53 protein-coding genes, 1 pseudogene and 1 riboswitch are annotated in these 54,410 nt (G+C 66.7%); of the genes and pseudogenes, 40 read left to right on the top strand and 14 right to left on the bottom strand.

Annotated elements, in window-relative coordinates:
• Positions 1–304: pseudogene (locus AC5RTT_RS07650) on the top strand (hypothetical protein); the annotation flags it as partial.
• Positions 305–326: 22 nt separating this feature from the next.
• On the opposite strand, the gene AC5RTT_RS07645 reads toward AC5RTT_RS07650, so the two are convergent.
• Complete coding sequence (locus AC5RTT_RS07645) at positions 327–884, bottom strand: DUF1697 domain-containing protein (protein WP_494144676.1); 558 nt, start codon at positions 882–884, stop codon at positions 327–329.
• A gap of 42 nt (positions 885–926) precedes the next feature.
• The gene (locus AC5RTT_RS07640) at positions 927–1,646 is read right to left on the bottom strand and encodes an IclR family transcriptional regulator (protein ID WP_494008572.1); all 720 of its coding nucleotides are present in this window, start codon (positions 1,644–1,646) and stop codon (positions 927–929) included.
• A gap of 114 nt (positions 1,647–1,760) precedes the next feature.
• On the opposite strand from AC5RTT_RS07640, the gene leuC reads away from it, so the two are divergent.
• The 6 genes from leuC to AC5RTT_RS07610 all read left to right on the top strand — a co-directional run bounded on the left by leuC (position 1,761) and on the right by AC5RTT_RS07610 (position 8,293).
• Positions 1,761–3,233, top strand: coding sequence for a 3-isopropylmalate dehydratase large subunit (gene leuC / locus AC5RTT_RS07635; protein ID WP_494144675.1), 1,473 nt, complete (start codon positions 1,761–1,763; stop codon positions 3,231–3,233).
• A 9-nt stretch (positions 3,234–3,242) separates the two neighbouring features.
• A complete protein-coding gene (gene leuD, locus AC5RTT_RS07630; protein WP_494050697.1) occupies positions 3,243–3,845 on the top strand; it encodes a 3-isopropylmalate dehydratase small subunit in 603 nt (200 codons plus the stop codon).
• Between the two features lie 148 nt (positions 3,846–3,993).
• Positions 3,994–5,319, top strand: coding sequence for a UDP-N-acetylglucosamine 1-carboxyvinyltransferase (gene murA / locus AC5RTT_RS07625; protein ID WP_494144674.1), 1,326 nt, complete (start codon positions 3,994–3,996; stop codon positions 5,317–5,319).
• 9 nt (positions 5,320–5,328) lie between these two features.
• Positions 5,329–6,102, top strand: coding sequence for a lysophospholipid acyltransferase family protein (locus tag AC5RTT_RS07620; RefSeq protein ID WP_494144673.1), 774 nt, complete (start codon positions 5,329–5,331; stop codon positions 6,100–6,102).
• Positions 6,099–7,151 (top strand): NAD(P)H-dependent glycerol-3-phosphate dehydrogenase, encoded by a 1,053-nt coding sequence (locus AC5RTT_RS07615; protein WP_494144672.1) that lies wholly within the window; start codon positions 6,099–6,101, stop codon positions 7,149–7,151. Before AC5RTT_RS07620 ends, AC5RTT_RS07615 begins: the two co-directional genes overlap by 4 nt.
• Before the next feature lie 2 nt (positions 7,152–7,153).
• Positions 7,154–8,293, top strand: a complete 1,140-nt coding sequence (locus AC5RTT_RS07610) for a D-alanine--D-alanine ligase family protein (protein ID WP_494050694.1) — start codon at positions 7,154–7,156, stop codon at positions 8,291–8,293.
• Positions 8,294–8,337: 44 nt separating this feature from the next.
• Here AC5RTT_RS07610 and AC5RTT_RS07605 read toward each other — a convergent pair whose 3' ends face one another.
• Positions 8,338–8,841 carry a DUF3515 domain-containing protein gene (locus AC5RTT_RS07605; protein ID WP_494144671.1) on the bottom strand — a complete coding sequence of 168 codons (504 nt, stop codon included), beginning with the start codon at positions 8,839–8,841 and terminating at the stop codon, positions 8,338–8,340.
• Between the two features lie 115 nt (positions 8,842–8,956).
• On the opposite strand from AC5RTT_RS07605, the gene AC5RTT_RS07600 reads away from it, so the two are divergent.
• The 5 genes from AC5RTT_RS07600 to rsmD all read left to right on the top strand — a co-directional run bounded on the left by AC5RTT_RS07600 (position 8,957) and on the right by rsmD (position 15,438).
• Positions 8,957–10,324 carry a hypothetical protein gene (locus AC5RTT_RS07600; RefSeq protein WP_494144670.1) on the top strand — a complete coding sequence of 456 codons (1,368 nt, stop codon included), beginning with the start codon at positions 8,957–8,959 and terminating at the stop codon, positions 10,322–10,324.
• 135 nt (positions 10,325–10,459) lie between these two features.
• On the top strand, positions 10,460–11,497 hold the full coding sequence (gene thiL / locus AC5RTT_RS07595) for a thiamine-phosphate kinase (RefSeq protein WP_494144679.1): 1,038 nt from the start codon (positions 10,460–10,462) through the stop codon (positions 11,495–11,497).
• 22 nt (positions 11,498–11,519) lie between these two features.
• The gene (locus AC5RTT_RS07590; RefSeq protein WP_494008564.1) at positions 11,520–12,506 is read left to right on the top strand and encodes a DAK2 domain-containing protein; all 987 of its coding nucleotides are present in this window, start codon (positions 11,520–11,522) and stop codon (positions 12,504–12,506) included.
• Complete coding sequence (locus AC5RTT_RS07585; protein ID WP_494144669.1) at positions 12,496–14,769, top strand: ATP-dependent DNA helicase RecG; 2,274 nt, start codon at positions 12,496–12,498, stop codon at positions 14,767–14,769. Before AC5RTT_RS07590 ends, AC5RTT_RS07585 begins: the two co-directional genes overlap by 11 nt.
• A 39-nt stretch (positions 14,770–14,808) precedes the next feature.
• Entirely contained in the window at positions 14,809–15,438 is a 630-nt protein-coding gene (rsmD, locus tag AC5RTT_RS07580) for a 16S rRNA (guanine(966)-N(2))-methyltransferase RsmD (protein WP_494144668.1), read from the top strand.
• Positions 15,439–15,441: 3 nt separating this feature from the next.
• Here rsmD and AC5RTT_RS07575 read toward each other — a convergent pair whose 3' ends face one another.
• Together AC5RTT_RS07575 and AC5RTT_RS07570 are read right to left on the bottom strand one after the other, a co-directional pair.
• A complete protein-coding gene (locus AC5RTT_RS07575) occupies positions 15,442–16,230 on the bottom strand; it encodes a spermidine synthase (RefSeq protein ID WP_494144667.1) in 789 nt (262 codons plus the stop codon).
• Entirely contained in the window at positions 16,230–17,453 is a 1,224-nt protein-coding gene (locus AC5RTT_RS07570; protein WP_494144666.1) for an aminotransferase class I/II-fold pyridoxal phosphate-dependent enzyme, read from the bottom strand. The genes AC5RTT_RS07575 and AC5RTT_RS07570 overlap by 1 nt, the downstream gene beginning before the upstream one ends.
• Before the next feature lie 43 nt (positions 17,454–17,496).
• Between AC5RTT_RS07570 and coaD the strand changes: the two genes are divergently transcribed.
• The 7 genes from coaD to ftsY all read left to right on the top strand — a co-directional run bounded on the left by coaD (position 17,497) and on the right by ftsY (position 25,615).
• Positions 17,497–17,997, top strand: coding sequence for a pantetheine-phosphate adenylyltransferase (gene coaD, locus AC5RTT_RS07565; protein ID WP_494008560.1), 501 nt, complete (start codon positions 17,497–17,499; stop codon positions 17,995–17,997).
• A gap of 123 nt (positions 17,998–18,120) precedes the next feature.
• Positions 18,121–18,645 carry a YceD family protein gene (locus AC5RTT_RS07560; protein ID WP_494144665.1) on the top strand — a complete coding sequence of 175 codons (525 nt, stop codon included), beginning with the start codon at positions 18,121–18,123 and terminating at the stop codon, positions 18,643–18,645.
• A 36-nt stretch (positions 18,646–18,681) separates the two neighbouring features.
• Positions 18,682–18,885 (top strand): 50S ribosomal protein L32, encoded by a 204-nt coding sequence (gene rpmF, locus AC5RTT_RS07555; RefSeq protein ID WP_009356569.1) that lies wholly within the window; start codon positions 18,682–18,684, stop codon positions 18,883–18,885.
• A 21-nt stretch (positions 18,886–18,906) separates the two neighbouring features.
• Positions 18,907–19,635: a ribonuclease III gene (gene rnc, locus AC5RTT_RS07550; protein WP_494008558.1), complete on the top strand. Its 729-nt coding sequence runs from the start codon at positions 18,907–18,909 to the stop codon at positions 19,633–19,635.
• A 3-nt stretch (positions 19,636–19,638) separates the two neighbouring features.
• Positions 19,639–20,610 (top strand): bifunctional DNA-formamidopyrimidine glycosylase/DNA-(apurinic or apyrimidinic site) lyase, encoded by a 972-nt coding sequence (gene mutM, locus AC5RTT_RS07545; RefSeq protein ID WP_494144664.1) that lies wholly within the window; start codon positions 19,639–19,641, stop codon positions 20,608–20,610.
• 128 nt (positions 20,611–20,738) lie between these two features.
• On the top strand, positions 20,739–24,323 hold the full coding sequence (gene smc, locus AC5RTT_RS07540; protein ID WP_494144678.1) for a chromosome segregation protein SMC: 3,585 nt from the start codon (positions 20,739–20,741) through the stop codon (positions 24,321–24,323).
• An 83-nt stretch (positions 24,324–24,406) separates the two neighbouring features.
• Positions 24,407–25,615: a signal recognition particle-docking protein FtsY gene (gene ftsY, locus AC5RTT_RS07535; protein ID WP_494144663.1), complete on the top strand. Its 1,209-nt coding sequence runs from the start codon at positions 24,407–24,409 to the stop codon at positions 25,613–25,615.
• 55 nt (positions 25,616–25,670) lie between these two features.
• Here the strand turns inward: ftsY and AC5RTT_RS07530 are convergent, their stop codons facing one another.
• Positions 25,671–26,912 carry an MFS transporter gene (locus AC5RTT_RS07530; RefSeq protein ID WP_494050684.1) on the bottom strand — a complete coding sequence of 414 codons (1,242 nt, stop codon included), beginning with the start codon at positions 26,910–26,912 and terminating at the stop codon, positions 25,671–25,673.
• 226 nt (positions 26,913–27,138) lie between these two features.
• On the opposite strand from AC5RTT_RS07530, the gene AC5RTT_RS07525 reads away from it, so the two are divergent.
• Positions 27,139–28,503 carry an ammonium transporter gene (locus AC5RTT_RS07525; RefSeq protein ID WP_494008554.1) on the top strand — a complete coding sequence of 455 codons (1,365 nt, stop codon included), beginning with the start codon at positions 27,139–27,141 and terminating at the stop codon, positions 28,501–28,503.
• Positions 28,500–28,838, top strand: a complete 339-nt coding sequence (locus tag AC5RTT_RS07520) for a P-II family nitrogen regulator (RefSeq protein ID WP_255768384.1) — start codon at positions 28,500–28,502, stop codon at positions 28,836–28,838. The genes AC5RTT_RS07525 and AC5RTT_RS07520 overlap by 4 nt, the downstream gene beginning before the upstream one ends.
• Before the next feature lie 134 nt (positions 28,839–28,972).
• On the opposite strand, the gene AC5RTT_RS07515 is transcribed toward AC5RTT_RS07520, so the two are convergent.
• The gene (locus tag AC5RTT_RS07515; protein ID WP_494144662.1) at positions 28,973–30,376 is read right to left on the bottom strand and encodes a glucose-6-phosphate dehydrogenase; all 1,404 of its coding nucleotides are present in this window, start codon (positions 30,374–30,376) and stop codon (positions 28,973–28,975) included.
• An 84-nt stretch (positions 30,377–30,460) separates the two neighbouring features.
• On the opposite strand from AC5RTT_RS07515, the gene ffh reads away from it, so the two are divergent.
• The gene (gene ffh / locus AC5RTT_RS07510; RefSeq protein ID WP_494008552.1) at positions 30,461–32,044 is read left to right on the top strand and encodes a signal recognition particle protein; all 1,584 of its coding nucleotides are present in this window, start codon (positions 30,461–30,463) and stop codon (positions 32,042–32,044) included.
• A gap of 115 nt (positions 32,045–32,159) precedes the next feature.
• Positions 32,160–32,894 carry an alpha/beta hydrolase gene (locus AC5RTT_RS07505; protein WP_494008551.1) on the top strand — a complete coding sequence of 245 codons (735 nt, stop codon included), beginning with the start codon at positions 32,160–32,162 and terminating at the stop codon, positions 32,892–32,894.
• 67 nt (positions 32,895–32,961) lie between these two features.
• Here AC5RTT_RS07505 and thiC read toward each other — a convergent pair whose 3' ends face one another.
• A complete protein-coding gene (gene thiC / locus AC5RTT_RS07500; protein WP_494144661.1) occupies positions 32,962–34,797 on the bottom strand; it encodes a phosphomethylpyrimidine synthase ThiC in 1,836 nt (611 codons plus the stop codon).
• Positions 34,792–34,899: riboswitch (TPP riboswitch) on the bottom strand. (Overlaps the previous gene by 6 nt.)
• 79 nt (positions 34,900–34,978) lie before the next feature.
• Here thiC and AC5RTT_RS07495 point away from each other — a divergent pair.
• The 17 genes from AC5RTT_RS07495 (at position 34,979) to AC5RTT_RS07415 (ending at position 48,327) form a co-directional block, all read left to right on the top strand.
• Entirely contained in the window at positions 34,979–36,070 is a 1,092-nt protein-coding gene (locus AC5RTT_RS07495) for an amidohydrolase family protein (protein WP_494144660.1), read from the top strand.
• 89 nt (positions 36,071–36,159) lie between these two features.
• Entirely contained in the window at positions 36,160–37,035 is an 876-nt protein-coding gene (locus AC5RTT_RS07490; protein ID WP_494144659.1) for a VOC family protein, read from the top strand.
• Positions 37,036–37,120: 85 nt separating this feature from the next.
• The gene (locus AC5RTT_RS07485; protein ID WP_494008547.1) at positions 37,121–37,561 is read left to right on the top strand and encodes a hypothetical protein; all 441 of its coding nucleotides are present in this window, start codon (positions 37,121–37,123) and stop codon (positions 37,559–37,561) included.
• A gap of 230 nt (positions 37,562–37,791) precedes the next feature.
• A complete protein-coding gene (gene rpsP / locus AC5RTT_RS07480; protein WP_009359301.1) occupies positions 37,792–38,214 on the top strand; it encodes a 30S ribosomal protein S16 in 423 nt (140 codons plus the stop codon).
• Between the two features lies 1 nt (position 38,215).
• The gene (locus AC5RTT_RS07475; protein WP_494050678.1) at positions 38,216–38,458 is read left to right on the top strand and encodes an RNA-binding protein; all 243 of its coding nucleotides are present in this window, start codon (positions 38,216–38,218) and stop codon (positions 38,456–38,458) included.
• 103 nt (positions 38,459–38,561) lie between these two features.
• Positions 38,562–39,110, top strand: a complete 549-nt coding sequence (rimM, locus tag AC5RTT_RS07470) for a ribosome maturation factor RimM (protein WP_494144658.1) — start codon at positions 38,562–38,564, stop codon at positions 39,108–39,110.
• On the top strand, positions 39,111–39,923 hold the full coding sequence (gene trmD, locus AC5RTT_RS07465) for a tRNA (guanosine(37)-N1)-methyltransferase TrmD (protein WP_494144657.1): 813 nt from the start codon (positions 39,111–39,113) through the stop codon (positions 39,921–39,923). It begins immediately after the preceding gene.
• Positions 39,924–40,177: 254 nt separating this feature from the next.
• On the top strand, positions 40,178–40,537 hold the full coding sequence (rplS, locus tag AC5RTT_RS07460; protein WP_133346430.1) for a 50S ribosomal protein L19: 360 nt from the start codon (positions 40,178–40,180) through the stop codon (positions 40,535–40,537).
• A gap of 86 nt (positions 40,538–40,623) precedes the next feature.
• Complete coding sequence (lepB, locus tag AC5RTT_RS07455; protein WP_494144656.1) at positions 40,624–41,301, top strand: signal peptidase I; 678 nt, start codon at positions 40,624–40,626, stop codon at positions 41,299–41,301.
• A complete protein-coding gene (gene lepB / locus AC5RTT_RS07450) occupies positions 41,302–42,129 on the top strand; it encodes a signal peptidase I (protein ID WP_494144655.1) in 828 nt (275 codons plus the stop codon).
• Positions 42,130–42,220: 91 nt separating this feature from the next.
• A complete protein-coding gene (rnhB, locus tag AC5RTT_RS07445) occupies positions 42,221–42,994 on the top strand; it encodes a ribonuclease HII (RefSeq protein ID WP_494144677.1) in 774 nt (257 codons plus the stop codon).
• 51 nt (positions 42,995–43,045) lie between these two features.
• On the top strand, positions 43,046–43,372 hold the full coding sequence (locus tag AC5RTT_RS07440) for a DUF2469 domain-containing protein (protein WP_009359307.1): 327 nt from the start codon (positions 43,046–43,048) through the stop codon (positions 43,370–43,372).
• Between the two features lie 112 nt (positions 43,373–43,484).
• A complete protein-coding gene (locus AC5RTT_RS07435) occupies positions 43,485–43,841 on the top strand; it encodes a YraN family protein (protein ID WP_494008540.1) in 357 nt (118 codons plus the stop codon).
• Entirely contained in the window at positions 43,841–45,385 is a 1,545-nt protein-coding gene (locus tag AC5RTT_RS07430) for a YifB family Mg chelatase-like AAA ATPase (RefSeq protein WP_494144654.1), read from the top strand. The genes AC5RTT_RS07435 and AC5RTT_RS07430 overlap by 1 nt, the downstream gene beginning before the upstream one ends.
• Positions 45,382–46,581, top strand: coding sequence for a DNA-processing protein DprA (dprA, locus tag AC5RTT_RS07425; RefSeq protein WP_494144653.1), 1,200 nt, complete (start codon positions 45,382–45,384; stop codon positions 46,579–46,581). The genes AC5RTT_RS07430 and dprA overlap by 4 nt, the downstream gene beginning before the upstream one ends.
• An 83-nt stretch (positions 46,582–46,664) precedes the next feature.
• Complete coding sequence (locus AC5RTT_RS07420) at positions 46,665–47,591, top strand: tyrosine recombinase XerC (protein WP_494144652.1); 927 nt, start codon at positions 46,665–46,667, stop codon at positions 47,589–47,591.
• 232 nt (positions 47,592–47,823) lie between these two features.
• The gene (locus tag AC5RTT_RS07415; protein WP_009359312.1) at positions 47,824–48,327 is read left to right on the top strand and encodes a DUF3145 domain-containing protein; all 504 of its coding nucleotides are present in this window, start codon (positions 47,824–47,826) and stop codon (positions 48,325–48,327) included.
• Positions 48,328–48,441: 114 nt separating this feature from the next.
• Here AC5RTT_RS07415 and fabF read toward each other — a convergent pair whose 3' ends face one another.
• From fabF to AC5RTT_RS07385, 6 genes are all read right to left on the bottom strand, one after another.
• Complete coding sequence (gene fabF, locus AC5RTT_RS07410; RefSeq protein ID WP_494050671.1) at positions 48,442–49,677, bottom strand: beta-ketoacyl-ACP synthase II; 1,236 nt, start codon at positions 49,675–49,677, stop codon at positions 48,442–48,444.
• A gap of 154 nt (positions 49,678–49,831) precedes the next feature.
• Entirely contained in the window at positions 49,832–50,077 is a 246-nt protein-coding gene (locus tag AC5RTT_RS07405) for an acyl carrier protein (protein ID WP_426996092.1), read from the bottom strand.
• 79 nt (positions 50,078–50,156) lie between these two features.
• A complete protein-coding gene (locus AC5RTT_RS07400; protein WP_494144651.1) occupies positions 50,157–51,218 on the bottom strand; it encodes a beta-ketoacyl-ACP synthase III in 1,062 nt (353 codons plus the stop codon).
• Complete coding sequence (locus AC5RTT_RS07395; RefSeq protein ID WP_494144650.1) at positions 51,215–52,144, bottom strand: ACP S-malonyltransferase; 930 nt, start codon at positions 52,142–52,144, stop codon at positions 51,215–51,217. The genes AC5RTT_RS07400 and AC5RTT_RS07395 overlap by 4 nt, the downstream gene beginning before the upstream one ends.
• Before the next feature lie 88 nt (positions 52,145–52,232).
• Positions 52,233–53,477: a PucR family transcriptional regulator gene (locus tag AC5RTT_RS07390; RefSeq protein WP_494050668.1), complete on the bottom strand. Its 1,245-nt coding sequence runs from the start codon at positions 53,475–53,477 to the stop codon at positions 52,233–52,235.
• 160 nt (positions 53,478–53,637) lie between these two features.
• Positions 53,638–54,410 (bottom strand): transketolase-like TK C-terminal-containing protein (locus tag AC5RTT_RS07385; RefSeq protein WP_494144649.1); only part of this gene is annotated, 773 nt, incomplete at its 5' end.

Genomic DNA, 54,410 nt, shown 5'->3' with positions numbered 1-54,410 from the left:
GCCGCGGCCGATGCCTCTCAGTGACGGCCGGCGTCGTGCCCGTGTCCGTGGCGGGCGGCCTCTGTCCAGATGGAGGGCGAAGATCCTACTGCGCACGTCCGGCGTGGTGCTTGGGGTCTTCCTTGCCGTCACCGGACGGATCGTTGCCGCCGGTGCCGCAAGCTCCCGGGCCAAAAGGGCGCGGAAGCGGCTGAACAAAGCCGTAGCAGCCGTGGCCCAAAAGCTGATCGTGGAGCCGGTGGAGGTGGAGGTGGCCAGGCTCGCCGCCTTCAACGCCGCCTTGAGGCGTGCCGGGGAAAGCTAGGAACGATCCCGCGGGCCGGCCGCTACCGCTGCCCGCCGGCACCCTCCAGCGCGGCCGCGGCGTCACGGACCTTGATGAGCGTCCGCAGGTTGCGCGTTGTGGTGGCTGACTTGAACTTTGCCTTTGCCGAGAGCTTGCTGAAGGGGCTGTCCAGCGTTCCGCCGGCCGGTGCCAGCCAGGCCAGGGCTTCCGGGCCGAGCCGCTGCTGTTGGTTGCCCTCAAGGGCGGCACCGGCGGCGTCAAGGTCGTCCAGCACCTTGGGGTCCGACGACAGCGTGATGTAGGTATGGGTGGACTTGTCGTCCGCCGGCCAGGGGCATGCTTCCACCAGCGCAGCCACCCGGGCTGCGTCCAGGACCACCACCCAGGCCTCGTAGCCGAAGGCGGTGCGGAGGCACTCTTCGCATTCGCGCTTGACGGCACCGGCATCACGGCTGCTGGCGAGCACCACGTTTCCGCTGGCCAGGAGGGTCTTTGCGTCGGCAAAGCCGCAGCCGTTCAGGGCCTCGCGCAGATCCGCCATCCTGATATTGATCCCGCCCACATTGATGCCGCGAAGGAACACCGCATAGCTGCCCATGGGCACAGCCTAGCGCCCGGGCATGGCGCCGGCCGGGATCTGTCAGTCGCTGTTCTTGCGCAGGGCCTCGGTGAGGATGCGCCCGGCGTTGCACACCACTTCCGCGTGCAGCCGGCCGGGCTGGCGGGTGAGCCGCTCGATGGGACCGGAGATGGACACGGCGGCGATCACGCGGCCCGACGGCCCGCGCACCGGTGCAGAGACGGAGGCGACCCCCGGCTCACGTTCGCCGAGGCTCTGGCCCCAGCCCCGGCGTCGTACGCCCGCCAGCACGGTGGGCGTGAAACGGGCGGACTGCAGGCCCTCCAGCAGTCGGTCGTGGTCCTCCCAAGCGAGGAGCACCTGCGCAGCTGATCCTGCCTTCATGGACAGCTGGGTGCCGACCGGAATGGTGTCGCGCAGGCCGATGGGGCGTTCCGCCGAGGCCACGCATACGCGCCAGTCGCCCTGGCGGCGGAAGATCTGCGCGCTCTCGCCGGTGGCGTCCCGGAGCTGCATCAGGACAGGTCCAGCGGAGGCGATCAGGCGGTCCTCGCCCGCCGCGGACGCCAGCTCAACGAGCCTGCTGCCCAGGACGAAGCGTCCCTGGATGTCCCGGCTGACCAGCCGGTGGTGGACCAGCGCAAGTGCCAGCCGGTGGACAGTGGGCCGGGCCAGGCCGGTGGCAGCCACCAGCTGTGCGAGGGTGGTGGGGCCGGCCTCGAGTGCATCAAGCACCTGGGCAGCTTTATCAATGACACCGACTCCACTAGAATTGTCCATGTAATGATATTGCCGTCTCAATATCTGAGATGCAAATCTTCCGGGTGGCGCATGGTGAAGCCGTCCTGATTCAGTTGGAACAATCAATCACAACAGCAGTGAAGGGAGCTGGCCATGGCAAAGACATTGGCCGAGAAAGTCTGGGACGCGCACGTGGTGCGCAAAGGTGACGGCGACGGAGCCAACGCCCAGCCCGACCTTCTCTTCATCGACCTTCACCTGGTCCACGAGGTCACGTCGCCGCAGGCCTTCGAAGGCCTGCGCCTGGCCGGACGCAAGCTGCGGCGTCCGGATCTGACCATTGCCACGGAGGACCACAACACTCCGACGCTGGACATCGACAAGCCTATCGCCGACCTCACCAGCCGCACCCAGATCCAGACCCTGCGCAACAACTGTGCCGAGTTCGGCGTCCGGCTGCACAGCCTGGGCGACGCCGAACAGGGCATCGTGCATGTGGTGGGCCCGCAGCTGGGGCTGACCCAGCCCGGCATGACCGTGGTCTGCGGCGACTCCCACACCTCCACCCATGGTGCCTTCGGTGCGCTGGCGATGGGCATCGGGACGTCCGAGGTGGAGCACGTGATGGCCACCCAGACACTCTCCCTGAAGCCGTTCAAGACCATGGCGATCAACGTTGAGGGCACCCTCCGTCCCGGCGTTACCGCCAAGGACATCATCCTTGCCGTGATCGCCAAGATCGGCACCGGCGGTGGCCAGGGCTACGTTCTGGAATACCGCGGATCAGCCATCCGCGCCCTGTCCATGGACGCCCGGATGACCATCTGCAACATGTCCATCGAGGCGGGCGCCCGCGCCGGCATGGTGGCACCGGATGAAACCACGTACGCCTACATGAAGGGCCGCCCGCACGCGCCGGAGGGCGCCGACTGGGACGCCGCCGTCGAATACTGGAACACGCTGAAGACCGACGACGACGCCGTCTTCGACGCGCAGGTGGACCTGGACGCCAACACCCTGGAGCCCTTCGTTACCTGGGGCACCAACCCGGGCCAGGGCGTTTCGCTGTCCGAATCCGTGCCGTCGCCGGAGGACTTCGGCGACGAGAACGCCAAGGCGGCAGCGGAGCGCGCCCTGCAGTACATGGGGCTTGAGGCCGGCACGCGCATGAAGGACATCCGCGTCGACACCGTCTTCCTGGGTTCCTGCACCAACTCCCGGATCGAGGACCTCCGTGCAGCGGCTGACATCATCCGGGGCCGGGAAAAGGACCCTCAGGTCCGCATGCTGGTGGTTCCCGGGTCCGCACGGGTCCGCCTGGAGGCCGAGGCCGAGGGCCTGGACCGCGTGTTCAAGGACTTCGGTGCCGAATGGCGCTTCGCCGGCTGTTCCATGTGCCTGGGCATGAACCCGGACCAGCTGGAGCCGGGGGAGCGCTGTGCCTCCACCTCCAACCGCAACTTCGAAGGACGCCAGGGCAAGGGCGGCCGCACCCACCTGGTGTCCCCGGTGGTGGCCGCGGCAACAGCCGTCCGCGGCACGCTCAGCTCGCCGTCGGACCTCGGCCCGGCCCCTGAACCGGCGGCCAAGCCTGCCGGAACCGCCATCCGCACCGACGCAGCCTAGGAGCCAGCCATGGAAAAGTTCACCAAGCACACCGGCGTCGGCGTCCCGCTGCGCCAAAGCAACGTCGATACCGACCAGATCATCCCCGCGGTCTACCTCAAGAGGATCACCCGCACCGGCTTCGAGGACGCCCTGTTCTCCGCCTGGCGCAAGGATCCTTCGTTCATCCTGAACCAGGAGCCGTTCAAGGCCGGTTCTGTCCTGGTGGCCGGCCCGGACTTCGGCACGGGCTCCTCGCGTGAGCATGCGGTGTGGGCCCTGAAGGACTACGGCTTCAAAGCGGTCCTTTCATCGCGGTTCGCGGACATCTTCCGCGGCAATTCCGGCAAGCAGGGACTGCTCGCCGCGCAGGTGGCCCAGGATGATATCGAGCTGATCTGGAAAGAGCTGGAGAATGCTCCGGGCACCGAAGTTACAGTGGACCTGGAGTCCAAGACAGTGGTGTGCGGCAACATCGTGGCGCCGTTCGAGATCGACGACTACACCCGCTGGCGCCTGCTGGAAGGCCTGGACGATATTGGGCTGACCCTGCAGCACGAGGCAGACATCACGGCGTACGAGGCCACCCGCCCCGCCTTCAAGCCGAAAACCCTGCCGGCCAGGCTTTCCTGACCGCTCCAGAGCTTCCGTCCGCAGTACCCGGGCCCCGCCACACCACGTCGGCGGGGCCCGCGTATTTCGGTTCGGTAACACGACCTCCTATGCTTGGGTGGAGCCTTTGCAAGGATTTGGGGGCGAGTAATCGTGAGGAAACCGGTATATGAGTAGTGTTCTGACAATCCGCGGCGGAGTCCCGCTTACAGGCCGCGTCAGCGTCCGGGGGGCAAAGAACCTGGTTCCCAAAGCCATGGTGGCCGCGCTGCTGGGCAATGAACCGTCGGTGCTGCGGAACGTCCCGGAAATCAAGGACGTGGAGGTAGTCACCTCCCTGCTGCAGCTGCACGGCGTCACGGTGGTCAAGGACCCCGTCAACGGAGATCTCACCCTTGATCCCAAGGATGCGAAGACGGCGCCGAGCACGGCGATCGACGCCCACGCCGGCGATTCCAGGATTCCCATCCTGCTCTGCGGACCCCTGATCCATGCGATCGGCGAAGCTTTCATCCCGGATCTGGGTGGCTGCAAAATCGGCGACCGCCCCATCGACTACCACCTGGATGTCCTGCGCCAGTTCGGTGCCGTGGTGGAGAAGCGTCCCGGCGGTATCCACATCTCCGCCCCCAAGGGACTTCACGGCGCCAAGATTTCCCTGCCGTACCCGTCGGTGGGTGCCACGGAGCAGGTGCTCCTGAGCGCCACCCGCGCCGAAGGCATCACCGAGTTGTCCGGTGCAGCAACCGAGCCCGAGATCATTGACCTCATTGCCGTGCTGCAAAAGATGGGCGCCATCATCAGCGTCCAGACCGACCGGACCATCCGCATCGAGGGTGTCCGCGACCTGGGCGGCTACAACCACCGTGCCCTGTCCGACCGCAACGAGTCCGCATCCTGGGCCTCCGCCGCCCTGGTCACCCGCGGCGACATCTTCGTTGAGGGTGCATCGCAGCGCGACATGATGACTTTCCTGAACACCTACCGCAAGGTGGGCGGCGGAATGGACATCGGCGAGGACGGGATCCGTTTCTACCACCCGGGTGGAAAGCTGAACCCGCTGGTCCTGGAAACCGACGTCCACCCCGGCTTCATGACCGACTGGCAGCAGCCGCTGGTGGTGGCCCTCACGCAGGCTGAGGGCGTGTCCATCGTCCACGAGACGGTCTACGAGAACCGGTTCGGCTTCACCGACGCCTTGATCAGAATGGGTGCCAGCATCCAAGTGCACCGCGAATGCCTGGGCAGCGTCCCCTGCCGGTTCGGGCAGCGGAACTTCCTGCACTCGGCAGTGATTTCCGGCCCCACCCAGCTCAAGGGAACAGACATTGACGTGCCGGACCTCCGCGGCGGCTTCAGCCACCTGATCGCCGCGCTGGCAGCTACCGGAACCTCACGTGTCACCGGCATCGACATCATCAACCGTGGCTACGAGCGCTTCACCGAAAAGCTCGCCGGACTCGGTGCCGATTTCGACATCACCACCAAGAACTAGCGGGGGACGGTGAAGGAATCGGCCAAGAGCCGCGCGACCTTCGTGGCGGTCGCGGCGATAGTACGTCCCCTGTTCAACCTCATGATGGACAAGAAGTGGGAGGGCACCGAAAAGCTGCCCGCGGGAGGCTTCATCGCCGCGCCAAACCACTGCACCGAGATCGACCCCCTGATCATCGGCCACCTCCTCTACAACCACAAGCGGGCGCCGCACTTCCTCGCGAAGTCCGGACTGTTCAAGGTTCCGGTCCTGGGCTGGGTTCTGCGGGCCACCAAGCAGATCCCGGTGGAACGCTCGACGGCGGGGGCGAACCGATCCCTGCAGGTCGCCCAGGAAGTGGTCGCCGAGGGCGGGGCCATCATCATCTACCCCGAGGGAACCCTCACCCGCGATCCCGACCTGTGGCCGATGAAGGGCCACACCGGCGCCGCACGTCTGGCCCTTGAGGGCGGCATCCCCGTAGTGCCGATTGCCCACTGGGGCGCGCACGAGGTCTTTCCGCGCTATGGCAAACGGTTCCATCTCTTCCCGCGGAAAAAGTCGCGGGTTGTTGTTGGCGAGCCGGTGGACCTCAGCGCGTTCTCCGGAAAGCCCCTGGACAAAGCCACCCTCACGGCGGCCACCGACATGATCATGGACGCCATCACCGGCCTCCTGGCTGACCTGCGGGGTGAGCAGCCGCCGGCCGAGCGCTGGGATCCGGCGCGGAAGCAGCAGGCAAAGCACGGGAGGTTCGTTGAACGCGGACATCAGCAGTCCGCCAACGGGACGGATGCACAGTGACGCTTAACGCGGACCTGACCGGTTCTGCGCAGTCCGTGGCCGTGCTCGGCGCCGGATCATGGGGGACCACATTTGCGAAGATCCTGGCCGATGCCGCCATTGCTGCGGACTCACCGCGGGCCATCAGGGTCTGGGGCCGGCGCGCCGAGGTGGTTGAACAGATCAACGGCAGCCATCGCAATGAGCAGTACCTGAAGGACATCGCCCTTCCCGCCAGCATCACAGCCTCCACCGACGTCCGTAAGGTGCTCCACGGGGCCGACCTCGTGGTCCTGGCGGTCCCGGCCCAGTCACTGCGGCCGCAACTGCGGGAATGGAAGGCCCTGATCTCGCCGGGGGCAATCGTTGTTTCCCTCATGAAAGGCCTTGAGCTCGGCACCGACGCACGCATGAGCCAGGTCATCCAGGAGGAGCTGGACCTGCCCGGCGACCGGATCGCCGTCGTCTCCGGCCCCAACCTGGCCATGGAGATTGCCCGCGAGGAACCCACCGCCTCCGTGGTGGCCTGCGCGGAACCGGCAGTCGCCGGGTGGCTGGCAAGAAGCTGCACCGCGCCGTACTTCCGGCCCTACACCACCTCGGACGTGGTGGGTGTCGAGATCGGCGGCATCGTCAAGAACGTCATCGCTCTGGCCGTGGGCATCTGCGAGGGCAAGCAGATGGGGGACAACACCAAGGCCTCGGTCATCACCCGCGGACTTGCGGAAACCTCACGGCTGGCCCTGGCCCTGGGCGGTGATGCGAAAACCATGGCCGGGCTCGCCGGCCTGGGCGACCTGGTGGCCACCTGTTCGTCGCCGCTGTCCCGGAACCATACCGCCGGGCGGCTTCTCGGCCAGGGCCTCACCCTCGAGGAAGTGGGCCAGAAGATGACCCAAACAGCCGAGGGCATCAAGTCGGGCCAGGCCGTGCACGAACTGGCGGGCAAGCTTGGCGTGGACATGCCCATCACGGCCGCCGTCGTGGCAGTGCTTGCCGGCAAGCTGTCCGTTAACCAACTGGGGACTGTCCTGCTGTCCCGGGAACTGAAACCTGAAGGCGATTACTGACCATGTCCCATGACAACCTGACCGCAGGCAAACCGGCCAAACCCCGGGTAGCGGTACTTTTCGGCGGCCGCTCCAGCGAGCATGCCGTCAGCTGCGTCACCGCTGCCGGAGTTCTCGGCGCCATTAACAAGGACAAGTACGAGGTGATTCCGATCGGAATCGCCAAGTCCGGGCAGTGGGTGCTGGCCTCCGCAGACACCGCCCAATGGTCCCTTTCCTCATCGGCGCTGCCGGAGGTTGCGCCGTCGGCGGAGACTGTCACGCTCGCCGAGATCGGCGGCGAGCACCAGCTGATCGTGGCGGCACCCAACGAAGTCCCGAAGGAGCTGGGGACCGTTGACGTGGTCTTCCCGCTGCTGCACGGCCCGTTCGGCGAGGACGGCACTATCCAGGGACTGCTGGAGCTTTCAGACACCCGCTACGTCGGCGCCGGGGTCCTGGCCTCCGCGGTGGGCATGGACAAGCACTTCATGAAGGTGGTCTTCGAGGCTGCCGGGCTGCAGGTGGGCCCATACATTGCTGTCACGGACCGGCAGTGGCGCAAGGACCCGGAAGCCGTCCGCAAGCAGGTGGATCGGCTCGGTTTCCCCGTTTTCGTCAAGCCGGCCCGGGCCGGTTCGTCCATGGGCATCTCCAAGGTGGACTCCCTGGAGCACCTGGACGCCGCCATCGAGGCGGCACGCCGGCATGATCTCAAGCTTGTCATTGAGGCAGGAATTACGGGCCGCGAGATCGAGTGCGCCGTGCTGGAAGGCAGGGGCACCGACGCCCCGCGGACCTCGATGCCCGGCGAGATTTCCGTGGCAGGGGGCGGCCACCAGTTCTATGACTTCGAGGCAAAGTACGTTGAGGACAATGCCGCGGCACTGAGCTGTCCCGCCGACATCCCCGAGGAAGCCATTGCCCGGGTCCGTGAGCTTGCCGCGGCAGCGTTTGACGCCGTCGGCGCCGAGGGGCTGAGCCGGGTGGACTTCTTCTACACGCCCGAAGGCGAACTGGTGATCAACGAGATCAACACCATGCCGGGCTTCACGCCGAAGAGCATGTACCCGCAGATGTGGGCCGCGTCGGGGCTCAGCTATCCCGACCTGATCGACGAGCTCATCCACCTGGCGCTGAACCGGAAGACGGGCCTGCGCTGACGTGCCCCGGAGGGCCCTTCCGGAGCATCCCGGAGGGGCCTTTCCTATTGGCTCTGCGGCAGGTCCTGCAGCTCTTCCTGGCCAACGCAGTTCCGGGTGGCAGGGATTTTTCCGGCCGAGGGGGCAAGGTCAGCGAGGACCGTGGCCGAACTGATCTTGTCAGGATCCATGAGGATCTCGGTGGCCGGTTCACGGCCGTAGGTTGTCAGTGTCCACACCGGGTCGCCCTCCTTGATGACCCAGTCAATGCCGTTCACGGTCACGCACCGGTCTGTCGTCGGCCCTGGCACATTGACACCGCAGCGCAGGATGACCAGGGACGGGTCGCCCCACGCCGCGGTTCCCTGGCTGTTCGTCTTCCGCAGCTGCGCTTCTCCAATCGCATCCGGCAGTGACACCATCATGGGGGCGCAGGCCGGATTGGCAGCATCCTTTGCGGCCGTGACGTCCACGGCAGGGGAACACCCGGCCAGGGAGAAAGCGGCAAGTGCTCCAACCAGTGCAATCCTGGCGGCACGGACGGGCAGGGAACGCGTGGGGCGGTGCATTTTTCCATCATCCCGGCTTGCGCGTGGCAAGACCAATCGCCCGGCTGTCCCTCTTGACAGCGCCCGGGTGCCGAAGTGCCCTGTTGCTTACGCGCCCTTATAAGCTGGCTTCATCATGAAAAATACCGCTGTTGCTGTGCCATCCCACCGGCTGGATCCAGAAGCAAAGACATCCCAGCCCATCCGCGCACGCAGCATCAGGGCAGCGGGTGTGCTTGCCGCCGTCGCGGGCTTGGGCTTCCTCGCATGGTTCCGGCTTCCGGAAGTGACCCGTGGCACGCTCTGGGCCGAGGACGCGGCAGTCTTCCTGGCCGACACGATGTCCATCGGCGCCTGGCAAAGCATCACCGACCCCTACGCGGGCTACCTGCACACCATCCCGCGGATTGTTTCGGGCATTGCCTATACGGCCGCTCCGATCGACGCCTATGCCACCCTTGTTTCCTTCCTGAGCTGCGTGGTGGTGAGCGCAGTTTCCGTGGCCACCTACTTCTTGTCCGCGCAGATGTTCCCCCACCGGAGCTACCGCCTCATGTTGGCCCTGATCCCGGTCCTGGTCCCCCTGGGTCCCCTGGAAGTCCTGGGGAACGTTGCCAACCTGCACTGGTACCTGCTCTGGCTCTGCCCATGGCTGCTGGTTTACGAGCCGCGTGGATGGGTGGGGCGTGCCGGGCTTTTTGTTGCCACCCTGGCCGCCGCCACAACCGAGATCATCGTGGGTATCTTCCTCCCCCTGGCCTTGTGGTCACTGGTGAAAAGGCGGAACTATGCGGCCCCGCTGGCCTTGGTTGCCGGCATCGGCCTCCAGTTGCTGGCCACGGTCGCGGATCCCCGCTACGCCGAAACGCCCCGCCTGGACTCCATGCAGCCATTGTCCGTCATCTACGGATTTATCCTGCAGGCAGTCGGCTCGATCTGGGAACCGGACGCCGGCAGGATGGCGCTGAACGTCGTGACTTTCGGCGGGTTTGCCGTTGTTGTCCCCGCCATCATCATTCTCGGGCTGCTCACCTACATCGCCGTCTACGGGCGCGCCCGCTGGAAAGTTGCAGCCCTGTATGCGGCGGGCGCTGCCGCGGCCTGCTGGGCGGCTGCCACGGTGCTCAACCCCTCACCGGAATTCGATTTCGCGAACTTCTCGGAGGACGACTGGCTGTCCGGCTTCACGTTCTTCCGCTATGCGGTTACGCCATCCATGTTCCTTCTTGCCCTGGTGCCCATGGCCTGCGCCGTGGCTGAGGACAGAGGGGTCATCGGGCGCAACCGGGCCAGGTACCTGGCTCCTGTCCTGATGGCGGTTTTCCTGTCCACCAGCTACTTCGAGGCAACGCCTGCCCGGCAAACCGGGCCCGAATGGACAACCGGGGTCCAGGCTGCCGCCGCACAGTGTACGGCTGACCCCTCGCTGGCCGAGGCTGTCATCGCGGTGACGCCCGCCACCTGGCAGGTGGCCGTTCCGTGCCGGGTGCTGTCCGGCCGGTAGGTGGGCGGCCCGAAGGCGCCCATTGTCAGGGCCGCGCTGTAGCGTAGTGCCGTGCCTGAAAAGCCCCTGAGCAACAGTGAATCCATCCCCGCCGGCGGGAGCAGCGCCCGTCCTGTACCTCCGAACTCCTTTACCCTGCAGCCCGGCAGCCCGGAACGGCAGCCGGTCGTGGCCGGACTGTCCGAGGCCGAACTGCTGGCCAGGATCTTTCCCAGGCTTGCCATGGACAACCGGCACACCGAGGCCACACTCCTCGGACCGGGGGATGACGCCGCGGTGCTTGCCGTACCCGACGGTCGAACCGTCATCAGCATCGATACCCAGGTCGAGGACCAGGATTTCCGCCTTGCCTGGACCAACGGCTACCGCACCACCGGCTACGACGTCGGCTGGAAGGCAGCAGCGCAGAACCTCAGCGACATCAATGCCATGGGGGCAAGCGCAACATCCATGGTGGTAAGCCTTACGCTGCCGCCGGACACCCCGGTCAGCTGGGTTGAGGACCTGGCGGACGGGCTCACCGCGGGGATCCGGGAACTCGGTGCAGGCCGCTGCTCGGTTGCCGGAGGCGACTTGGGCCGGGGGCGGGAAATCTCCGTTACGGTGGCCGTTCTGGGAACGCTCGATGGCGGCGCCGCGGTTCTGCGTTCCGGTGCGCGGCCCGGCGATGTCCTGGCGCTGGTAGGCACGGCAGGCCACGCTGCTGCGGGCCTCGCGCTGCTCGAATCTGAGGTACCCGTGGACAGTATCAGCCCGGAACAGCGGGTGTTCCTCGATTTGCAGTGCCGGCCGCGGCCTCCACTGTCGGCCGGTCCTGCCGCCAGGGCTGCCGGGGCCAGCGCCATGCTGGACGTTTCGGACGGACTGGTCCGCGATGGCAGCCGGCTGGCGGTTGCCAGCCACGTGGCCGTTGACCTCGACCCGGAGCAACTGGTGCGGCTGGCATCCGTCCTGCAGCCGGCCGCAGAGCTGCTCGGAGTCGATGCCAGGGAATGGATCCTCGGCGGCGGGGAGGACCACGGGCTGCTTGCCACATTCCCGTCCGGCATTCAGCTGCCTCCCGGATTCACTGCGATAGGCTCGGTACAAGCACTGGGAATCAACGAGGTTCCGGGCGTCAGGATTGCGGGCCGGTCCGCGGACACCGGGGGATGGGATCACTTTGCACACTAAGGTTGCCGCCAACGCGCAAGCGATGAAGAGGTGGCTGGGTAAGGCTGAAACTGCCCTGGGCAACCACAGCGACCGCCTGAACGCCATCAATATCTTCCCCGTGGCAGACGGGGACACCGGCACCAACCTGTACCTGACCGTCCGGGCAGCAGCGCACTCCCTCGCCGCCGGTGCGGACCAGCCGGCGCAAATGGACGTTGGTGCAGTCCTGTCCACCGCAGGGCAGGCTGCCCTCGAAGAGGCACGGGGCAATTCCGGGACGCTGTTCTCCGTATTCCTCTGCGCCGCGGCGGAGCCGCTGGAGGGCCACACCCGGCTGACCTCCACCCTTCTGGCTGCGGCACTGAACCGGGCCCAGATCCGCGCCTGGTCCGCCTTGAGCGACCCCGTGCCGGGCACCATGCTCTCCGTCATGGAAGCCGCAGCGCGCGCAGCGGCCGCAGTCGACGCCGGGCAGAACGGAGACGACAGCAACCATGCCCTGGGCCTGGCGCTGGATGCCGCCGTTGAGGGGGCGCTCGCAGCGGTCATCCAGACGGAGGACCAGCTCGATGCCCTGACCACCGCGCACGTTGTGGATGCCGGCGGCGTCGGCATGCTCCTGATCCTTGACTGCCTTCGCTCCGCGGTCATGGGAGTGGAGCTCCAGAGCGAACTTCTGGACGGCCTTCACGGCTACGACGTCGCCGACCCCCACATCCATGCCGACATGCCGGACGACGACGGCGTGGAGGTCATGTGCACCATCAGCCTGTCCCCGCTGAACGCCGCCACCCTCCGGCAGCGCCTGGACGAAATCGGCGAATCCGTCATCATGAGTCAGGTGGGCAGCGGCGCCGACGCGGGCGGGAACTACCGGTGGCGGGTCCACGTCCACGTGCCGGATCCGGATCCTGCCGTCGCCATCATCCGGTCCCTCGGCGAACCCTCGCAGATCAGCATCAGTGAACTCGCGCTGCCGAGGGATCCCGACGCCAACGCAGTCAACACCGCCGGGCATGAACGCTGAGCTGGACCTGGCCCTGGAACGACGCATTGGCAAACGTTCCGCCGCCGTCATCGAAAAGCACCTGGGCATCACCACGGTCGGGGAGCTGCTGAACTACTTTCCACGCCGCTACCTGACCCGCGGCGAACTGACGCCCATCAGCGACATTCCGCTTGATGAGGACGTCACCCTGATCGCCCGGGTCCTCTCCAGCAGTACCCGGACCATGCGCGCCCGGAAGGGAACCATCACCGACGTCGTCATTTCGGACGACGACGGCCAGTCCGGGCTGCGCCTTGTGGGCGGCACCGACTACCGGGGGAAAGTCCCGGGTACGCTCAAGATCAGCTTTTTCAACGGTTACCGGGCCAAGGCTGAACTGCTGCCCGGCAGGCGGGCCCTGTTCTCGGGCAAGGTCACCAGCTTCAAGGGATCCCTGGGCTTGACTAACCCCGATTACCACGTCCTGGACGAGGAGCCGTTTTCCACCGGCGGGCAGGACGCCGGCAAGTTGGCCGCCATGCCCATCCCCGTCTATCCCGCAACGGCAAAGCTTCCGAGCTGGAAGATCCAGAAGGCGGTCGCCGCCTTGCTGGAGACAGCGGAGCTCGGCTCACTGCCGGACCCCGTCCCACCGGCCGTAGCTGAAAGGGAGGGCTTCCTGCCCCTCCATCAGGCGTACCGGCTGATCCATGCACCCGAATCGGCGGCGGACTGGAAGCAGGCGCGGGAACGGCTCCGGTACCAGGAAGCGCTGGTCCTGCAGGCGGCGCTGGCCCGGCGCAGGGCCCAGCTGGCGTCGGAGGAGGCCACCGCACGGCGGCCCCGTCCTGACGGCGTACGCGCAGCGTTCGACCGCAGCCTCCCCTTCACCCTGACCGACGGCCAGGCCGTTGTGGGCAAGACGCTGGCTGGGGAGCTGGCCCGCGATGTCCCCATGAACCGGTTGCTTCAGGGTGAGGTGGGATCCGGCAAGACGGTGGTGGCGCTGCGTGCCATGCTGCAGGTGGTCGACGCCGGGGGACAGGCGGCCCTCCTGGCCCCCACTGAGGTGCTTGCCGCGCAGCATTATGATTCCATCCGCCGCACCCTTGGCCCGCTGTCCAGGGATGGCCTGCTGGGCGGCCTGGGCAGCGGGGACCGCGCATCCGTCCAGGTCACCCTGCTCACGGGGTCCATGCCGACGGCCGCCCGCAGGCAGGCAATGCTGGACGCCGCGTCCGGAACGGCCGGGATCGTCATAGGCACCCACGCCCTGCTCAGCGATAATGTGTCCTTCTATGACCTCGGCCTGATCGTGGTGGACGAGCAGCACCGGTTCGGCGTCGAACAGCGCGACGCACTCCGCGCCAAAGCCCGGAAACCACCGCACCTGCTGGTCATGACTGCCACTCCGATTCCACGCACGGTGGCCATGACCGTCTTCGGGGACCTGGAAACGTCCACCCTTGACGAACTGCCCAAGGGCCGGGCGCCCATCACCACGCACCTGGTGGGCCTCGCGGAAAACCCTGCGTGGGCCGGTCGGATCTGGGCCCGCGCGCGCGAGGAGGTGGACGCCGGCCACCAGGTCTACGTCGTCTGTCCCAAGATCGGCACCGACGACGACGGCGACTTCAGCCCCGGGGAGGCGGAGCCACCTGGCCTCGACACCGAGGAAAGCCAGCGGGAACTCGCCTCGGTGACAGCCGTCGTCGAACACCTGCAGGGTGAACCCTCCCTGTCAGGGGTGCCGTTGGCTCCGCTGCACGGCCGCCAGGACCCTGAGCTGAAATCGGCAACGATGGCCGGGTTCGTGGACAACACCGTCAAACTGCTGGTCTCAACCACCGTGATCGAGGTGGGCGTGGACGTCCACAATGCAACGCTGATGGTCATCCTCGATGCCGACCGGTTCGGCATCTCCCAGCTGCACCAGCTCCGCGGCCGGGTGGGCCGCGGAGGCCTGCCCGGCACCTGCCTGCTGGTCACGGCACTCGAACCCGGCCATCCCAGCCGGCGGAGGCTGGAAGCGGTGGCCGCGACAACCGACGGCTTCGTCCTGTCGCAGGAGGACCTGAAGCTCCGCCGCGAAGGTGACATCCTGGGAGCGTCCCAGTCCGGCGGGCGTTCCACCCTGAAGCTGCTGCGTGTCCTGGAGCACGAGGACGTCATCGCCCGGGCCCGGGAGGACGCACAGGACATTGTGGCCGCGGACCCCTTCCTGTCCCGCCACCCTGAACTGGCGGATGCCATCGAGAAGTACCTCAACCCGGAGAAGGAGGCGTTCCTTGAACGCGGATAACAGGGGAGCCGGATACGCCGGTGGAGCCAGGAGGCCAGAATGAGCCGGATCATAGCCGGTGCCGCCGGCGGCACCCCGCTGTCAGCGGTTCCCGGCTCCTTGACCCGCCCCACCACCGACCGCGTCAAGGAAGCACTGTTTTCCCGCCTCGACGCTTTCGACGTCATATCCGGCTCACGGGTGCTGGACCTTTACGCAGGCTCCGGTTCGCTGGGAATCGAAAGCGGCAGCCGGGGCGCCCAGGCCGTGGACCTGGTGGAATCCGATGCCAAGGCAAGCGCCGTCTGCCAGCGGAACGCGGACCTCCTCAACGGGGTCCTGGGGCGCAAAGCGGTAACGGTGCACCGGTCCAAGGTTGAGCCGTTCCTGGACCGCGCCGCGCCGGCCGCAAGCTGGGACCTGGTTTTCCTGGACCCGCCGTATCCCCTTGAGGAGGTGGCATTGTCCGCTGTGCTGGAGAAACTGGCCCCGCATCTCGCGCCGGCGGCGGTGGTGGTGGTGGAACGCTCATCCCGTTCCCCGGAGCCTGGATGGCCCGGCAGCCTGGCGCGGTTCGCGGAAAAGAAATACGGCGAAACCAGGCTGTGGTTTGCCGAGCCGTATGTGCCGGACGCGATTGCCGGCGAGGACATTCCGGAGGCGGCAGAGTCAGAGGGGCAAACCCAATAGGCGTTAGCCCGCCAGGGGGTCGAGGTCCACGCCGGCCAACACCCTGGCGGGGTGCGGGCCCCGGGCCACAAGTTCCGAGGACCATTCCCTTGGCCATGGCACCTGCGTGCCCGCCAGGATGATGTTGCCCGGGTACCGGCCCTCGAACATGCCCGCTTCGGCGACGGCAGCGACGTCGGCCATCGCCTGCCGCATTGCGGTTACCTGGCTGCGCACCAGCGTCAGTCCCGGCTCGTCACCGACGTTGACCACCAGCACACCCTCCGGGCCCAGCTTCTCCCGCGCTTCACTGTAAAAGCCCGCGCAGGCAAGATGGGCGGGGGCTTCGGGCCCGGAAAAAATGTCGAGGATGATGACGTCGAAGGTAAGCCCAGGGTCCAGTTCACCCAATGCATCCCTGGCATCCCCGGTGATGGTGTGAAGGTCCGTTCCGTCCGGAAGCGGAAGCTGACGCAGGACAAAATCAAGCAGTTCCCGCTCCAGTTCCACGGCATATTGCACTGACCCGGGCCGGGTGGCCTGGATGTAGCGGGCCAGCGTCAGCGCTCCGGCGCCCAGGTGCAACGCCCGGATCGGCTCTCCCGGAGGGGCTGAAAGGTCCACCAGGTGCCCGATCCTGCGGAGGTACTCGTAGAAAATCTCTTCCGGGTGGCCAAGGTTGACGTGGGACTGCTCGGCGCCGCCAATGCTCAACACATAGCTGCCCTTTGTGAAACTGTCCGGATGAACGGCGGCGTGCTGGCCCGTGCTGCGCAGGAACCTGGTGGCATGGCCGGTGTCCTCGGCGGACATCAGAGCCTTTCGCCCAGGGTGGCCAGCCTTCCGGCGGCTTCCTCAAGCACGGTGGTCTTCTTGCAGAAGGCAAACCGGAGCAGGCTGCGCGTCCGTTCCGCTCCTTCCGGGTGGCAGAACACCGGGACCGGTATGGCCGCCACGCCCACCAGGGCAGGCAGCCGCCTGGCAAGGTCCACCGAGTCCGTGATGCCCAGGGGGGCTGTGTCCACGTTGACGAAGTAGGTGCCCTGCGGGGAGAAGACCTCAAAGCCGGCGGCGCGCAGCCCGGCACTAAGGATGTCCCGCTTGTGCTCCAGGTCAGCGGCGATGCCTTTGTAAAAGGCATCCGGCAGGGCCAGGCCGGCTGCAATAGCCGCCTGGAAGGGCGTCCCGGAACTGTACGTGAGGAACTGCTTCACGGTCCGCGCTGCCGCCACCAGGTCTGCCGGCCCGGAAAGCCAGCCCACTTTCCAGCCGGTGAGCGAAAAGGTCTTTCCCGCCGAGGAGATGGTGATGGTCCGCTCTGCTGCCCCCGGAAGGCCGGCGACCGGGATGTGGCTGACGCCAAACGTCAGGTGCTCATAAACCTCGTCCGTGATGATGATGCTGTCGTACTTCCGGGCCAGCTCCACAATCCGCTGCAGGACGCTGCGGGGGAAGACGGCCCCTGTGGGATTGTGGGGATTGTTGACCAGAACAACCCGGGTCCGTTCACTGAACGCTGCTTCGACGGCCGCCATGTCCGGGAGGAAGTCCGGCGCCACGAGCGGTGCGGTCACATGGGTGGCACCCGCGAGGCCAATCACCGCGCCATAAGAATCGTAAAAGGGTTCGAAGGTGAGCACTTCGTCACCGGGGCCGGCGAAGGCAAGGAGGGACGCCGCGATGCCTTCGGTGGCTCCGGTGGTGACAACCACTTCTGTTTCGGGGTCCGGCGTCAGGCCATAGAAGCGCTCCTGGTGGGCTGCCACAGCTTCCCGCAACAGCGGGACTCCCTTGCCCGGGGCGTACTGGTTTGCTCCTGAACTGATGGCTGCGCGTGCCGCCTCGCGGATTTCCAGCGGCCCGTCCTCGTCCGGAAAGCCCTGGCCCAGGTTGATTGCGCCCGTCCGGACCGCCAAGCCGGTCATTTCCTCGAAGATCGTTACGCCCAGGCCGCCGTCGGGCGTCAGGAGATTGGCGCCGAGGGCCGTGCGCTGCCATGGGGCAGGAGCTGGGGAATGTTCCCGTCGAGGATGCATCCAGTCATGTTATCCCGGGCTTTTAATGGGGTAGGTTCGGAGCATGAGACGAGCTGTCTGCCCAGGATCCTTCGACCCCATCCACAACGGCCATCTTGAGGTTATTGCGCGGGCGGCCGGGCTCTTTGACGAAGTCATCGTGGCCATCTCCACGAATTACGCCAAGAAGTACAGGTTCACCCTGGACGAGAGGCTGGAGATGGCCCGGGAAACCCTGGCCTCGCTCAAAGGAATCGTTGTTGAGCCCGTGGGGGAGGGCCTGCTGGCCGAGTACTGCCGCCAGCGTGGTGTTTCCGCGATCGTGAAGGGGCTAAGGTCTTCCTCCGACTTCGACTATGAGCTGCCCATGGCCACCATGAACCGCCAGCTCAGCGGTGTGGAGACCGTGTTCCTGCCCGCCGAGGCCCACTATGTCCACCTGTCATCCACCCTTATCAAGGAAGTGGCGGGCCTGGGCGGAAACGTGTCCGACTATGTCCCCAGATCGGTGCAGCGGCGGATGCTTGCTGGCGAGCCTGCGCAGGATCAACAGCCCAGGCGGTAGGCTAGTCCGGTACTTCCAGCCCGCCGGCACCCCGGTTTGAGTCCCCGGGATTCTTCAGGCTAAAATGGTACGTCGGTCATATGTTCAACAGGAGTTCTCATTAAAAGAGATGCTGGTTCGCCCTTGGTGTTCGATGTCAAGGATCTCGGTCGCAGCCCGGGAAGCATGCGGACGCTGAAGGAACATGTACCCGCACCAAGTGATCTTGGTGTGCCGCTCATTGGTGTTCAGGAAGGCTCGGATGTCGAGCTGGATCTGAGGCTTGAGGCCGTACACGAAGGAATTCTGGTATCAGGAACCGCCCTCACCGAAGTATCTGGTGAATGCGGCCGATGCCTGGATCCCCTTGCGTATGACCTGGAGGTCAATGTGCAAGAACTTTTCTTCTACGAAGGCGCTGAGCTTTCGGACGAAGAAGATGATGAAGAGCAACGTCGAGTCGAGCACGATCTAATCGATCTTGAACCGGTGTTGCGGGACGCGGTTGTTACCATGCTGCCGTTCCAGCCGGTGTGCCGGGAAGACTGCCAGGGCCTTTGCTCCGAATGCGGAGTTCGCCTGGAAGACGAGCCGGGGCACCACCACGAGGTCATTGATCCTCGCTGGGCTGCCCTAGCTGATATGGCTAAGCCTGACCGGCAAAATTGATTTGTACGTGTTTGTCTAGAGAGAAATGAGTTAGCCGTGGCTGTTCCCAAGCGGAAAATGTCTCGCTCGAATACCCGCGCCCGCCGCTCGCAGTGGAAGGCGACCGCCCCCCACCTGGTGAAGACCGTTGAGAACGGCCAGGTTACTTACAGCCTGCCGCACCAGGCGAAGGTCGTTACCGACTCTGCTGGCACTGCGCTGTTCCTTGAGTACAAGGGCCGCAAGGTCGCTGACGTCTAATCGGCCACTCAGGCTGACCAGATGTCTTCAACTGAAGAGCTTCTGAAGCGTCTCGGTGTCACTATTGACGCCGGGACGCTTCGTCTTGCGCTGACACACCGTTCCTACGCCTACGAGAACGGCGGCATTCCCACAAATGAACGGCTCGAGTTCCTGGGTGACTCCATCCTGGGATTCTCCGTGACGGATGCCCTCTACCGGGACAACCCGGACCTTCCTGAAGGGGATCTGGCAAAGCGGCGGTCCGCGGTGGTGAGTACCCGCGCCCTGGCAAATATCGGGCGCAGCCTCGGCATCGGCGACTACATCTACCTTGGACAGGGCGAAAAGCTCACCGAAGGCAAGAACAAGGCGTCAATCCTGGCCGACACCATGGAAGCGCTGATCGGTGCCACGTACGTGTCCAATGACATCGAGACCGCCCGCCAGCTGGTCATGCGGCTGATCGGTCCGCTGCTGAAGGACGCTGCCGTACTGGGCGCCGGTACCGACTGGAAGACCAGCATCCAGGAGCTTGCGGCAAGCCGGCAGCTGGGCACCATCCACTACGCTGTGGACGGTGCCGGCCCGGACCATGCCCGCACCTTCACCGCTGTCCTGAACATTGGCGGGACGGCCTACGGCAAGGGCTCCGGCCACTCCAAGAAGGAAGCGGAGCAGGAAGCCGCCGCCGATGCCTGGCGTGTCCTCTCCGGAGCCAAATCCACCGACGCGTCCGGCACGTCAGCTGGTTCCGTAGCAGCGAAGTAGCGCATGCCCGAACTGCCCGAGGTGGAAGTGGTGCGCCGCGGCCTGGTGAGCTGGGTCCGCGGCCGCACCATCGAAGCCGTCGACGTCCTGGACCCGCGTTCCATCCGCCGCCATGCCCTGGGGACCGAAGATTTCATCGGCAATCTTGAGGGTGCCCTGGTGGCGGACGTCGTGCGCCGGGGCAAGTTCCTGTGGATGCCGCTGCTGGACAGCTCGCGTCTCGAAGACGGGCAAACGCCTGGAAATGGTGGCGTCCCGGCGGTGGCGCTGATGGCGCATCTTGGCATGAGCGGCCAGCTCCTGATGCAGGACCGGGACGTGCCGGACGAAAAGCACCTCAAGGTCCGCTTCCGGCTCAGCCGCTGTGACGGCATGCCGTCACAGCTGCGTTTCGTAGACCAGCGGATTTTCGGCGGACTGTTCGTCACGGCGATGGTCCCCACGGACGACGGCGGTCCAGGCGGCCTTGCCGAGTCCCCCCTTGCTCTGATTGCGGAAGAGGCAGCGCACATTGCCAGGGATCCGCTGGACCCGGCCTTCTCCTTCGATCTTTTCTACCGCCGCCTGCGCAAGCGCAAAACCGGGCTCAAGCGGGCGCTGCTGGACCAGGGCCTTGTCTCCGGTATCGGCAATATCTACGCTGACGAAGCCCTGTGGGCTGCGCGGCTGCACTATGCCCGGCCCACGGACACCCTGCGGAGGGCCGAGGCCGAAAGAGTCCTGGGAAGTGCCCGCACTGTCATGCTCGACGCCCTTGCTGCCGGCGGAACCAGCTTCGACTCCCTCTACGTCAACGTCAACGGTGCATCCGGCTACTTCGACCGGTCATTGAACGCCTACGGCCGCGAAGGGGAGCCATGCAAGCGGTGCGCCGCGGCAGGAATCCATGCCACCATCCGCCGGGAGCAGTTCATGAACCGCTCATCCCACACCTGCCCGGTCTGCCAGCCCCGCCCGCGCAACGGACGCTGGTAACTGACTGCAATCGGGACCGATTGCGGTAGCCACAAGACAACCGCGGGAATCCGGGACTTTGGCCCCGAACCCAGTAAATTTGGGTGTGCCAAGCAGCAGCTGCAGCCACCGAGGAGATCCGAAACGCCTTGCACCTCAAAAGCCTCACCGTCCGGGGGTTCAAGTCCTTTGCGTCCGCCACCACCTTCGACTTCGAGCCGGGGGTCACTGCGGTAGTCGGCCCCAACGGTTCCGGCAAGTCCAATGTGGTGGACGCCCTGGCCTGGGTCATGGGGGAGCAGGGCGCCAAGACCCTTCGCGGCGGCAAGATGGAGGACGTTATCTTTGCCGGCACGGCGGGCCGGCCTCCCCTGGGCCGGGCGCACGTGTCCCTAACTATCGACAATTCCGACGGCGCCCTGCCCATCGAATACAGCGAAGTCACCATTTCCCGCACCCTTTTTAGGACCGGCGGGTCTGAGTACGCCATCAACGGGGCATCGTGCCGCCTGCTGGATATCCAGGAGTTGCTCTCCGACTCGGGGCTCGGCCGGGAAATGCATGTGATTGTGGGCCAGGGGCAGCTCGACCGGGTCCTGCACGCCACACCTGAGGACCGGCGCGGTTTCATCGAGGAGGCCGCCGGCATCCTCAAGCACCGGCGCCGCAAGGAGCGGACCGTCCGCAAGCTCGAAGCGATGCAGGCGAACCTCCAGCGCCTCACGGACCTGACGGCCGAACTCCGGCGCCAGCTCACACCGCTCGGCAAGCAAGCCGAGGTGGCCCGGCGCGCCCAGCGCGTCCAGTTCGACGTCCGCGACGCACGGGCCCGCCTTCTGGCCGACGACCTGGTCCAGCTGCAGCTCGCCCTGGAACAGGACGTCGCGGACGAAGCCGCCCTCAAGGCTCGGCGGGGCGTCGTTGAACAGGAGCTGGAGGCCGGCCGGCGGCAGCAGGCAGCACTGGAGCAGCTGGCAGCAGAAGCCACCCCCAGGCTCAACGCAACCAGGGACACCTGGTACCAGTTGTCCGCGGCCCGGGAGCGGCTCCGCTCGCTCGGGTCACTGGCCCGCGAACGCAGCCGGCTGCTCGGCTCAGCTGACACCGCGCCCGCCTCCGGCCGGGACCCGGAACAGCTGGAACGGCAGGCTGCCCGGGTGCGGGAGGAACTGGCCGAACTCGAGCTGACGATTGTGGACAGGCGGAGTGCGCTGGAAGCGGCCACGTCGGCAAAAGCCGGGGCCGAGCAGGCCGCCGCCGCGGAAGACCAGCGGCTCACGGCCCAGCTGCGTGCCGCGGCTGACCGGCGGGAGGGCCTGGCCCGGCTGACCGGGCAGGTGGCGGCAGCCAGGTCGCGGGTGGAATCCGCACAGGCCGAACTCGGCAGGTTGCGGGAATCGCTCGCGGCCGGGGTGGAACGCCGCGCCCGCGCCCAGGAAGAGTTCACCGCGCTGGAAAACCAGGTGGCGGGAGTTGAAGAGGGCGAGGAATCGCTCGACGCCGACTATGAGGACGCCAGTGCCGAGCTGGAGGCTGTCCTTGAAAACATTGCCCGCCTCAAGTCCGATGTCAATGAGGGCATCCGCAGGCGTGACGCCCTTACGGCGCGCAGGGATGCGCTCAAGCTGGGCCTGGACCGCAAGGACGGTGCACGGCACATCCTGCAGTCCGGCGTCGCCGGCGTCGAAGGCAGCGTCGCCGGGGAACTGGCGGTGGAGCCCGGATACGAGACCGCCATCGCGGCGGCCCTCGGGGAGGCCTCCGATGCTGTGCTGGTGCGGGACGCCGAAACCGCGGCCACCGTCCTGCAGCTACTCAAGGACGACGACGCAGGCCGCGCCTCCCTGCTGCTCCAGTCCGCTGCCGACGCCGGGGAGGGCAGGAGCGCGGACAGCCTGCCGGCCGGAGCCCAGTGGGCCGGCGACCTGATTGACGGCAGTGGCCCGGGCCTAAGCGTGGCCAGGCACATGCTGTCAGGGACCGCGATTGTCGAAGATGTCTCTGCGGCAATTGCACTGGCGTCCCGCCGGCCGCAGATCACTGCCGTGACCCGGGCCGGTGACATCCTCACCGCCGTCTCTGCCACGGGAGGCTCAGCCAAGGCGCCGTCGCTGCTGGAGGTCCAGGCCGCCGTCGACGACGCCGCACAGCAGCTTTCGGCCGTGACAGCGGTCATTGAGCAGAACAGGTTCGCCCTCGCCCGCGCCGAAGCGCGGCGCGCCGAAGCACAGGAACGGGCCGACGCCGCCCTCGACCGGCTGCACGAGTCGGATGCCCGGCTTGCCGCCGTGGCGGAACGTCTGGGCCACCTCAACTCCGTCCTCCGCAGCGCCGCCGGCGAAAGCGACCGGCTTGCCGCGTCGCTCGCCAGGGCCGAAGCCAACGTTGCGGCGGAACAGGAAGCACTCACGGCCGTCGCCGCCCGCCTTGCCGCGGCCCAGGAGGCACCGGTGGAGCAGGAACCGTCCACTGAACACCGTGACGCCCTCGCCCGGGAGGCATCCGCCGCCCGGGCCGCCGAGGTGGAGGCGAGGCTGGCGTTGCGCAGCGCCGAAGAGCAGCTGTCCGCCACCCGGAACCGCGTCGCATCGCTGGAACGCGCGGCTGCCACCGAGCGCCGGGCCCGGGAGGAAGCAGCCGAACGCGCCAGGCGCAGGCGCGTCCAGGCCCGGCGGGCAGCGGCAGTCGTTGCCGCAGTTGAGGCCGCGCTCCGCCACGTGGATGTTTCCGTCGCGATTGCCGCAACTGAACGGGACCGCGCCGAAGAGAACCGTGAGCTGCGCGAGCAGGGCCTGAAGGACGTCAGGAGTACCAATGATGCGCTGGCCCGGGAACTCGCCGAGCTAACTGACAACGTGCACCGCGACGAGCTGGCCCGCGCCCGGCAGCGTGCACAGATCGAGGCGCTGGAAACCCGCTCGGTGGATGAACTCGGCATCACCCCGGACGCCCTGGTCAGCGACTACGGACCGCACGTGCCGGTGCCGGTCCCCGCAGAGGAGAGCGGGGACAAATGGGCCGCCCTGCGCGCCCCGGTGGATGCCACCGGGGAAGAAATCCGGGAAGGAAAACCTTTCGACCGGTCGGAGCAGGAAAAGCGGCTCCGGAAAGCCGAACGCGACCTCGCCAGCCTGGGCAAGGTAAACCCGCTGGCACTCGAGGAGTTCGCGGCCCTGGAGGAACGCCACCAGTTCCTCAGCACCCAGCTTGAGGACCTGAAGGCAAGCCGCAAGGACCTGCTGGACATCATCAAGGAAGTGGACCTTCGCGTCCAGCGCGTCTTCACCGAGGCGTTCGAGGACACCTCGGCGCAGTTCGTCAGGGTCTTCGAACGGCTCTTTCCCGGCGGCGAGGGACGTCTGGTCCTCACCGACCCTTCGGACATGCTCACCACCGGTATCGACGTCGAGGCGCGCCCGGCAGGCAAGAAGATCAAGCGGCTGTCACTGCTCTCCGGCGGAGAACGGTCCCTGACCGCCGTTGCCCTGCTGGTGGCGATCTTCAAGGCCCGCCCCTCACCCTTCTACGTGATGGACGAAGTGGAGGCCGCCCTTGACGACACCAACCTGGGCAGGCTCATCACCATCTTCGAGGAACTCCGGGAGTCCAGCCAGCTCATTGTCATCACCCACCAGAAGCGCACCATGGAGGTCGCTGACGCCCTGTACGGCGTCACCATGCGGGGCGACGGCGTCTCCACCGTCATCAGCCAGCGGCTGGGGGCCGACGCGTAGCGCTGCGGTCCGGGCGTCGTCGCGGCAGGCCAGCCGCCGCGGAGCCGCCAAGGGCGCCCGCTTCCTTGTGAGAAGCTAGGGGAGTGAACGACATCCTTCCCATTATTCTGTCCATTGTTGCTGCCCTGGCGGTTATCGGCGGGCTGATTCCCGTCCTGCTGAAGACTCGGAAGAACATCACCCAGTACCCGGGCACCCGTGATGCAAACGACCCCGAAGTGCAGTCCGGCGGCAGCACGCTCGTCGATGAACGCCCGGAGCCGGCGGTGGACCGGAAGGCGCCGGCCGGCGTCGACGTCGAGGACCTCGACACCACCACGGTTCCCGATGATGCGGCCGGGCTGGAAGTCATCCCGGTGGAAACCCCGCTGCCCGTCGCCGGCCGCCTGGTCCGCTTGCGGGAGCGGCTTGTCCGCTCCAACAACATCATGGGCAAAGGCCTGCTGGCCCTGCTCTCCAGCGACAAGATCGACGAGAACGTCTGGGACGAGGTCGAGGAAACGCTGCTGCTGGCAGACCTTGGCACCGAACCCACCATGCAGCTGGTGGACGCCCTGCGCGAGCGGGTCAAGGTGCTGGGCACCCGGACACCTGAGCAGGTCAAGGCGCTGCTGCGGGAAGAGCTCATCAAACTCGTGGACCCCACGATGGACCGGAGCCTCAACGTCCAGCGGCACGCCGATAAGCCGGCCGTCATGATGGTGGTGGGCGTCAACGGCGTGGGCAAGACCACCACGGTGGGCAAGCTCGCCCGCGTGCTGGTTGCCGAAGACAAGGATGTCCTGCTGGGAGCCGCGGACACCTTCCGCGCCGCTGCCGCCGAGCAGCTGGCAACCTGGGGCCAGCGGGTGGGGGTTCCCACGGTGAAGTCGGACATCGACGGCGCCGACCCGGCCTCCGTTGCCTATGAGGCTGTCAAGGCCGGCATCGACCAGGAAGTCGACGTGGTCATGATCGATACCGCGGGGCGGCTCCAGAACAAGGTGGGCCTCATGGACGAGCTCGGCAAGGTCAAGCGCGTGGTGGAAAAGCTTGCCGAGGTGGACGAGGTCCTGCTGGTCCTGGATGCAACCACCGGCCAGAACGGCCTGAACCAGGCGCGGGTCTTCTCGGAAGTGGTCAACATCACCGGCATCGTCCTGACCAAGCTGGACGGAACGGCCAAGGGCGGGATCGTCGTCGCCATCCAGAAGAGCCTTGGCGTTCCCGTGAAGCTGATCGGCCTGGGTGAAGGGGCGGACGACCTCGCCCCGTTCGAAGCCGAAAGCTTCGTTGACGCGCTTCTGAACTAAGGCGTCCGGAGCCGGCACCCGGTCCTTTACCAGGCCGGGTGCCGGCTCCCGGCTTTTAAGGCTTCGCCTGCCGCAGCGTTTCGCGGGTTGCCAGCCAGGTGCAGGCCGCCACCAGCATGATGCCGCCGGTGGCGCCGAAAGCCCAGCCGAAGCCCAGCCGGTCAGCCAGCACTCCGGCCAGGACCGGCCCAGCGATCGCACCGACGTCGGATGCCATCTGGTAGACCGCAAGCACCTTGCCGCCGGAGCGCCCGTTCCCGATCACGTCCGCAACGGCAGCCTGCTGTGCAGGTCCGAACAGACCCGACCCGATCCCGGCCAGCGCCGAGGCGGCCAGGAACCACCACAGGTCCTGGGTGAAGCCGATGCCCGCGGTGGCCAGGCCCGCCACCAGCAGGCCCCAGATCATCATCGGCTTGCGCCCCAGTGTGTCGGCCAGGCGCCCCGAGAAGGTCAGGGCCAGCGCATTTCCACCGGCGAAGACAGCCAGGGCCAGGCCCGCAGCTTCCGGTCCGGAACCAAAGGCAGCAGCTGCAAACAGCGGAACCGTGGCCATCCGCACCCCAAACGTCGCCCACCCGTTGGCAAAGCTGGAAAACAACGCGGACCGGTAGGCGCCAGTAGCCAGGGCTTCGCCGAACTGCATGTCCGGGGCCTTCGTCCGCCCATCCGTTGACCCGCGGCGCTGGTGGCTCAGCTGGGTTTGGACCACGACGGCGGCCACCACCAGGGCGGCGGCATAGGCCAGGAACGGGATGCGGAGGCCGAACCCGGCCAGCAGGCCGCCCACGATGGGCCCGCAGACGTTGCCGACCAGGAATGCGGATGCGTAAGCCCCTGATACCCGGCCGCGGCTCTCCGGCGGGGCCAGGCGCACCACCAGCGCCATGGAGGCGACGGTGAACATGACCGATCCGGCACCGCCCAGGCCGCGGAAGAGCAGCAACTGCCAATAGTTCCCGGCGAAGGCGCATGCAGCCGTGGAGGCCGCCACGATCAGCAGCCCCGCCACATAGACCGGCCGTTCACCCAGCCGGCCGATCAGCGTGCCGCCCGCCGGCGCAAAGACCAGCCGCATGAAGGCGAAGATGGCCACGATCACCGCAGCCTCGGTGTTTCCCACCCCGAAGGTTGTGGCGAACTGCGGCAATACGGGCGCAACAAGCCCGAATCCAAGCGCGATCAGGAACGCCGCAACCAGCATCACCTTGATATCGCGCGGGAGCTTGTCCCTCCCTGGCCGAAGCCGGGCCAAGATCCTTGATGTGGCACCGCTGACGCGGGGTGCTGCAGTCATGAAGCGAAGTTCCTTGCACAGTGGGTTGCCGGGATGCGGCTGGGGTGGTGAAACACAACCGTAACAACCCGGATATGCACCATTTACTTCCTAGAGGTTCTTGTAACAGACCGGCAATCTAAATCCTCTCCGGGCGAAACACGCCGCCGACACACTTTTTACAGGACGCAAACGGCGTTGGCAGGCGGAGAACTCCGCAACATTCGGATGAGAGAGGACGTGCACCATGGAACTTACCGCAGGTCACGTATGGCTCATGGTGGCGGCAGCGCTCGTGCTGCTCATGACACCGGGTCTGGCATTTTTCTACGGCGGCATGACCCGCGCCAAGGCAGCACTGAACATGATGATGATGAGCTTCATCTCCATCGGCATCGTGAGCGTTGTGTGGGTCCTGTGGGGCTACTCCATGACGGGCGGTGACGGCTTCCTCCAGATCGTCGGGAACCCGTTCGCGAACTTCGGCCTCGAGGGAGTCAACACAGCGGATTCGCCCGAAGGCCTCATCCTTGTCGGCTACGGGGCAACCTTCGCCATCATTACCGTGGCCCTGATCAGCGGCGCGATCGCGGACCGCGCCAAGTTCGGCGCCTGGAGCGTCTTCGTGCCGGTCTGGGTCACGCTGGTGTACTGCCCCCTTGCCTACATGGTGTGGGGTGGCGGCCTCTTCGGTGAGGAAGGCGCCATCGGCCAGGCGCTCGGTCCGGCCATCGACTTCGCAGGCGGAACCGTGGTCCACATCAACGCCGGCGTGGCGGCCCTGATCCTGGTCCTCATCATCGGCAACCGCAAGGGCTTCGGCAAGGACCCCAACCACCGCCCGCACAACATCCCGTTCGTCATGCTCGGCGCTGCCATCCTGTGGTTCGGCTGGTTCGGGTTCAACGGCGGCCTCGCCTCTTCCGCAGAACAGGGCGGCCTGATCTGGGTCAACACCCTCGCCGCTCCCGCCGCAGCAATGCTGGGCTGGCTCGTCACCGAACGCATCCGTGACGGACACCCCACTTCACTCGGTGCCGCCTCAGGCGTGGTTGCCGGCCTGGTTGCCATTACACCGGCCTGCGCCAACGTCAGCCCCGTGGGTGCCCTCGGCCTCGGCGTCGTGGCCGGTGTGGCCTCCGCCCTCGCGGTCGGCCTGAAGTTCCGCTGGGGCTTCGATGACTCGCTCGACGTCGTCGGCGTGCACCTCGTGTCCGGCATCATCGGCACCGTGGCCCTGGGTTTCATCGCACTTCCCACCGACGGCGTGGGCGGCGGCCTCTTCTACGGCGGCGGCATGACCCAGATGTGGGCCCAGCTCGCAGCCGCCGGCATCGCCATCGCCTACTCGGCAATCCTGACGCTCATCATCGCCCTTGCCATCCACAAGACCATGGGCTTCCGGGTCTCGCAGGAACAGGAAACCGTGGGCGTGGACCTCAGCCTGCACGCCGAAACGGCTTACGAGTTCGGTGTGGGCGGCCACGGCGGATCCTTCCAGCCGCTGCACGACATGATCACGGGCAAGGGTCAGCAGGACTCCGCGGCCCAGCCGGCAAAGGCTGCACAGCAGAACGAATCAGCAACAGGTAAGGAAAGCGTGGGGGCATGAAACTGATCACTGCAATCGTCAGGCCGGAAAAGCTCGAAGCAATCCGGGAAGGACTGGAAGCCTACGGCGTACAGGGCCTGACGGTCAGCGCGGCCAGCGGTTACGGCCGGCAGCGCGGCTACACGGAGGTCTACCGCGGAGCGGAGTACAACGTGGATCTCCTGCCCAAGATCCGGGTGGAGGTGCTGGCCACGGACGAGCAGGCGGACGACATCCTGGACGTGATCATTGCCAGCTCCAACACCGGCCGCGCCGGGGACGGCAAGGTCTGGACAGTGGACGTCTTCGAAGCCGTCCGGGTCCGGACCGGCGAACGGGGAGTAGCCGCAATCTAGGGCAGGGCGGTGAGTAAGCAGCAGGCGGGCGGCATACCGGAAGGTAGGCCCCCCGCCTTTGCTGTGCCGGAAAGCTGCTGTGCCAGTGCCAGTGCCGGGAGGCAGGCAGGGGCAGGTCCAGGACGGCCTTCGGCCTACCCGCGCCGTCCGGTGGTGGGCCACGCTGCGGGACCGGCCGAACCGGCGTCGTACTCCTCGAGCAGCACCGCTTCCCGCTGCCAGGCCGTGAGCACCGGCTCAACGATCCGCCAGCATTCCTCTGCCGTGTCGCCCCGGACCGAGAGCAGCGGATCACCGGCCAGGACCCCCTCGAGGACTTCCCCGTAGGGGAGCAGGTCCGAGGCGCTGAGTTCGGTTTCGAGGGTCGCCCGGCTGAGGCTGAAAATATCGCCCGGGCCGTTCACGTCGACGTCGAACTGCAGGGTGTCGGGGCCGAAGCCAATCCGCAGCTGGTTGGGGGAGTCGACACCCGTGAAGCCCGCGGGAAGGTGCGGTACCGGCCGGAACGTGACAATTGCCTCCTTCCGTTTGGCACCCAGGGCCTTGCCCGAACGGAGGATGAAGGGGACACCCTTCCACCGCCAGTTGTCGATCCCGACCTCGATCTCGGCGAGCGTTTCGGTCCCGCGCTTCGGGTCCACGCCCTCTTCCCTGGCATAGTCGGGGACGTTCTTCCCCGCCACAGTTCCGGCCGTGTAGCGTGCCCGCCGGGTGCAGGCGGCCAAAGGGGTGTTGACGCTGCTGGCACGCAGGACCGCGGAGATGGCGTCCCGCAGGTCGCGCTCGCGGATGGTGGCGGGAGGTTCGATGGCCATCAGTGCCATGATCTGCAGGAGGTGGCTTTGGATCATGTCCCGGAGGGCGCCGGCGCTGTCGTAGTAGCGGGCGCGCCCCTCCAGAGCGAGGTCCTCGTCGAAGATGATTTCCACCTTTTCGACGTGGTGCCGGTTCCAGACCGGCTCCAGGAAGTTGTTCGCGAAGCGCAGCCCCAGGATGTTCAGCACGGTGGCCTTGCCGAGGAAATGGTCCACGCGGTGGATATGGTCCTCGGGGACGAGCCGCACCAGGGTCTGGTTGAGGGAGCGTGCGGACTCCTCGCTTGAACCGAACGGCTTCTCCATCACCAGCCGGGTCCCGGGCGGAACGTCCTCCGGCCGCAGGGATTCGCAGGCAAGCTGGCTGATCTTCGGAGGGAGTGCGAAGTACACTGCCACCGGTCCCTCGAGGCTGTTCAGTAACGCCGCAAGGGCACCACCGGCGGTGACATCCAGCTGGTGGTAGACGGTCTCCTTTTCCAGCGACTTCAGAGCATCCCGGCCGTCGGCCCCGGCAGCCTCGGCCGCCGCAGTGAAGGATGACTGCACGCGTTCCCGCCACTGCTCCGGCGTCCAGGGGTCCGACCCTGCCCCGACAAGCCGGAGCCCGGCCCCGCGTCCCCTTGCCACCAGGCGCGCCAGGCCCGGAAGGAGCAGCCGGCCGGTCAGATCCCCCGAGGCGCCGAGGATGAGCAGGGTTTTTACAGTTGTTTGGCTCGTCATTTTGCCAGCATGCCATCTGCCGGGCCCGACTTGGTACCCTAGATAGTCGAGTCCCGATCATCTCCTGAAAGAAGTGCGCGGCGCGTGTTCAATTCCCTGTCTGACCGGTTGACAGCAACCTTCAAGAATCTCCGCGGCAAGGGCCGCCTCACTGAGGCGGACGTCGATGCCACAGTCCGTGAGATCCGCCGTGCCCTCCTTGACGCGGACGTTGCCGTTCCCGTGGTGCGTGAATTCACTGGGCGGGTCCGCGAACGCGCCCTCGGCGCCGAGGTGTCGGCAGCGCTGAACCCGAGCCAGCAGATCGTCAAGATCGTCAACGAGGAACTGCAGGAGATCCTGGGCGGCGAGACCCGGCGCATCCGCCTCGCCAAGAGCGGCCCCACCATCATCATGCTGGCCGGCCTCCAGGGCGCCGGTAAGACCACCCTCGCCGGCAAGCTATCCAAGTGGCTCAAGGCCCAGGGCCACAGCCCCATCCTGGTGGCCTGCGACCTCCAGCGCCCCAACGCCGTCACCCAGCTGCAGGTGGTGGGCGAGCGGGCCAAGGTACCCGTCTTCGCTCCGCACCCGGGCGCCACCTCCACCGAACTCGACCGGCCTGCGGGCGATCCCGTGGAAGTGGCGCGCGCCGGCGTCGAGGAAGCCCGCCAGAAGCTGCACGACGTCGTCATCGTCGACACCGCCGGCCGGCTGGGCGTCGACGCCGACATGATGGAGCAGGCGCGCCAGATCCGCCGCGCCATCGTGCCGAACGAAGTGCTGTTCGTCATCGACTCCATGATCGGCCAGGACGCGGTGAACACGGCGCTCGCCTTCGACGAGGGCGTGAACTTCACCGGCATCGTCCTGTCCAAGCTCGACGGCGACGCCCGCGGCGGTGCGGCGCTTTCCGTCGCGTCGGTCACCGGCAAGCCGGTCATGTTCGCCTCCACGGGTGAAGGACTGGACGACTTCGAGCTGTTCCATCCGGACCGGATGGCCTCGCGCATCCTGGACATGGGCGATGTCCTCACGCTCATCGAGCAGGCCGAGAAGTCCTGGGACAAGGAAGAAGCTGCCCGGATGGCGAAGAAATTCGCCGACCAGGAAGACTTCACCCTGGAGGACTTCCTCGCCCAGATGCAGCAGATCCGCAACATGGGATCGATGAAGAAAATGCTCATGATGATGCCGGGTGCCCAGAACATCCGCCAGCAGCTGGAGCAGTTCGACGAGCGCGAGATCGACCGCGTGGAAGCGATCGTCCGCTCCATGACGCCGCACGAGCGCCTGGCCCCCAAGATCATCAACGGCTCGCGCCGCGCCCGTATCGCCCGCGGTTCCGGTGTCCACGTTTCCGAGGTCAACGGCCTGCTGGAGCGCTTTGCCCAGGCCCAGAAGATGATGAAGAAGATGGCCCAGGGTGGCATGCCGGGCATGCCGGGCATGCCCGGCCTTCCCGGCGCCGGAGGGGGAGCGCGGAAGAACGCCAAGAGCGCGCCGAAGAAGAAGGCAAAGTCCGGCAATCCGGCCAAGGCGGCCCAGGAGCGGAAGGAAGCCGAGGCACGCCGGGCCAACGCCGCCAAGGCGCTCCCGACCGGCGCTGCCTTCGGCCAGCAGTCCGGCGACTTCGACCCGTCCCAGTTGAACCTGCCCAAGGGCTTCGACAAGTTCCTCGGCAAGTAGGGGCTTCCGCCGGGCTGACCAGCAGGGGATACTCCCGCAGCGCCCTGCCGGGCGCCGAATGCTGGTTGCTGGGGCGGTTCCCGGGGAAGTCTGTGCCGTGGAATAGGGTTGGGACATGTTCAAGCAGAGGGTAGTGTTCGTGCACGGCGCCGGAAGTTACGGTGCCGCAGCATGGCCGCGCCAGCATGGCATGGCACTGTCCTACGACGCTCTGTTCCTGCGCCGCCACGGCTTCGATCCGGTCGCCGAACCGGTGGAGTCCTCGTTCGCCGCGGATACCGCCATCGTGTTGCGGTCGCTCGCTGACGATGGGCGCGGCGCCGCCGGCGGCCACGTCGTGGCCCACGCCCAGGGTGCCATCGCGGCCATGATGGCTGCCGTGGAACGGCCCGATCTCGTCTATTCGCTGACCCTAGTGGAACCGGCATGCCTGTCGCTGACGGCGGAACTGCCGGCCACGGCGGCCCACATCGGCCTCATGCAGCCCTTGTTCGAGGTCCGGCACCAGCTCAGCGACGAAGACTTCCAGCGCGAGTTCGTGCGGCGGGTCTATGCCACCGACCTGCAGGAACCGGCCACCGCGGAGGAGAAGCGGTCCGCCCGGCGCCTGCGGCTGCAGGCGCCCTCCTGGGAGGCGCCGCTGCACATCGTTCCCGGGGTCCCCACCCTGGTCCTGACCGGCGGATGGGAACCCCTGTACGAGGAAATTGCCGGCTACCTCCGCGAAACCGGAGCCGTGCACCGCACCGCTGCCGGCGGGCACCGGCCGCATGATTCCCCCGACGGGGACCGGGCCGTCCGGTCCTTTATCAGCGACATCAGCAGGGCCCGGTCCGCCCGGGCGTCCTGACGGACCGCCCGGGCTTCCCCTTCGTCCGGCCGGCCCCCAATTGCCAGCCGGACGAAGGGGAAGGCTTCTACGTGGAGACAGTCTCGGGCAGCCGCGGTTCCGGCAGGTAGACCTTGCCGCCCGAGGCCAGGAATTCCTGGCTCTTCTCCCGCATCCCCGTGGCCCGGTCGGCAAGGGCCGCCTGTGCTTCCGCGGTTCCGTATTCGTCCCGGATATCCTGGCTGATCCGCATGGAGCAGAACTTGGGTCCGCACATGGAGCAGAAATGGGCCGTCTTGGCCGGCTCCGCTGGGAGCGTCTCGTCATGGAAGGCCTCGGCGGTCACCGGATCCAGTGACAGGGCGAACTGGTCGCGCCAGCGGAATTCAAAGCGTGCCTTGGACAGCGCGTCATCGCGTTCGTGCGCGCCGGGGTGGCCCTTGGCCAGGTCCGCAGCGTGCGCTGCGATTTTGTAGGTGATGACCCCCGTCTTGACGTCGTCCTTGTTGGGCAGGCCCAGGTGTTCCTTCGGTGTCACGTAGCAGAGCATCGCCGTGCCGTAGCGGGCGATTTCCGTGGCGCCGATGGCTGACGTGATGTGGTCGTAGCCCGGCGCCACGTCCGTAACCAGGGGACCCAGGGTGTAGAAGGGCGCCCCCTTACACAGCTCCTGCTGGCGCTCCACGTTTTCACGGACCAGGTGGAAGGGGATGTGCCCGGGACCTTCCACCATCACCTGGACGTCGTATTCCCAGGCCCGCAGGGTGAGTTCCGCGAGCGTGTCCAGCTCCGCGAACTGGGCGTCGTCGTTCGCGTCCGCCGTGGCACCCGGCCGCAGCCCGTCCCCAAGCGAAAACGCGACGTCGTATTTGGCGAAGATTTCACACAGTTCGTCGAAGTGCGTGTAGAGGAAATTCTCCTGGTGGTGCGCCAGGCACCAGCCGGCCATGATGGAGCCGCCACGCGACACGATGCCCGTGACCCGGTTTGCTGTCAGCGGCACGTAGCGCAGGAGGACACCGGCGTGCACCGTCATGTAGTCCACGCCCTGCTCGCACTGCTCAATGACGGTGTCGCGGAAGATCTCCCAGGTCAGCTTGTTGGCTTCGCCATTGACCTTCTCCAGCGCCTGATAGATGGGCACGGTACCGATCGGCACGGGGGAGTTCCGGATGATCCATTCCCGCGTGGTGTGGATGTCATCGCCGGTGGAGAGGTCCATCACTGTGTCCGCGCCCCACTGCGTGGCCCACTGCAGCTTGTCCACCTCCTCTGCGATGGAACTGGTGACAGCGGAGTTGCCGATGTTGGCGTTGATCTTCACCAGGAATGCCTTGCCGACGATCATCGGCTCCGACTCGGGGTGGTTGATGTTGCTGGGGATGATGGCCCGGCCCGCCGCCAGTTCGCTGCGGACCAGCTCCACGTCGCAGTTTTCGCGCAGGGCCACGAAGCGCATCTCAGGTGTGATGATGCCCTGCCTGGCATAGTGCATCTGGGTCACGGTCCGGCCTACGACGGCGCGGCGGGGCGCCGGCTGCGCGCCCTTCCACTCGGCTGATGCGGCGCCGCGGCGGACAGCCGAGCGGCCGTCGTCGAGCAGGTTCCTGTCCCTGCCGCTGTACGCCTCGGTGTCTCCCCTCTCTGCGATCCATGCTGCCCGGAAGGGCGGCAGCCCCATTACCGGATCACTGCCCGGTCCGGCGGTCCGGTAGGTGCGGAAGGGCGGGTTCGCCTCTCCATTGGGGGACGGTTCCAGGGAGATTTCCGTCACCGGGACCCGGATGCCGGATTCGCCATCTTCGATGAAGGCCAGCGCATGCGATGCCAGTGACCGGGTGGCAGGTGCCCCTGGCTTTCCGTCCGGCTGTGCGCTCCCGGACTGGTTTTGGGCAGGGCTCTGCTGTTCATTTGGTGTACTCAAGGAATACTCACTTCCTTCGCCGGCATTACCCGGACAGGTTCGACGGTCGCAGGCTGCCTCAGCCCGATCTCAGCCCCTGCAGGGGCACCCGTGTGGTCAGGAACGAAGCTACCACAGCCGCTCCGCCGATCCTTGCCACGACTGCCGGTGCTAGCCTGACTGGCGACGAAAAGGGAGTCCGATGCCGGAAATCATAGAATTCAGCGGCCCTGTGCTGACCGGGCCGGCCAGCGAACACCGTGGCCTGTGGTCCGTGGACGGGGTGCTGACGTTTATCCGCCCGCAGCAGGCTCCGGACCGGGTGCTGGACGGGTGGGTGCTGCCCGGCCTGGTGGATGCCCACTGCCATATCGGGCTGGGGGCGGAGGGTCCGGTGGATTCCGCCACCGCGGCGCGCCAGGCCCGGGTGGACCTGGCTGCCGGAACGCTGCTGGTTCGTGATGCCGGCTCACCGGCCGACACCCGGTGGATGCAGGGCGGCCGGGACTTCCCGGTGCTGATCCGGGCCGGACGCCATGTGGCCCGCACACGCCGGTACCTCCGTGGCTTCGCGGACGAGGTGGAACCGGAGGACCTGGTGGAGGCCGTGCGCAAACAGGCCCGCGACGGCGACGGCTGGGTCAAGCTCGTCGGGGACTGGATCGACCGCGGAGCCGGCGACCTGGCACCCTCGTTTCCGGCCGCCGTCGTCCGTGACGCCGTCCGGGCCGCCCATGACGAGGGCGCCCGCGTGACTGCGCACTGCTTCGCCGAAGACACTCTTGACCAGATGCTGGATGCGGGCATTGACTGCATCGAGCACGCCACCGGCCTCCTGCCGCGGCACCTTCCCCGTTTTGCGGAACAGGGCGTGCCCATCGTCCCTACCCTGGTCAACATCGCCACGTTCCCCGACATCGCTGCGCAGGCAAGGCACAAATTCCCGCGCTACGCCGCGCACATGATGGCCCTGTGGGAGCGGCGCCTGGAGCGGGTGGGCGAGGCGTACGACGCCGGCGTGAGGATTTACGCAGGTACCGACGCCGGCAGCGTCATCAGGCACGGCAGGATCGCCGACGAGATCCTTGCACTGCACCAGGCAGGCCTGCCCGTGGCGGCTGCGCTCGACGCTGCCTGCTGGGCGGCGCGGGAGTGGCTCGGAGCCGACGGCGTGGCTGAGGGGGCGCGTGCCGACGTCGTTCTCTGCCGGGAGGATCCGCGCACCCGGCCGGAAGCTGTCCGGGATCTTTCCCACGTGGTGCTGGGAGGCCGCATCCTCACCAGCGGACCATAGGAAAGTACTTGGAATAAATTGAAGCTTCAAGTAATTTTAACTGTGACGGGCCGTTCCCCCCGTTCGGCCCCCAGCACAGGGAGCACTCAATGACCGCAGAAGCCACCAGCCAGGATCTTCTTCCCGCTGACCTCACCATGGGCACCGTGATGCTCAAGGTCGGTGACATGAAGGTCATGACCGACTACTACCAGCGCGCCCTCGGCCTCGACGTCGTCGCCGAGCAGGACGGCGGCCTCTACCTCGGCCGCCGCCAGAAGCCGCTTGTCCACCTGGCACCCGCTCCCGGACTGAACCTTCCGGGCAGGGGGGAGGCCGGCCTCTTCCATACCGCGCTGTTGTTCGGGGACCAGGCCTCCCTTGCTGCAACCATCGCCACCGCCGCCCGCTTCGACCCGCATTCGTTCACCGGCAGCGCCGACCACCTCGTCAGCGAAGCCTTCTATTTCAATGACCCGGAAGGCAACGGCATTGAGCTGTACTGGGACCGGCCGCGCAGCAACTGGTCCTGGAACGGGACGGACGTGGTGATGGACAGCCTGGCACTGCCGCCGCAGCGCTACCTCGAGCAGCACCTCACGGAGGAAGCCCTGGAAGCGCAGCACTCCACCGCGGCCGGCGTGGGCCACGTCCACCTCCAGGTGGGCGACGTGCAGTCCGCCCGCGACTTCTACGTTGGCATCCTCGGCTTCGAGAAGACCGCTGGGTGGCACGGGCAGGCCCTCTTTGTTTCTGCAGGCCGGTACCACCACCACATGGCCATGAACGTTTGGAACAGCCGCGGCGCCGGGCCCCGGAAGGACACGCTGGGCCTGGGTGAAGTGCTCATTGAAGTACCCACCGGTGACGACGTCGGCGCGCTGGCTGACCGCCTGAAAGTCGCCGGGGTTCCGTCCCGCCACACCGGGGCCGAGCTGCGGTTCGAGGACCCGTGGCGCAACAACATCCGGGTGGCAGTACGCTGACGCCGGCGCCCCCGTACTAGGCTGAAACCGAAAGGCCGGTGCGGGTGACCGCCCCGTCCGCCGCATTCGACGGAAGGTTACCCCAATGGGCTTCACCGAGATCTTTGTCGCCACCCATGATGCAGCGCTCAAGCGCGCCGGTCTCCTGGACGAAGGCGGGGGAGCGCCCGCCGGCCAGGGGGTCCGCATCCCGGACATCACGGACTACGAGGTGGAACAGCTCGGGGATTTGGCCGGTACGGCCGTGCACGCCGGGGGAGCCGACTACGAGTTGACCATGGTCGACGTCACCAGCGATTCCCTTCTTGCCGTGCCCCCGGCCATGGTCCGGGCGCTGGCCGACCTGCTGACCTACGAAACCGAAGGCGAAGGCAACGTCCTGGACGACGTCGCCGAGCAGTGGGCGGCACAGGAGGACATGCCGTTCGGCGCTGACCAGGCCCGTGCGTATGTCCAGCAGCTGGCCGAACTTGCCGGCGGCGTCGATGATTCAGAACGGACGGGACTGTACGTCTGGTCCGCGTAACCGTTGGCGCAGCCTGTCCTGGGGCGTCCTTCCTGCAACCCCCTTCCGCGGCCCGCGCCGCGCCAAGTCGAAATCGCGGCGCTCATCTGGCACAATAAACAGGTACTCGATCTGCGTGGCCCCTCTCTCCGCGTCCGGATCCTGTCCTTCGAACCCGCAAGTACGGCCCGCCCCACGGGTGCAGAAAACCGGGCTCACCCCCTTTTTCTGAAACAGGAGTGACCACAAAAGTGGCCGTAAAGATTCGCCTTAAGCGCCTCGGCAAGATGCGCGCCCCGTACTACCGCATCGTCGTCGCGGACTCACGCACCAAGCGTGACGGCCGCGCCATCGAGGAAATCGGCAAGTACCACCCCACCGAAGAGCCCTCGTACATCGAGGTCAACTCCGAGCGTGCGCAGTACTGGCTGTCCGTCGGCGCCCAGCCGTCCGAGCAGGTTGCCGCGATCCTGAAGATCACCGGTGACTGGCAGAAGTTCAAGGGCCTGCCGGGCCAGGAAGGCACCCTCAAGACCAAGTCTGAGAAGGAAGCCTTCGTTGCCCCGGAAAAGGGTTCCGTGATCATCCCGGAAGCCATCACCAAGAAGGCATCCAAGTCTGACGCCGCCGAGGCCCCCGCCGAAGCCGAAGCAGAGACCACCGAGGCTGAGTAAATTGCTGGCAGACGCGCTGGAGCACCTGGTCCGCGGGATCGTTGATTCCCCGGACGACGTCAAGGTCAGCTCGAAGAACAACCGCCGCGGGGACACCCTCGAGGTGCGTGTTCATCAGGACGATCTCGGACGGGTGATCGGCCGCCAGGGCCGCACGGCACGCGCACTGCGCACCGTCGTCGCGGCACTGGCCGGCGGCGAACAGGTAAGGGTCGACGTCGTCGACACCGACCGCCGCCGCTGAGCGCACGGCAACACCAGCTCTTGCTCCGGCCCCTCCACCTGCAGGTGGAGGGGCCGGAGTCTTTTCCAGAACATCCGCTTTATCGACCCGAACAGAGGAACACATGCAGCTTCAGGTGGCCCGCATCGGCAAGCCCCACGGCATCCGCGGGGAAGTCACGGTCCAGGTCCTGACAGACGCTCCTGAGGACCGCTTTGTCCCCGGCACCGAATTCGTGGTTGAGCCGGCGTCCTCCGGCCCGCTGACGGTGACCAGCGCACGCTGGAACAAGGACATTCTCCTCCTGGCATTCGAAGAGGTGGCCGACCGTAACCAGGCAGAGACGCTGCGCGGTGCCAAGCTCTTCATTGAAACTGCGGACCTGGACGAGGACGACGACGAAGGCTGGTACGAGCATGAACTCGTGGGCCTCGAAGCCCGCGTGGGAGACCAGGTGGTGGGCAAAGTCGCCGCCCTGAACACCGCTCCCGCCCAGGACCTGCTGATGGTCGCCACCCCGGAAGGCGGGGAAATCCTGGTCCCGTTCGTGGAACAGATCGTCCCGGAAGTGAACATTGCGGAGGGATACATCCTGCTCACCCCGCCGGACGGCCTCTTCGAACTGAATTCGGACGACGCCGCCGCCTCACCCGGTGAGGAAGGCAAGGCGTAGATGCGGATCGACGTCGTCACCATTTTCCCGGAGTACCTGGCACCGCTGGAACTCTCGCTGATCGGAAAGGCCCGGCAGGACGGCCTGCTGGATCTTCGGGTCCATGACCTGCGAACTTTCACCACCGACAGGCACCGGACTGTGGATGACACCCCCTACGGCGGCGGCGCCGGCATGGTGATGAAGCCCGAGCCCTGGGCGCAGGCCCTTGCGTCCATCGCCGGAGACCGTCCGGAAGGGGCCGACAAGCCGGTCCTGATCGTCCCGTCGCCGGCGGGGGAGCGGTTCACCCAGGCGCTTGCCTACGAACTGGCCGAAGAAGATCACCTGGCCTTCGCGTGCGGGCGGTACGAGGGGATCGACGAACGCGTCATTGACTGGTCCCGTGAGCACTTCGATGTCCGGCCCGTCAGCCTTGGAGACTATGTCCTGAACGGCGGGGAGGTGGCTGTCCTGGCGATGGTCGAGGCCATCGGCAGGCTGCTTCCCGGCGTCGTGGGCAACCCCGAATCGCTGGTGGAGGAGTCCCATTCGGACGGCCTGCTGGAGTACCCCGTCTACACCAAGCCCTCCGTCTGGCGGGAGCGTGAAGTGCCTCCGGTGCTGCTGAGCGGCAACCACGGCAGGATTGCCCAGTGGCGGCGGCACGAACAGTTTCGCCGGACGGCCCAGCGCCGCCCGGACCTCCTCGAAGGGTTCGACGCCGGCAAGCTGCCGCGTGCCGACCGCACCGAACTGCAGGACCTTGGGTACGACGTCGTCGACGGGAAGCTGGTCCGCCGCGCGGGGGCGGCGGACGAAGCACGCGACTGACGGTGCCGCACCGTCTGTCGGACCAGGGTGCGGATTGGCTGTAACGGCGCTGCTGTGGCAAAATTAGTCCTTGTGTCTGCTGGGCCAGCGCCTGCCACAGGGGGAGCGAAGCCAACAGCCTGACAACCGGCCCCGTCAACAATTGGGGTGGCCGGACTACCTAACTTTCGGCAGCATTTCCGGCGCTATCTGCGCCAGGCTCTGCTGCCGTGACCCAAAGTGAATGACCTGTGGCGTTCACCAGGAGTGCAATCATGCATATTCTCGATTCTGTAGATGCAGCTTCGCTGCGCACCGATGTTCCCGAATTCCGCGCGGGAGACACCCTCAAGGTTCACGTGAACATCATCGAAGGCAAGAACTCCCGCGTCCAGGTATTCCAGGGCTTCGTCCTGGGCCGCCAGGGTGACGGCGTCCGCGAAACCTTCACGGTCCGCAAGGTCTCCTTCGGTGTCGGCGTTGAGCGTACCTTCCCGGTACACTCCCCGATCATCGAAAAGATCGAGGTTGTCACCAAGGGCGACGTCCGCCGCGCCAAGCTTTACTACATGCGTGCACTGCGCGGTAAGGCTGCAAAGATCAAGGAAAAGCGCGACTTCAGCGCCGCCAAGTAAGTCCTTTTTCGGACATACGCAGGCTGGGCCGCAGCCGTATCCGGCCAGCGCCGGAGCCAATCAGCACCAGCGCCAGGATACGGACCATGGACCAGACAAAACGCCAGCCCACAAAAATGGGCTGGCGTTTTGTGTTCCTGGCACTGCTCCTTGCCGTTGCCGTCAGCGGCGTGGTGCGGTCACTCTGGATCGACGTCTACTTCATCCCGTCTGAATCCATGGAGCCCCTGCTGGAAGGCGGCGACCGGATCCTGGTGTCCCGTACTGACTTCAAGGCAGAACCCATCCGCCGGGGCGACGTCGTGGTGTTCGACGGCAGGGGTACGTTCGCGCCGCTCAGCAGCGGCAGGGGCCCAGTCATGGATGCCGCAGCCGGCGTCACCCAGTGGCTTGGCCTTGCCGGCAGCGACACCACCTACGTCAAACGCGTCATCGGGCTCCCCGGCGACACCGTGGTCTGCTGTGACGCGGCAGGAAAAATCACGGTGAACGGCGAAGCGCTGGACGAGCCCTACGTTTTCAGCGGCGACGCCCCCAGCACGCAGAAGTTCACCGCGGTGATCCCCGAGGGGCGGCTGTGGCTGATGGGAGACCACCGCTCGCTGTCCGCCGATTCCCGGAGCCTGCTGGGTGCCCCCGGTGGCGGCATGGTGCCGATGGAACGCGTTATCGGGCGCCCGGTCCAGATCATCTGGCCCCTTGATAGATTTGCTCCAGTACCCCGCCCGTACGCGGCGGAACCAATAACAGAGAACGGACAGTAGATGCCCGAGAACCACGCGCGGACACCGGAACCGCGCCCCGACGGCGCCTCTGACACCTCGGCAGGCCAGGGCGCCGCCGGGGCCGTTCCCGGTGGGGAGACGCCGGCTCCGGCAACGGCGGAAAGCCGGTCCGCTGCAAAGGCAGCCGCAAAACCTGCCGGCAGCCCGGTGTTCGCGTGGCTGAAGGAGGTCGCCACGGTGGTGGTGATCGCCGTCGTGCTGTCCTTCCTCATCAAGACCTTCCTTTTCCGGGCTTTTTTCATCCCGTCCGAGTCCATGGTGAACACGCTGGATATCGACGACCGCATCTTCGTCAACCTCCTGGTGCCGGAACCTTTCTCGCTCAGCCGCGGAGACATTGTGGTCTTCCGCGACACCAAGGGCTGGCTCCCACCGGTTGAGGAGAAGGCACAAGGGCCATTCACCTGGGTGCAGGACGGGCTGACGTTCGTTGGGCTGCTGCCGGACGGTTCCGAGCAGCACCTCGTCAAAAGGGTCATCGGCCTGCCCGGCGACCACGTGGTCTGCTGCGACGCCGGCGGTAAACTGACCATTAACGGCACTGCCGTGGACGAGCCCTACGTCAACCCGGCCGAGGTCCCGCAGGTCAGTAACTTCGACGTGGTGGTTCCCGAAGGAAAGGTGTGGGTGATGGGTGACAACCGGAACCATTCCGCCGATTCGAGGGCGCATATGGATTCCGACGGCGGATTCATCGACCTTGACGATCTCGAGGGCAAGGCGGCCGTCATCGCGTGGCCGCTGAACCGGATAACCAGCCTGGACAACTATCCGGACGTGTTCCGGAATGTCCCGGCCGCACCCTGACATGTCCCCGGCAGCAGTCAAGGCGGGCGCGGCAAAGGCCGCTCCAGCCGGCAGCCGTTCCGGCTCCACGAAAGTGTCCGCCGGCCGTGCCATGGCACCCACGCTACGGCACGAGCGGACCTTCAAGGCCCAGGGGGTACGTTTCCTTGCGGGAATGGACGAGGTGGGCCGCGGGGCGCTGGCCGGGCCGGTCAGCGTTGGCATCGCCGTCGTCGACCTGGAACGCCAACGCAGCCTTGCAGGGGTGCGGGACAGCAAGCTCCTGCCGCCGGCGGAACGGGAACGCCTCGATCCCCTGGTCCGCCGCTGGAGCGTAGCCTCAGCGGTGGGCCATGCCAGCGCCCGGGAAATCGATGAGTTCGGCATCATGGCCGCGCTGCGCCTGGCGGGAACCCGGGCCTGGAACGCCGTCCTCGCGGCGGGGATCACGCCCGACCTCGTGCTTTTGGACGGCAACCACAACTGGCTTTCCCCGGCGGAGCAGCCGTCCTTCTTTGAGCCTGTTGCCCTTGAAGCTGGCTGCCAGGCCCCGGTGCACACCAAAATCAAGGCCGACATGCAATGCCTGAGTGTCGCGGCGGCGAGCGTTATCGCCAAGGTGGAACGGGACAGGGCCATGCGGGAACTGCACGCCGAGTATCCGGACTTTGGCTGGGACATCAACAAGGGTTACGCCACGGCGCTGCACCGTGACAAGCTGCGCGCTGCCGGCCCAAGCCCCTACCACCGCGTGAGCTGGAACCTGCTCGGCGGGGAGCGCCGGGACGGGGAAGCCGCGGACGGTGAAGTGACTGACGAGGGATTTGCCATCGATGAACTCTCATGCGACGAACTGTCCGGCCCGCAGGGAACCGCCGCGGGCTGATCCCGGCTCGGCCCGGGCGCCGCAACGGCGGACATGGTGCAAGATGGAAGCATGAGTGCTGAGGATCTTGAAAACTACGAAACCGACATGGAGCTCCAGCTCTACCGTGAATACCGCGACGTCGTCGGACTGTTCAGCTATGTAGTCGAGACCGAACGGCGCTTCTACCTGGCCAACCACGTGGATCTGCAAGCCCGCAGCGCAGACGGTGAGGTCTACTTCGACCTGACACTGCAGGACGCCTGGGTGTGGGACGTGTACCGCTCCGCCCGGTTCGTCAAGAGCGTCCGGGTCCTCACCTTCAAGGACGTCAACGTCGAAGAACTTCCGCGCAATGAAGAGTTGGCCATGCCGAAGGACGTGGACCTGGGCAACTAGCTCTCGGGCCGCCGCGCCACTTTCCCTTCACAGCCCGCCGTATGCACATACGGCGGGCTGTGCTGTCCGCCACTGCTTCCGCAGCCCCAGGCTGGTTAACGGAGGTAGAAACATGAGATCGAAAGACCTGCTGGGCCGGCGCGGCGAGGAACTCGCGGCCGGTTACCTGGAGTCGCTGGGCATGCTGGTGGTGGAACGCAACTGGCGCTGCCCCGAGGGTGAAATCGACATCGTTGCCCTGGACGGCGACGCCCTGGTGATCGCCGAAGTCAAAACTCGGCGTTCCCTTGACTACGGCCATCCGTTCGAAGCGGTGGGGCCGGAAAAGCTGGCCCGGCTGCACCGCCTCGGCTCGGCATGGTGCCGCGACCGGGAATTGCGGATGCCGCTGCGGCGGGTCGACGTGATTGCCGTCGTTGACGACGGCGGAGGGCAGCCCACGGTGGAACACCTCAAGGGGGTGGGGTGATGGCACTGGGCCGTACATATTCCATCGCACTGCTGGGCCTGAACGGGTACATGGTTGAGGTCGAGGCGGACATTGGACAGACCCTGCCGGCCTTCATCATCCTTGGGCTGCCCGATGCTTCACTCAACGAAGCACGGGAGCGGATCAGGTCCGCGGCCAGGAACTCCGGAATCCCGCTCAGCCGCAGGAAGATCACTGCCAACCTGATTCCGGCGTCGCTGCCCAAGCGCGGTTCCGGCTTCGACCTGGCCGTGACCATGGCCGTGCTCCGCGCCGCCAGCGACATCCGGCCCACTGGCCGGACGGTCTTCATTGCAGAGCTGGGACTCGACGGCCGGCTCCGGCCGGTCCGCGGGATCCTTCCTGCGGTCATGGCCTCGGTAAAGGCAGGATTCCCTGACATCGTGGTGGCGCAGGCGAACCTCGCCGAGGCCGCCCTGGTTCCGGGGGCACATGTGCGGGGCTACCGCACCCTTGCCCGGCTGGCACTGGACTTCGGGGCAGATCCCCAGGAACTCGCCCTCGACTTCGAACCCGAGGACCATGACGGTGGCAATCACCCCTGCGCCACGGCCGGGCCCTGCCCTGACATGGCTGACGTGTCCGGACAGGGCGACGCCCGCCGTGCCCTGGAGGTAGCAGCCGCCGGTGCCCACCACCTGCTGCTGACCGGGCCGCCCGGCGCCGGTAAGACGATGCTGGCCGAACGGCTGCCCGGCCTGCTGCCGGACCTTGGCGACCATGAGTCCATGGAGGTCACCGCCATCCACTCCCTCTGCGGACTTCCCTCCTCCACGGTCCAGCTGCTTCGGCGGCCGCCCTTCGAAAGCCCCCACCATTCAGCAACGGCTGCCGCCATCATCGGCGGAGGTTCCGGGCTGCCACGGCCCGGGGCAGCTTCCCGGGCGCACCGCGGAGTGCTCTTTCTGGACGAGGCACCCGAATACGAGCGGCGGGTCCTGGACGCGCTGCGTCAGCCGCTGGAAAGCGGCGAACTGGTCATCCACAGATCGGCTGGGACCGCGGCTTATCCGGCGCGCTTCCAGCTGGTACTCGCAGCCAATCCCTGCCCCTGTGGCAAGGCCTCCGGTAAGGGGCTCGAGTGCACCTGCACACCCATGATGCGCCGCCGGTACCTGGCCAGGATGTCCGGGCCGCTGCTCGACCGGGTGGACATCCAGCTGCAGGTCGAACGCGTATCGCTTGCCGAGTTCGGGCAGTCCGGGGCCGAGGAGGACTCGGCAGCCGTAGCCGGACGCGTGCGGGATGCCCGCTTCCGCCAGTCGGAGCGGCTGCAGCCCTTCGGGCTGGAGACCAACTCCCAGGTGCCGGGCCGCATCCTGCGCGGTGAACTGCGGCTGGCCCCGGCGGCAACCCGGATCCTGGACCATTCCCTGGAGCGGGGCATCCTGACCGCACGTGGCTATGACCGCGTGTTGCGCCTGGCCTGGACGCTCGCGGATCTGGGCCACCGGGACAAGCCGGATACCGACGACGTCGGACAGGCGCTCGGTTTGCGGCAGGCCGCGGCGGTGACGGCATGATGGAAGCAGCGCTGGATAGGGACCGCCTGGCCCGCGCCGCACTGTCACGGTTGATGGAGCCACAGGACGCCGCCGGGCTTGCGCTCGTCCAGGTGGCGGGAGCCGTGGATGCCCTTGGCATCGCTACCGGCGAATTAAAGGCAGGGCCGGAACTGGAACGCGAAATTACGGCGCTCCTTGCGGACAGCGGAGCCGCCAGCAGCTGGGCCGGCATGGCGGCTGCGCTCAAGCGGTGGCAGCCGAGGATCCCGGACCTGGCTCCGGAGCGGGACCTCGCAACCATGGCCCGCCTGGGCGGACGGCTCATCATCCCGTCCGACGAGCTATGGCCGGGCCAGTTGGCAGACCTCGGGATCCAGGAGCCGCTCTGCCTCTGGTGGCGCGGCCAGGAGCAGCCCCTGCCAGCGGTGGACACCAGCGTCGCACTGGTAGGGTCCCGGGACAGCACCAGCTACGGGGCCTCGGTGACGGGGGACTTCGCCTACTCGCTGGCCCAGCGCGGATTTACCGTGGTGTCCGGCGGTGCCTACGGGATCGACGCCCATGCACACCGGGCAGCGCTCGCCGGTGGAACCGGTGCTGTTCCCACCATCGCGGTCATGGCAGGAGGCGTGGACAGGTTCTATCCGTCCGGCAATGAGGACCTTCTGAGGGCTGTCTGCAACCAGGGTGCTGTCCTCGCGGAGGTGCCGCCGGGGTCAGCCCCCACGCGCTACCGGTTCCTGCAGCGCAACCGGCTGATTGCGGCACTGTCCGCCGTCACCGTCGTCGTTGAGGCGCGCTGGCGCTCCGGAGCGCTGAACACCGCCCATCACGCCGAAACCCTCGGCCGTGCGGTCGGTGCTGTACCCGGATCGGTGCACAGCGCGAATTCCGCAGGATGCCACCGCCTGCTGCGGGACGGGGGAGCAGTTTGCGTTACCGACGCGGCAGAAGTTGCCGAACTGGCATCCCCGAGCGGCAGTGCATTGCCCGAACAGCGGCAGGGAAGTGCCCAGGTCCAGGACGGGCTGACCCTTGAGGACCTGATCCTGCTCGATGCGCTGCCGCTGCGCTCCACCACCTCGGTCGAAAAGCTCTCGGCCGTGGCGGGGCTGGGGCAGGAATCGGTGCGTGCAGGCCTGGGCCGGCTCGGACTGCTCGGCCTGGCCGTCTCCGAACGGGGCGGCTGGAAGAGAGGCAAGGCCTCCGTCTGATGCGCGGCCCTGATGGAGACAAAGTGGTGGCCGATACCGTGTCAGCCCGCAGGTGAGGCTCCAGGAACTGAGACAGTAAGGGAGTGGAAAATGAGGAACTGCCACCGGGACTCAGCGACGCCCTGGACGCGTTCGCCGGCTACCTGTCCGGAGAGCGTGCGGTGTCGGCCCACACGCGGCGCGCCTACCTGGGCGACATCCGCAGCCTCCTGGCGCATGCCGCATCCGAAGGCGCCTCCGTGCTTGGGGATCTCGAACTGGGCATGCTCCGCCGCTGGCTGGGTGTCCAGAGCCAGTCCGGTGCCGCCCGCGCAACCCTGGCCCGGCGGTCGGCCACGGTAAGGTCTTTCACCGCGTGGGCCTTGCGCGAAGAACGGATCGCCGCGGATCCTGCCCTGCGGCTGAAGGCGCCCAAGCGGGAACGGTCCCTGCCCGGTGTCCTGCAGAGTTCGCAGCTGACCCGGCTACTGGGCCAGCTGGAGCAAAGTGCGGCCGACGGCGCGCCCCTGGCCGTCCGCAACCGCGCCATCGTGGAACTCCTTTACGCCACCGGCGTGCGGGTGGGGGAACTTGCCGGGCTGGACATCGATGACCTGGACCCGGACCGGCGCACACTGCGGGTGCTGGGCAAAGGCAACAAGGAGCGGACCGTTCCCTACGGCGTTCCCGCCGCGATGGCGGTGGATGACTGGCTGCGCCGTGGACGGCCCCTGCTTGCCCGGGAGAGCAGCGGCCCCGCCCTGTTCCTGGGCGCCCGCGGCGGCAGGGTGGACCAGCGGCAGGTGCGGGAGCTGGTCAACCGGCTCCTGGAGGCGCTGGGGGATACCTCGGCTTCGGGACCCCACGCCCTGCGCCACTCCGCCGCAACCCACCTGCTGGACGGCGGCGCCGACCTGCGGGCGGTGCAGGAGATCTTGGGCCACAGCAGCCTGGCCACGACGCAAATCTACACACACGTTTCGGTGGACCGGCTGCGCAAAAGCTACCAGCAGGCCCACCCGCGGGCCTGAGTTCCGGAAAGCTAATCGCACTGGCGTAATTCCGCAGGGTACGGCACAATAAGAGTCACGTCCGGCAACTTTCAAGTACCGCTTGAAGCCCTTGGGCTGAAGGCGGTGCGGCAAGTCCGGACACAGCATTCATATCTGAATAACCAGGCAGGAAGTCCCGCAGGCAGGGCACAGCGGTTCCATCCAGGCAGAGGTCGTTGGGGAAGACGTACCTAGAGCTATGGAGGATGGAATGTCTGTTGCAATGACCCGCGGTGTGCTTTTCGTTCACTCGGCCCCTACGGCCCTGTGCCCTCATGTTGAGTGGGCTATCGGTTCCGTCGTTGACAAGCGCACGGACCTTGAGTGGACCCCTCAGCCTGCCGCGCCCGGAATGTTCCGTGCCGAGCTGTCCTGGACCGGGACGCCCGGCACCGGGGCTAAGTTGGCGTCCTCACTGCGCGGCTGGGCGCACCTCCGTTTCGAAGTGACGGAGGAGCCGAGCCAGGGAGTGGATGGCGGGCGGTGGTCGCATACGCCTGAGCTGGGGATTTTCCACGCCGTGACGGACGTGCACGGCAACATCATGGTGTCCGAGGACCGCATCCGCTACGCCTACGAGTCCGGAGCCGGGGACCCCGCTGCCGTCTACCATGAACTCTCCCTTGCCCTCGGTGAAGCCTGGGACGAGGAACTCGAACCCTTCCGGCACGCCGCGGAAGGCGCTCCCGTGCGCTGGCTCCACCAGGTGGGCTGACCGCCGTCGTACCCCATTCCGGTTTCCCGGACCCGAATACCACTCCATAGCAAAAGAGGAGGCCCCGCCAACCGGCGGGGCCTCCTCGTGTTCCGGGCAGGACCCGGAGTGGTGTCAGACGCTGCGGACGGCAACGACGGCGTTGTGGCCGCCGAAACCGAATGAGTTGCTGAGCGCCACGATATTCCCGGCAGGCAGCTCACGCGCGGAGGTCACAACGTCGAGCGGGATCTCCGGGTCCTGGTTCTCGAGGTTGATGGTCACCGGCGCCTTGCGGTCGTAAACCGCCAGGACGGTGAGGACGGCTTCAACGGCACCGGAAGCGCCCAACAGGTGGCCCATCTGCGACTTCGTGGCGGAGACCGCCACGTTGTCCACGTGGTTGCCCAGTGCGGCGCGCAGGGCGGTGTACTCAGGCTTGTCACCAACGGGGGTGGAGGTGGCGTGGGCGTTGACGTGGACCACGTCCTCCGGCTGGATCCGGCCGTCGAACATCGCGGCCTTGAGTGCGCGGGTGGCACCCAGGCCCTCGGGGTCCGGGGCGGTGATGTGGTAGGCATCGGCGGTGACGGAGGTGCCGGCGAGTTCGCCGTAGATCCGTGCGCCGCGGGCCAGGGCGTGCTCCTCGGCTTCAAGGACCAGGGCGCCTGCGCCCTCGCCCATGACGAAGCCGTCACGGGCGGTGTCGTAGGGCCGTGACGCGCGCTCGGGCTCGTCGTTGCGCCGGGACAGCGCCTGCATGGAGGCGAACGCGGCCAGGGGCATCGGGTGGATGGCTGCCTCGGCGCCGCCGCACATTACCACGTCCGCCTTGCCGGAGCGGATCAGGTCCAGGCCGAGGTGCATGGCTTCGGTGCCGGAGGCGCAGGCGGACACCGGTGTGTGGGCGCCGGCCCGGGCACCGAGGTCCAGGCTGACGGCTGCTGCAACACCGTTGGGCATCAGCATGGGAACGGTCATGGGAAGGACCCGGCGGGGGCCCTTTTCCTTCAGGGTGTCCCAGGCGTCCAGCAGCGTCCATACGCCGCCGATGCCGGTGGCAAAGGCGACAGCCAGGCGGTCCTTGTCGAATTCGGTGATGCCGGAGTCTGCCCACGCCTCGCGGGCGGCGATGACGCCGAACTGGGTGGAGGGGTCCATCCGCTTGGCTTCGACGCGGCTGAGCACGTCAACGGCCGGCGTGCTGCAGCGTGCAGCAAAATGGACGGGAAGCTCGTACTTGGCAACCCAGTCATCCTCCAGGGTGCGGGCACCGGAGACCCCCTTGAGCGCGTTGCTCCACATGGTGGGAACGTCGCCGCCGATGGGCGTGGTGGCGCCCAGACCGGTAATGACTACTTTGCGTGTCATGGGATCACTCTTTCCTCGGTGGGAATCCGTCTCCGTGTCCGGAGGGTCCCGCGTGTTGATGGCCGGCTCAGGCCGGGTGGAGAAAATGCAGCAGGGCTGCCGGTCCGGTCATCCGGACCGGCAGCCCTGCCAAGCCAGACGGCGAAGCCCTGGACTAGGCCTGGGCTCCGGCGATGAAGCTGACAGCGTCGCCAACGGTCTTGAGGTTCTTGACCTCTTCGTCCGGGATGCGCACGCCGAACTTCTCTTCGGCGTTCACCACGATGGTCATCATCGAGATGGAGTCGATGTCCAGGTCCTCGGTGAAGGACTTGTCCAGCTCCACAGCCTCAGTGGCCAGGCCGGTTTCCTCGTTGACGATTTCAGCCAGGCCGGCCAGGATCTCTTCGTTGCTAGCCATTGATGGCTCCTTTTCTTGTATTGCCGGCAGGGGCTGCCGGAAATGGTTCAGGCCGCGGGTGCGGCCCCTTGGGACGTTCCTAGGGAAGGACAACTACCTGTGCGCCGAAGACCAGCCCGGCGCCGAAGCCGATCTGCAGGGCCAGCCCGCCGCTGAGCTCCGGGTTTTCCTGCAGCAGCCGGTGCGTTGCCAGCGGGATGGATGCAGCGGACGTGTTGCCGGCATCGGCAATGTCCCGTGCCACTGTAACCGTCTCCGGCAGCTTCAGCTTCTTCACCATCTCATCGATGATGCGCATGTTGGCCTGGTGCGGGATGAAGGCCACCAGGTCTTCGGCCTCGACGCCTGCGGCTTCAAGGGCCTGCTGCGCCACCTTGGCCATTTCCCAGACGGCCCAGCGGAAGACGGTCTGGCCGTCCTGGCGCAGCGTGGGGTACAGTTCCTGGGCTTCCTCAAGGAGGGCCAGGTCACCGGTGGAATCTGACTGGCGGGCTGCCATGCCCAGGTCCCGGACATCCAGCATGGAGCGCGTCATACCGATGGCGTCCCACTTGCTGCCGTCCGAGCCCCAGACCGAGGGCGCGATGCCCGGGGTTTCGGAGGGGCCGATGACGACGGCGCCTGCACCGTCGCCGAGCAGGAAGGAGATGGTGCGTTCACGGTTGTCGATGACGTCGGAGAGCTTCTCCGCGCCGACCACCAGGACGTACTTGGCCGTTCCGGACCGCACCAGGGCGTCACCCTGGGCAATGCCGTAGCAGTAGCCGGCGCATGCCGCGGAAATATCGAAGGCCGGTGCCGGCGTGGCTCCCAGGCGGTCAGCCAGGCTGGCTGCGGCGGAAGGAGTGGCGTAGGGGTGGGTCACCGTTGAAACGATGACGGCGCCGAGATCCGAAGCCTGGATGCCTGCCTTCTCCATCGCCTCACGGGCAGCACCCTCGGCCATGTCAATGACGCTCACATCCGCCTTGGCGCGGTGGCGCGTGACGATTCCCGTCCGCTGGCGGATCCACTCGTCAGATGAGTCAATCCACTGGCACACGTTCTCATTGGTCACGATGACGTCCGGCCGGTAGGCGCCCAGGCCGAGGATGCGGGTGTGCTCCTGGAGGGGAGCCTGCTTCAGCGTGGGAACACTCATGCGTTGCCCTCCAGTTCTGCAAAAAGGGCCAGGGCGGCAGAGAGGTCATCGGGGGTCTTGACCGCGACGGTCTTGACTCCGGGCATGCCGCGCTTTGCCAGGCCTGCAAGGGTGCCGGCGGGAGCCAGTTCGATAACTCCCGTCACGCCGCGCTGGACGAGGGTCTCCATGCACAGGTCCCAGCGCACCGGGCGTGAAACCTGCGCGATAAGGCTTTCGACGGCGGCGGGGCCGTCGGTAACTTCACCGCCGTCGTAGTTGGACAGCAGGGGAACGGCCGGCGCCTGCGGCTTCAGCTGCGGCTCAAGGGCCTTCAGGGTGCTGACCGCAGGGGACATGTGGCTGGTGTGGAAGGCGCCCGCAACCTTGAGCGGAATGACCCGTGCCTTGGCGGGCGGGTTGTCCGCGAGGGCTTTCAGCTGCTCGAAAGTTCCGGCCGCCACGGTCTGGCCCGCGCCGTTGACGTTGGCGGGAGTGGCGCCGGACGCCTCGATGGCGGCCAGGACCTCTGCAGGGTCACCGCCCACCACGGCGCTCATGCCGGTGGGGGTGGCGGAGGCTGCGGCCGCCATGCTGTTGGCCCGTTCGCGGACGAACGTCATGGCTTCCTGCTCGGTCAGGACGCCGGCCAGGGCGGAGGCAGTGATTTCACCGACCGAGTGGCCGGCCAGGATGACGGGCAGCGAGTTGAGTTCGACGTCGAAGAGGGAGGCCGCAGCCACGAGGCCGGCGGCAACGATCAGGGGCTGCGCCACGGCAGTGTCCTTGATGGTTTCCTCGTCGGAGGTGGTTCCGTGAGCGATCAGGTCGATACCGGCGATGTCGCTCAGGGAGGCCAGTTGGCCTGCCACCGGGGGCAGTTCCAGCCAGGGGGCCAGAAAACCCGGGGTTTGTGAGCCCTGTCCAGGGCAGACTATTGCAAGCACGTAACCAGCTTTCCAAATTACTTCGTGATCCAGCGGTGTTTGTCCGCACCAAGCTCACGGGGTCAGGTTGTAGGAAGTCTACAACGGTTCAGGACTGGGTCCGTGACGGCTGACGTTCCGTGGCGGCTTTGGGAGGGGCCGAAAGGCGGCCCACCACCAGGGCTGCCTGCAGGACAAAAGCTTCCCGCGGAAGGAGCGGATCCCAGCCCGTGACGTCACAAACGCGCTTGAGCCTGTACCTGACCGTGTTGGCATGGACAAAGAGTTCCCGGGCCGTGGCTTCCAGCGAATGGCCCAGTTCCAGGTAAGTGCCAAGGGTTTCCACCAGGCCGTTGGATGCCGCCAGCAGGGGCCGGTAAATGTTCTTGACCAGGGAGCGGCGTGCAGCGTCGTCACCGGAGATGACGCGCTCGGGTAGCAGATCGTCTGCGGCCACGGGCCGCGGGGCGGAAGGCCATGCCTTCGCGGCGGTCAGGCCGGCAAAAGCGGACTGCGCTGAGCCGCTGGCCTCAAGCAGCGATCCCGCCTCGGGACCGTACACAACCGGGCCGGGGGCGAACATGTCGCTGAGTTTGACGTAGGCGGTCTCCCGGTCCTGGACGCCCCCCAGGATCAGGATAAGCCGGTCGCCCTGGATGCCTACCAGCGCATCCTCGGCATACCGTCCGGCCATGCGCCGCAGCTCGCTGACGTAGCTGGCGCTCGGCTCAGAGGGGGAATTGCCCACCATGACCGTGAAGCGTTCCTGCGCTTTCCAGCCCAGCGCAGCGATCCTCGACCGCAGCGCGTCGGTGTTCTCGCCCCGCAGGATGGCATCCACGATCAGGGCTTCAAGCCGGGTGTCCCACGAGCCGCGGGACTCGGCGGCGCGGGCGTAGACGTCCGCGGCGGCAAACGCCACCTCCCGCGAATAGCGCAGCACGGCTTCGCGAAGGGACGGCTGGTCAGCTTCCGGCGCGATGACGGGAACCTGGTCCTCCACCACCTCCACCACGATCCTGATCAGCTGCAGCGCTTTCTGCAGGCTGATGGAGCGCGTCAGCTCCGTGGGAGCGGTGCCGAAAACGTCCGTGAGAATCCACGACGGCGAGCTCGGCCGCTCGTACCAGGTGACGAATGCCGCTATGCCGTTTTGGGCCACCATCCCCAGCGCCGACCGTTCGTCCGAGCTCAGCCGGCTGTACCAGGGCAGCGACTTTTCCAGCTCGCGCATGGTGGTGGTGGACAGCTGCCCCACATTGGCACGCAGCTTCTTGAGGGTTTCCGACTTCTCCGGAGTGACCGCCGGCTGGGCCGGTTTGCGCTTCGCGGACGGGGTGGCAGGTGCTGGCATGCTTTGAGCATACGGGCAGCCGGGGGCAACCTCCATTTGTGAGAAGGCTACAATTCGGTTTGTCATGCATCACACGTTCGGCGGCCCCCCGCGCAACGGACGACGGCGGCCCCCGCCTTTCGGTGGGAGCCGCCGTCGCTGCTGCTGGCGGGGGGAGAGGTTACGCCTCGCCTCCGGTGTTGCCGGTGGTTCCGGCATTCACGTTGTGCAGGCGGTACTTCTCGATGGCCTTGACCGGAGCCTGGGCATCCACTTCGCCGCGGCGCGCCAGCATCTCAAGGGCGCGCACCACGATGGAGTGGGTGTCGTTCTTGAAGAAGCGGCGGGCTGCGGCGCGGGTGTCCGAGAAGCCGAAGCCGTCGGCGCCCAGGGTGGCGTACTCATTCGGAATGAACTGCCGGATCTGGTCCGGGACGGCCTTCATGTAGTCCGAGACTGCGACGACAGGGCCGGTTGCACCCTCAAGCTGCCGGGTGACGAACGGGACCCGGGCGGGCTGTTCGGGGTTGAGGAAGGCTTCCTCTTCGGCGGCGAGGCCGTCGCGGCGGAGTTCGTTCCAGGAGGTGACGGACCAGACGTCGGCGGAGACGGACCAGTCCTCGGCGAGGATCCGCTGGGCTTCGAGGGCCCAGGGGACGGAGACGCCGGAGGCCAGGAGCTGGGTCCGGGGGCCGTCGATCTTGGCGGGGGCGAGCAGGTAGATGCCCTTGATGACGCCCTCGACGTCCAGTTCCTCGGGTTCGGCGGGCTGGACGATGGGCTCGTTGTACACGGTGAGGTAGTACATGAGGTTCTTGTCCGTGCTGTCCGGGCCGTACATCCGTTCGAGGCCGTCCCGGATGATGTGGCCCATTTCGTAGCCGTAGGCGGGGTCGTAGGTGACTACTGCGGGGTTGGTGGAGGCGAGCAGGGGGGAGTGGCCGTCGGCGTGCT

This window comes from Arthrobacter sp. Y3221157, assembly GCF_059089865.1.
The sequence above is the reverse complement of the archived record's forward strand: the minus strand, read 5'-3'. Positions and strand labels throughout refer to the sequence as shown.

Excerpts from the sequence above, each read along its gene's own strand:
- AC5RTT_RS07645 (WP_494144676.1), bottom strand. The coding sequence starts at position 884 with ATGGGCAGCTATGCGGTGTTCCTTCGCGGCATCAATGTGGGCGGGATC.
- AC5RTT_RS07640 (WP_494008572.1), bottom strand. The coding sequence starts at position 1,646 with ATGGACAATTCTAGTGGAGTCGGTGTCATTGATAAAGCTGCCCAGGTG.
- leuC (WP_494144675.1), top strand. The coding sequence starts at position 1,761 with ATGGCAAAGACATTGGCCGAGAAAGTCTGGGACGCGCACGTGGTGCGC.
- leuD (WP_494050697.1), top strand. The coding sequence starts at position 3,243 with ATGGAAAAGTTCACCAAGCACACCGGCGTCGGCGTCCCGCTGCGCCAA.
- murA (WP_494144674.1), top strand. The coding sequence starts at position 3,994 with ATGAGTAGTGTTCTGACAATCCGCGGCGGAGTCCCGCTTACAGGCCGC.
- AC5RTT_RS07610 (WP_494050694.1), top strand. The coding sequence starts at position 7,154 with ATGTCCCATGACAACCTGACCGCAGGCAAACCGGCCAAACCCCGGGTA.
- AC5RTT_RS07605 (WP_494144671.1), bottom strand. The coding sequence starts at position 8,841 with ATGCACCGCCCCACGCGTTCCCTGCCCGTCCGTGCCGCCAGGATTGCA.
- AC5RTT_RS07600 (WP_494144670.1), top strand. The coding sequence starts at position 8,957 with ATGAAAAATACCGCTGTTGCTGTGCCATCCCACCGGCTGGATCCAGAA.
- AC5RTT_RS07590 (WP_494008564.1), top strand. The coding sequence starts at position 11,520 with ATGAAGAGGTGGCTGGGTAAGGCTGAAACTGCCCTGGGCAACCACAGC.
- AC5RTT_RS07585 (WP_494144669.1), top strand. The coding sequence starts at position 12,496 with ATGAACGCTGAGCTGGACCTGGCCCTGGAACGACGCATTGGCAAACGT.
- rsmD (WP_494144668.1), top strand. The coding sequence starts at position 14,809 with ATGAGCCGGATCATAGCCGGTGCCGCCGGCGGCACCCCGCTGTCAGCG.
- AC5RTT_RS07575 (WP_494144667.1), bottom strand. The coding sequence starts at position 16,230 with ATGTCCGCCGAGGACACCGGCCATGCCACCAGGTTCCTGCGCAGCACG.
- AC5RTT_RS07570 (WP_494144666.1), bottom strand. The coding sequence starts at position 17,453 with ATGCATCCTCGACGGGAACATTCCCCAGCTCCTGCCCCATGGCAGCGC.
- coaD (WP_494008560.1), top strand. The coding sequence starts at position 17,497 with ATGAGACGAGCTGTCTGCCCAGGATCCTTCGACCCCATCCACAACGGC.
- rnc (WP_494008558.1), top strand. The coding sequence starts at position 18,907 with ATGTCTTCAACTGAAGAGCTTCTGAAGCGTCTCGGTGTCACTATTGAC.
- mutM (WP_494144664.1), top strand. The coding sequence starts at position 19,639 with ATGCCCGAACTGCCCGAGGTGGAAGTGGTGCGCCGCGGCCTGGTGAGC.
- AC5RTT_RS07530 (WP_494050684.1), bottom strand. The coding sequence starts at position 26,912 with ATGACTGCAGCACCCCGCGTCAGCGGTGCCACATCAAGGATCTTGGCC.
- AC5RTT_RS07525 (WP_494008554.1), top strand. The coding sequence starts at position 27,139 with ATGGAACTTACCGCAGGTCACGTATGGCTCATGGTGGCGGCAGCGCTC.
- AC5RTT_RS07520 (WP_255768384.1), top strand. The coding sequence starts at position 28,500 with ATGAAACTGATCACTGCAATCGTCAGGCCGGAAAAGCTCGAAGCAATC.
- AC5RTT_RS07515 (WP_494144662.1), bottom strand. The coding sequence starts at position 30,376 with ATGACGAGCCAAACAACTGTAAAAACCCTGCTCATCCTCGGCGCCTCG.
- AC5RTT_RS07505 (WP_494008551.1), top strand. The coding sequence starts at position 32,160 with ATGTTCAAGCAGAGGGTAGTGTTCGTGCACGGCGCCGGAAGTTACGGT.
- AC5RTT_RS07495 (WP_494144660.1), top strand. The coding sequence starts at position 34,979 with ATGCCGGAAATCATAGAATTCAGCGGCCCTGTGCTGACCGGGCCGGCC.
- AC5RTT_RS07490 (WP_494144659.1), top strand. The coding sequence starts at position 36,160 with ATGACCGCAGAAGCCACCAGCCAGGATCTTCTTCCCGCTGACCTCACC.
- AC5RTT_RS07485 (WP_494008547.1), top strand. The coding sequence starts at position 37,121 with ATGGGCTTCACCGAGATCTTTGTCGCCACCCATGATGCAGCGCTCAAG.
- rimM (WP_494144658.1), top strand. The coding sequence starts at position 38,562 with ATGCAGCTTCAGGTGGCCCGCATCGGCAAGCCCCACGGCATCCGCGGG.
- trmD (WP_494144657.1), top strand. The coding sequence starts at position 39,111 with ATGCGGATCGACGTCGTCACCATTTTCCCGGAGTACCTGGCACCGCTG.
- rplS (WP_133346430.1), top strand. The coding sequence starts at position 40,178 with ATGCATATTCTCGATTCTGTAGATGCAGCTTCGCTGCGCACCGATGTT.
- lepB (WP_494144656.1), top strand. The coding sequence starts at position 40,624 with ATGGACCAGACAAAACGCCAGCCCACAAAAATGGGCTGGCGTTTTGTG.
- lepB (WP_494144655.1), top strand. The coding sequence starts at position 41,302 with ATGCCCGAGAACCACGCGCGGACACCGGAACCGCGCCCCGACGGCGCC.
- rnhB (WP_494144677.1), top strand. The coding sequence starts at position 42,221 with ATGGCACCCACGCTACGGCACGAGCGGACCTTCAAGGCCCAGGGGGTA.
- AC5RTT_RS07440 (WP_009359307.1), top strand. The coding sequence starts at position 43,046 with ATGAGTGCTGAGGATCTTGAAAACTACGAAACCGACATGGAGCTCCAG.
- AC5RTT_RS07435 (WP_494008540.1), top strand. The coding sequence starts at position 43,485 with ATGAGATCGAAAGACCTGCTGGGCCGGCGCGGCGAGGAACTCGCGGCC.
- AC5RTT_RS07430 (WP_494144654.1), top strand. The coding sequence starts at position 43,841 with ATGGCACTGGGCCGTACATATTCCATCGCACTGCTGGGCCTGAACGGG.
- dprA (WP_494144653.1), top strand. The coding sequence starts at position 45,382 with ATGATGGAAGCAGCGCTGGATAGGGACCGCCTGGCCCGCGCCGCACTG.
- AC5RTT_RS07415 (WP_009359312.1), top strand. The coding sequence starts at position 47,824 with ATGTCTGTTGCAATGACCCGCGGTGTGCTTTTCGTTCACTCGGCCCCT.
- fabF (WP_494050671.1), bottom strand. The coding sequence starts at position 49,677 with ATGACACGCAAAGTAGTCATTACCGGTCTGGGCGCCACCACGCCCATC.
- AC5RTT_RS07405 (WP_426996092.1), bottom strand. The coding sequence starts at position 50,077 with ATGGCTAGCAACGAAGAGATCCTGGCCGGCCTGGCTGAAATCGTCAAC.
- AC5RTT_RS07400 (WP_494144651.1), bottom strand. The coding sequence starts at position 51,218 with ATGAGTGTTCCCACGCTGAAGCAGGCTCCCCTCCAGGAGCACACCCGC.
- AC5RTT_RS07390 (WP_494050668.1), bottom strand. The coding sequence starts at position 53,477 with ATGCCAGCACCTGCCACCCCGTCCGCGAAGCGCAAACCGGCCCAGCCG.